Origin of the sequence: Dactylosporangium siamense (assembly GCF_016862795.1) — a bacterium.
GTDB classification, from domain to species: Bacteria; Actinomycetota; Actinomycetes; order Mycobacteriales; family Micromonosporaceae; genus Dactylosporangium; species Dactylosporangium siamense.
Window position 1 is genome coordinate 1 of the sequence record NZ_BONQ01000048.1, and the last position, 50,572, is coordinate 50,572.

Sequence of the window (50,572 nt, forward strand, 5' to 3'; positions counted from 1 at the left end):
GTGACGCACCGGGATTGGCGCGCTCATGCCGCTGTCAATGCGCCGTTGGTTATCGTGGGCTGGTCACGTTGCGCCGATGGGGCAGGGGCACGTCTCGTCCTGGTGCTTGTAGTCGTAGGAGCGGGGATGACCGCAGTAGCAGATGCTGAGCAGCGTGTTCTGGGGGTCGGTGGACTGGTCCGGGTCAGCGCCGCATGCCGGGCACGGTGTCGGCGCGTCTGGACCGGTCACCGTCGGCGCTGAGCGGGCCCACCAGGCAACGACGCGCTCGGCCACGGAGTCGAACTCATCGTCGGCCACGTCGAGCGGCCGCGCGGCGGGCGGGCCGGCGCGACGAGCCGGTCGGAGTCGTTCGCGACCGCCACCCGCGTCCTGGCCGCCTACGACATCCTGCAACCGACTGACCGTGGCCGGTCCCGGTGGTCCCGGGCACGGCGACGTCAGCGAGACTGGGAGCAATGCCGCTCTCTAACGACCTGGAGCTTTCCTATGCCGCACGGGATCGTCCGCTGGTTCGACGCCGAACGGGGGTTCGGCTTCCTCGCGCCTGACGACGGATCACCAGACGTGTTCGTGCACGCCTCCGAGATCGTCGGGGACGGCGGCTCGAAGGTGCTCCGTGAGGGCCAGGCCGTCGAGTTTGAGGCCGGCAAGAACGACCGCGGTCCCCAGGCGCTGCGCGTGCTCGTCACCGCCGAGCAGGCCGCTGGCGGTGCCGTGGGCCTGCTCGGCACGGTCAACTGGTACGAGCCGACCAAGGGGTACGGGTTCGCATCGCCAGACGGCGGCGGCCCCGACATCTTCGTGCACAGCTCGGCCATCGTGACCGGCGGTGTGGTCAGCGACGGGCAGCGGGTGGCCTTCGTCGTCGTCGAGGGCGAGCGCGGCCCGCAGGCCGCGCACGTGATCCCGCTCGGTCCTGGGGCCGGCCTGTCCGCCACGGTAGGCGGTGCCGACAGGGCGGACGGAACCGTCTCCTGGTACGACGAGGACAAGGGCTTCGGCTTCATCGCCCCCGACTCGGGCGCCGGGGACGTCTTCGTCCACGCCCGGTCCCTGGCCGAGGGCCTCACCTGGCTGACAGAGGGCGACCGCGTGGCGTATGAGGTGGTCAGCAGCGACAAGGGCCCGCAGGCCCGCGACGTGCAGCTGGTCCGAGGGGCCGAGCCCGCGCCGCCACCGCGACGCCCGGCACCGGCCGGGCCGCCACCCGCCAGGAGTAGGCCGCCGTCACGGGGCGTGCCCGCACGCGCGGGCCACGGCGTCGTCGCACGTTACGACGGCGACCGCGGGTTCGGGTTCATCACCCCGGACGCCGGAGGCGACGACCTGTTCGTCCACGTATCCGTGGTCGCCGGGTCGGAACCGCTGCAGCAGGGCGACCAGGTCCGGTACACGGTGCGTCAGAGCGACCGGGGCCAGCAGGCCGACCGCGTGGAGCGCCTCTGACACCTCTGAACACATGCTCATCTGCCGCTGTCACGGCGTGGAGACGGTAGCGTTTCTGTGACCTGGCGCAGCCAACTCCGGTGGTGCAGCCATCCTGCTTGCCGACATCCAGACGTCATCGGTCTGATTGTGCCCAGCCGCCTTGACCGGGACGGCCGGAGGCGTCGCGTAGTGTCCTTGCTGTGCCAACCGCTTCGCCCTTTTCCGAACCCAATGACGCGGGCGCGATGCCGGATGCGGGCACTGTGCTCAGCGACACAGACTGGCCAACACTGGAGCACGCCACCGGGCCGGCGACCGAGCTTCCCGCCGTCCTTCTGCGACTGCTCGACGACGACCCCTCGGCTCGTACGGCGGCGCTGCGCCACCTCGAGCGGATCCACCATCAAAACACCATCTACCCGGCCACCGCTCCCGCCGCCGTATACCTCGCGGCGATCCTGCCCGATCCCCGCACGTCGGCGCCCATGCCGGGCACTGTCGGCCGCCGTCGCGTCGTGGGTCCCCGACCGCTGCGGGCGGTGCTGCTGGACCAACTCGGTGACATGGCCGACGACGTCGGCGACGAGGTCGCGGCGCTGGCCATGAAGTACGGGGACGATCTGCGGGATGTGCCTGCCGTCGTCGCGCTGAGAGCCGCTCGACCGACGATCTTCCGGGTCGTCGCCTCGTTCGTAGACGACGGTGACCCGGTCATTCGCGCTGCGGCCGTCGTCGCCGCCGGCCGCCTCACCGATCACCCGTCCCTGCTCGGCTTCCGCGCCGAGCTGGCGCACCGGCTGCAGGCACTGCTGGACACCGCCGCCGACAGCTGGCACCGAGACCGCGCGAGGGAGCTGCTCACCTGCTGGAACCGGCCCTCACCAGAACCGGCGCCGTCCAACGAGAACGGGAACGGACCAGACGCTCCCGACGCACCTCCGTTCTGACGGCCGTCATGGCAGCCAGCCGGGCGCGCGGAACACGGCGATCGGCAACATGCGGGTGCCGATGCGTTGTGGGATCGACGGACGTGTTGAACCCCTTGTCAGATCCGCGATCAGATCCGTGGGCAAGCTCAACCAGGTCGTTGCCGTTACAGGTATCGCCTGAACTCCCCGTCACGACGTGCGTCGCACGACATCGCCTTGCTTGCCATACCACCGCGCCGGCCCTTGCGAAGAATCTGGCGTGCTTGATCACGTGCGCACTCATGCCGCGATCCGGTGCGGCCCGGTTCAGGCTATAAGCCGACGTGCGGCCCAGATGGTGACTCACGGTCACGGCTGCGCAGGCGGGTGACCTGTGGGTAGGACCGGTTATGGTCATCCGCCGGCACCGGTTGGTGCATCGAATCCGCCAACATCACCGAGAATCCTGACCGCCCAAGTCTCGCTGTTCCTGTCGAAGTCCAGCTCACGGGCACCGACCGATGACATGATCCTTGGGACATCGAGCCATGTCGTATCTTGTTGACGCAACGGCCCGGGCCGAGACCGCCTCGTTCGTCTCCATCTACTTGTCGCAAACCAGCTCACCACATGGTCATCCGACAGGATTTCTGAGACCGGACATTAGTCGATCATGTTCGATGTAACGCTACCACTATCGTCCCGCGGTGTGCGGCGGGCCGTGAACCCGGCCTACCGTTGAGTACCGGCGAACGCCCAGCGCAGCCGTCAGCGCGGCGACATCTTCGATGAGATCCCACATTAGCTGTTGCAACAGATGCAACGTCCGCTGCGTGAGATCTCCGTAGCCGAGGGTGTGAGTAGAACTCGGGGCATCCGCGGAGCCGGAGCTGCGGTCCTTGATCGCAGCTCCGGCTTTGTGCTCTTGTCGAGGCATCGGCGACGGGCGCGGACCCCGCTCAGTCAGGCTGGATCTGGTTGCTCAGGGCATGCAGGCGCCGACCGTGGATCACGGTGCGACAGTGGGTGGGCTGCCGGAGCCGAAGGCCCAGCCCTCGACGGTGCCGATGGCGGGGTTGTAGCTGCTCGCGCCGAGGCTGCTGTAGGTCCAGGTGCCGCCGGGGGTGCCGTGCCAGTAGGACCAGTACGCCGTCGCCGGTGGCGTGTTGACGCAGGGTTCGGTGGCGGCGGTGGGTTTGCCGTTGATCCGGCAGATGAAGGCGAGCCCCCAGCGTTGTGTGCCGGTGACGGTGTACCCCGCGCCGGTCAGCGCGGCGAGCCCGGTCGGCGGGTCGCCGGCGTAGCAGTTCTTCAGGACGGAGCCGCCGAACGGGGTGAGGTCGACGACGACGGTGACCCCGGAGGCCGCCGGTGTGCAGGCGGCGGCGTGTGCCGGTGCCGGGCCGGCGAACACGAGGACGGCGGTGGCGGCGATCGCCGTGCCGGCGAGGGCCAGCCAGCGGCGGAGGGCGGTCATGCGGCACACGCCAGGGTCGGGGCCGGCGCCTGCGAGCCGGCGGCGGTGAGGGTGGCGAAGCCGGCACCGGTCAGCCCGGGGACGGCCTGTGCGGTCGCGCGGACCGCGGTCGCGGGGTCGAAGCCGGTGGTGGTGTAGGCGATGGCGCCGCGGTCGGCGATCGGGCCGGGGCAGCGCACCTGCAGGCTCAGCAGGAAGGTGCGGGCCTTGAGCCAGGCGCCCGGCCTGCCGGCCACCCGCAGCGTCTGCGCGGCGAGGCCGGTGCTGTTGGCGTTGACGGTGCCGTTGCCGTCGGCGAACGCGCCCGCGCTGGTCTGCACGGACAGCAACCAGGTGACGGCGGGCGCCGCTGCAGTGGTGTTGCCGGTGGCGAGCAGCGCCTGGACGGCGAGGGCGGTGGCGTCGACGTCGCTGACGCAGGTGGCTTGGCCGAAGTACAGCGGGAAGCCACCGTCGGCGCAGCGGGTGCCGATCAGGAACGCGGCACCGGACGCGGGCGCGCCGGCGGCGGTGCGGTCCAGGGCGAGCAGCGCGAACGCCTGGGTGAAGGCGTTGCTGTAGTCGCCGAACGCGGACCGGTCGCTGAACCTGCCGGACGGCGCCTGCAGCCCGCGCAGACGGGTGATCAGGTCGACGCCGCCGAACGCGGAAGGGTTGCCGCCGCGGACCTGGACGGCCAGGGCGAGTTTGGCGGTGGCGCCGGCGTACGCCTCGGTGCCGTCGCCGATGTAGCCGGTGAGGACCTCGGGGCGAGCCAGCCACGTGGTGGCCTTCGCGGCGTTGGTGCCGGCGGTTCTGGCCGCGGCGAACGCGAAGATCGCGTCGATGGTGAGGCCCTGGTCGGGGTAGGCGACGCCGTCGAAGACGACCTCGAAGCGTTCGCCGTCGACGAGTTGCCGGGCGAGCCAGCCGGCGGCGGCATCGGGGCGGTTGAGCGTCGGTGCGGCGGCCGCAGGCGCGGCGGTGAGCACAGTGGACAGTGTGGCCGCGGCGAGCACGCCGGACAGCAGAGTACGCAACGGTTTCACGATGAGGTTCCTTTCAAAGGAGTCAGGCGCCGTAGCGGACGTAGAGGGTGTCGCCGACGTTGACGGTCGTGGCGCGGGTCGCGGCGGCGAGGGCGGCACCGTCGGCGGACACCTTCCAGGTGGAGCCGCCGGCGTTGGCGAGGCCGTTGACCGCGGTGATGGTGCCGCTGCCGGAGCTGGGGGTGACGCTGGTGACGCACCCGGTGGGTGTGGCGGCGGTGATCGCCGTGTCGAGGATGTTGCCGAGCGTCGTGGTCGTGGCGGTCGGGGTGAACGTGACCGCGCACGGTTTGACGGTGGTGCCGTTGTCGACGATCACGGTTACCTTGGTCGCGGTGCCGCTGGTGAAGGTGGCGGCGCCGACCCATTTCGGGGCGCCGACGGTGACCGGGGTCGGGGGAGCGGCGGTGAACCCGCCGCCGGCGAGGGCGCGGACCGCGTCGATGGACGCGTAGCTGGACGCGACGGTGTCCGACGGCAAGTACTTGAAGCCGCCCCCTGCGACCTGCTGGGCGCGGAGGAAGTCGATCGGGGTCTTGCCGGCAGCGGTGGTGAAGTCCGCGCCCTGGCTCGCGATGCCGCAGGCGTTGAGCCCGGACACCGCCCAGCCGTTGGAGTCCGTGTTCGCGCCGAACATGGAGTTGAACGCACCGGAGGCGTTGATGAGCTTGCCCTTGAGGAAGTTCTTCGCCTGCACGACGTCCGCGTCGGTGTTCGGCACGCCGGCGGAGCAGAGGGCGGCCATCGCGGCGCCGGTCATGTCGATGTCGCTGGCCGTGGCGAGTTCGGTGGCGTTGCCTTCGGCCTGGCTGTAGTTCCAGCCGCCGTCGTTGTGCTGGTTGTTGCGGATGCGGGTGACCGAGACGTCGAGCAGGCGCTGCGGGACGCGGTTGCCGCCGGCCTGGGTTTTCGCGCCAGCGAGGGCGAGGGTGGCGAAGACGGTGCCGTTGAAGTTCGTGGGCGGGCCGTAGTAGCCGGTGGAGGCGGTCTGCCAGTAGGCGACGACGTCGGCGATCAGGTTGCGGGCCGCGGACACCCGGGCCGGGTCGATGCCGGCGGCGTACGCGTTGAGCACGGCCCGCTCGTAGTCGGTGACGACCGGCGAGCCGCCCGGCCACGACCCGCCGGACAGCAGGTTGCGGTACACGCTGCGGGCGTTCTTGCTGGTGTCGCCGCCCGGGTAGACGTCGACGGGGTGGGTGCCGGCAGGGGCGAAGGCGCTGAACGCCCACTCGTTGGACAGCCCGGATCCGGCGTAGCTGCCGTCGGCGGCCTGCAGGGTCTTGAGGTAGGCGACCCCGTTGTTCTTCGAGGTCGTGATCTGGGCCGGGGTCGACGTCGCGTGCGCCGGGACGGCGGTGGCGAGGACGGCGGCGACAACGCCCAAAGCGATGATGATGGGTCTGTGACGCATGGTGCTCCTTCGGAAATCGGGGCACGACGCTGCCTCGATCCGAAGAACCGAATCCCGAAGCCGGAAGCCTGGCGCCACGGAGCAGGCGGCCGGGCCCAAGGCGCGTGGGACGGATTCCGCGGTGGTGCGTCATCTGCGGGTGTTCGGGCTTGAGACCTGCCGGTCCTTACCGTTGCGCGTCAGCCCCGGACTCCAACCGGGTTCCCCCACGCGATGACGTCCGTGACGCTATGGCATCGACGATGACCGCGCTGTTACCGACCCGACATTGACGGGGCTGACGATCGTGTGGTCGGATGGGCGCGATCCAGCAGTCAGGGGAAGCCGGTCAAAGTCCGGCGCTGGCCCGCAGCCGTAGGTCCCATCCGTGGGACGAGTCGGATTACCTGGCTGGATAGCAGCACGTCAGCGTCGTCGAGGTCACGGCGCGGCATCACGGCTTCCGGGACAGGTCTCGAGGTCGGGGTCCGCGCTTACGCCGCTCACCCCGGAAGAGCCGCCCATATGCGCACGAAGAGAAGCCTGCGAGGGATCGCAGCGGCTGCCGCTGCCGTGTTCCTGGTCGCTGCGGGCGCCGTCATCGCGTCGAGCCCGGCCAGTGCCGATCCCCTGGAGGCGTGTACGCCGAGCAGCGGCGCGATCGTCGCCGTCGACTTCGGCCCGTGGGGCGGTCCGGTCGTCCGCGGCTGCGACGCGACCCCGACGACCGGCCTCGACCTGCTGCACGAGGCCGGGTTCAGCACCGCCGGCACCGTGCACGACGGACCCGGGTTCATCTGCCGGGTCGGGCACGCCAGCTTCCAGGACGGCACTCAACGGCCTGTCCCCGCGGACGAGCCGTGCACGCTCACGCCTTCGGCTGACGCGTACTGGTCGTACTGGATCGCGCCCGCCGGGCAGGATCACTGGACCTACAGCCAGCTCGGCGCGATGTCGCAGGTGCCGAAGCCCGGCGAGGTCGAGGCGTGGGTGTACGGCGGCACCGACGTCGGCGGATCCACCGGCGCGCCGACCTTCACGCCCGCGTCGGTCCGGGCGACCGGGCCGACCCCGAGCCCGTCGACGTCACCCACCGGCGGTCCGGGCGAGCCCGGTGCCCAGCCGACCCCCGCGCAGGTCGCCGCGGCGGGCGCCTACCTGGTCGGGCAGCTGATCGACGGTGACCACGTCGACTACCTCTACGACGACGGCACCGACTACCCCCGCACGATCGCGGTCGCCACCGCGCTCGCCGCGACCGGCGGGCAGGATCCCGCCCTGACGAAGATCCTCGCCTATCTCGCCGTACACGTGGACGCCGCCGTCTTCCCGTTGGGCGGCACCGAGACCATCCCGCACCAGGGCAACGCCGCCGCGCTCGCGCTGCTCGTCACGGTCACCGGTAGTGACCCGCGCGCATTCGGCGGGCTCGACCTGCTGAAGGTGCTCACCGACCGGGTCTGCGACAAGGCCGACGTCGATGCCGGCTGCACCGCCGCCGGTGACTTCGCCGGCTCGTACAGCCCGGTCACGCACGCGACGGCACTGCTCGCACTCATCCGCGCCGGCGTCACCCCGCCCGCTGCCGCCGTCGCACGCCTGCTAACCCTGCAGTGCCCCGGCGGCGGGTTCGCCGACTCGCACATTATCCCGGGCGCGGACTGCACCCCGGACCCAGCCAGCACCGGCATCGCCGTCCAGGCGCTCTCCGCCGCCGGCGGCCACGACGTCGAGATCGGCACGGCCAAGGCGTACCTGCTCGGCACGCAACGGGCAGGCGGCGGTTATCTGCCCTACGCCGACGCCGGCGGCCCGGAGACCATACCCACCGCGTCGGCCGCCGAGGCGCTCGCCGTCCTGGCCGCCGCGACGCCGGCAGCCGCCGCCCGCGGGTTCCTCGCCGCACGGATCGCCGCGGACGGTGGGCTCGCACCCGACGCGACGGCGACCGAGTCCGATCTCGCCGCCACATCCCTTGCCGCGACCGCGCTCGCCGGGAAGACCCTCGCCACGCTCACCCACCCGCTCGGCGGCGAACCGCCGCAAGGACCGACGCCGGACCTGGTCAAGGGCGTTGCGTACCTGGTCGCCCCAGCGCAGCTCGTGGACGGCCGCTACTACGAGTCGTTCCCGGATTTCCCGGACTTCGGCCTGTCCATCGACGGCGCGTTCGCGCTCGCCGCGACCGGCGGGCAGGACGCGAAGCTCCGCGCGATCACCGAGTTCATCCGAGGCGGCGGGAAGGTCGGCGACAGCGAGTTCGGCGTCGACGGCTGGCTCAGCATCGGCACCGACTACCCGTCCGGCGGCGCGATCGGCAAGGTCGCCGTCCTCGCCCAGGTCACCGGCTACGACCCGCGCGCGTTCGGCGGCCACGACCTGATCGCCGCGCTGCATGACGTCACCTGCGCCGCGGCGGACCCGACCCTCGGCTGCGTCGGCGCCGGCAACTACCGCAACGCCGCATCGGTGTTCTCCCAGGCCCTCGGCGTCATCGCCCAGCTGCGCGCCGGCCAGCGCTCCGACGCCGCGGCACCGATCACGTACCTGCTGGGCCTGCAGCGGGCCGACGGCTCGTTCCCCAGCCTGATCCCGCCGGTGTCCGCCGAGGACCGCGACGTCGACAGCACCGCGATGGCCGCGATGGCCCTCGCCCTGGTGACCGGCGATGCCGCCGCGACCGCCGCCGTCGACAAGGCCCTCGCCTGGATCGCAGGGCAGCAGCAAGCGCACGGCGGGTTCCCCGGTGCGGCCGGCGACTCCACCAACTCGACGGCCCTTGCCATCCAGGGCCTCGCACTGCATCGCGCGACCTACACCGCGCAGATCGCCAAGGCCCTCGCATTCCTTGCCGGGCAGCAGAACAGCGACGGCGGGTTCAACGTCGCCGCCGGCGGCCAGCCGGGCTCCGACGTGCGCGCCTCCACCCAGGTCGTCGGCGGCGCCACCGGCATCTCCTTCGGTGTCCTGCTCCGCGACGTGCACGCCGACCCGGGCACCGGCTCGCCGTCACCCTCCACCTCGGCAACCGCATCAGCGTCGGCATCGGCGTCTGCGTCGTCGGCGGCGCCCGGAACACCCGTCGGGATGCCGGTCACCGGGCAGTCGGTCATCACGATGGTGTGGCTGGCGATCGGCCTGCTCGTTGCCGGTGTGGCCCTGCTTGCCGTCAGCCGCCGCCGCACCGGCCGGAATCCGGTCGGCACCAATACCGTCGACCCGTCATGAGCCGTCGTCTCGGCGCGGCCGTAGCTGTGATCACGGTTGTTGTCACAGCGGCAGGCGTGCCAGGTGCAGCGGTCGCGGATCCGCTACCGACCGGGCAGTGCACGACCAGCAGCGGCGTCATCCTCGCCGTCGACTTCAGCCGGTGGGGCGGGCCGCTGCTGCGCTCCTGCGGCACCACCCCCACCACCGGCTACCAGCTGCTCAACCAGGGTGGCTGGAAGACCACTGGTACCCAGCACGACGGACCCGCGTTCATCTGCCGGATCGGCTATTCCGGGCACAACGGCGGCACCCAGTACCCGACCGCCGCCGACGAGAAGTGCGTCCTGACCCCACCGGCGAGTGCGTACTGGTCGTACTGGCACGCCGACCCCGGCCAGAACAGCTGGGTCTACAGCCAGCTCGGCGCGATGAGCTACAAACCCAAACCGGGCAGCGTCGACCTGTGGATCTTCGGCGCGACCAACATCGAAGGCACCCAGGGACGGCCCACCATCAGCCCCGACAACGTCCGCGCCCGCAACACCGCACCCATCACCACGGCCGCGCCACCGCCACCGCCGGCACCGACCGGCGCGGCGCCCGGCGGGGCATCGCCACCGGCGACCGTCAGCACAAGTTCCGGCGCAGACCCATCCACGGCGGTGACCAGCCCACCCGGGCCGTCGCCGAGCGCATCCGGGACCGACGCTGCAACCACACCCAACATGGGCTGGCCGAGCGTGGTCGATGCGGTCCCCACCCCGGTTGCCGACCGGCCTTCCGCCGGGTCGGGTATCCCGACGCTCATCACCGTCGGCGTCCTGCTGGTCCTCGCCGTGGCCGGGGGAGCCGTGGGGTGGCGGCGGCGACGGCGCGGCGCATCGCAGTGACCGTGCTGGATCGGCTGAGGGCGGACCGGCTGCCGCGTGGGCTGCATCCGGTGGCGTGGTGGCTGTGGGCGCTTGCCCTCGCCACCGCAGCCAGCCGCACCAGCAACCCGCTGTTGCTCGTGCTGATCTTCGCGGTACTCGGGTTCGTCGTGTCCGCTCGACGCACCGACGCGCCGTGGGCGCGGGCGTTCCGCTACTACCTGGGCATGGCGCTCATCGTCATCGTCATCCGGGTCGTGTTCCGGTCCGTGTTCGCCTCCGGGATCACACCTGAAGACCACATCCTGTTCCGGCTGCCGCACCTGCCGACCCCCGACTGGTACGCCGGCATCCAGATCGGCGGACCCGTGTCCCTCGAGGCGACACTGTCCGCGACCATCGACGGGCTGCGCCTCGCGTGCCTGCTGTGCTGCATCGGCGCCGCGAACAGCCTCGCCAACCCGAAACGCGCGCTGCGGGTGCTGCCCGGCGCACTGTACGAACTGGGCGTCGCCGTCACCGTCGCGCTCAGCGTCGCCCCGCAACTCGTCGAAAGCGTCCGACGCGTCGCCCGCGCCCGGCGGCTGCGAGCGGGGAAGGCCAAAGGCGTGCGGGCGTTGCGGGCGATTGCGCTGCCGGTGCTGCACGACGCCCTCGACCGGTCGCTGCGCCTGGCCGCGGCGATGGACTCACGCGGCTACGGCCGCACCGGCACCGCCACCCGCGCCTCCCGCAGGGTCACCGGCGTGCTCATGCTGACCGGCATGGCCGGTTTGTGCGTCGGCGTGTACGGGCTGCTCGACCCGAGCGTGCCCCGCCCTGTCGGGCTCGCCGGGTTCACGGCCGGGGTCGTGCTCAGCGCCGCCGGGCTCGCCGTCGGCGGGCGCCGCGTGTCGCGCAGCCGGTACCAGCCCGATCCGTGGCGGTGGCCGGAATGGGTCGTCGCCGGCTGCGGCGTGCTGACCGCCGTCGTGCTCAGCGCCGGCACCGGCTACGACCCGGCCGAGCTGAACCCCGGCCTGTACCCGCTGCAATGGCCGAGCCTGCCGATCCTGCCCGCCGCCGCCATCCTCGCGGCGGCGTTCGCCGCGTTCGCCTCACCGCCGCCGCTGACCGCGCCGCGTCCGATGGTGCCTGCCGTCGCCGGAGCAGGATCATGATTAGATTCGAGCAGGTCAGCATCGCCTACGACGGCGCCGAGCGCCCCACCGTCCACGACGTCGACCTGAGCATCGACGAAGGCGAACTGTGCCTCGTCATCGGGCATACCGGCTCCGGCAAGTCCACCCTCCTCGGTGCGATCAACGGCCTGGTCCCGCACTTCACCGGTGGCACCCTCACCGGCCGGGTCACCGTTGCCGGCCGGGACACCGCGCACCACCCACCCCGCGACCTCGCCGACCTCGTCGGCGTCGTCGGGCAGGACCCTTCCGCCGGGTTCGTCACCGACACCGTCGAGGAAGAGCTCGCCTACGGCATGGAGCAGCTCGCCCTCGACCCCGGCGTCATGCGGACCCGCGTCGAGGAGACCCTGGACCTGCTCGGCCTCGCCGACCTGCGCCACCGCGGCCTGCACGAACTGTCCGGCGGGCAGCAGCAGCGGGTCGCGATCGGCGCCGCCCTCACCGCCCACCCCCGCGTCCTCGTCCTCGACGAGCCCACCTCGGCGCTCGACCCGACCGGCGCCGACGACGTCCTGGCCACCATCACCAAACTCGTCCACGACCTCGGCGTCACCGTCGTGCTCGCCGAGCACCGCCTCGAACGGGTCCTGCCCTACGCCGACCGCGTCATCCACCTGCCGGGCGACGGCACCGCCCGGCACGGCGACCCGGCCACGCTGCTCACCGGCGCGACGGTCGCCCCGCCGATCGTGCACCTCGGCCGGCTCGCCGGGTGGGCGCCGCTGCCGCTGTCCGTCCGCGACGCTCGGCGGCACGCGTCGGCGCTGCGGGAGCGGCTGCCTTCGGTCCCGCCGGCTGCACACCGTACCAACGCCGCAACTGCCAAAAGAGTGCTGCGGGCGACCGGTGTGGTGGTGCGGCACGGGCCGGTCGTCGCGGTCCGCGGGGCAGATCTGGAACTGCGGGCGGGGGAGGTCACCGCGCTGATGGGCCGCAACGGATCCGGGAAGTCGTCGCTGCTGTGGGCGTTGCAGGGCGCCGGCCGCCGCGACGGCGGGACCGTCGACGTCGACGGCACCGACCCAGGCAAGGTCGGCGCCGTGCGCGCCCGGACGCTCGTCGGGCTCGTCCCGCAGACCGCCACCGACCTGCTCTACCACGACACTGTGCGCGGCGAACTCGACCAGGCCGACCGCGACGGCGCCAGCCCCGGCACCGCCCGCGCCCTGCTCGACACGATCGCCCCCGGCATCGCCGACGACACCCACCCGCGGGACCTGTCGGCAGGGCAGCAGCTCGCGCTCGTCCTGGCCGTGCAGCTGGCCGTCACCCCGCGGGTGGTGCTGCTCGACGAGCCCACCCGCGGCCTGGACTACCAGGCGAAGGCCGCGCTCACCGGCACCCTCGACCGGCTCGCTGCCGCCGGGCACGCGATCGTCGTCGCCACCCACGACGTTGAGTTCGCCACCGGCGCCGCCGACCGGGTCGTCGTCATGGCCGACGGCGACATCGTCACCGACGGACCCGCCCCGGCGGTGCTCACCGCGTCACCGGCGTTCGCGCCGCAGGTCGCGAAGATCCTCGCGCCGCTGCCGTACCTCACCGTCGGCCAGGTCGAGGCGGGACTGGCATGAAACCCGCCGTCCGGATACCGGTCCGGGCCGTCGCCGCGATCGGCATGGCGTCGTTCCTCGGCTTCGTGGCGTTCCTGTGGCCGTTCGTCGTCGCCCCGGGCGCGTTCGGGTCCACCCAGACGCCGCCGCTGATGTTCGGGGTCCTGCTCGTCCTCGTCCTCGCCGTCGTGTTCGCCGAAGTCGCCGACGGCCGCATCGACGCCAAGGCCCTCGCGATGCTGGGCGTGCTGTCCGCGATCAACGCCGCCCTCCGGCCGTTGGGCGCCGGTACCGCCGGGATCGAGACCGTGTTCTTCGTCCTGGTCCTCGCCGGCCGCGTGTTCGGCCCCGGGTTCGGGTTCGCGCTGGGCTGCACGTCACTGTTCGCGTCAGCGCTGCTGACCGGCGGGGTCGGGCCGTGGATGCCGTACCAGATGTTCGGCTGCGCCTGGGTCGGCATGTTCGCCGGGCTGCTGCCCCGCGCCACCGGCAAGACCGAGATCGCGCTCCTCGCGGGCTACGCGGCGGTCAGCGGCTACTTCTTCGGGTTCATGCTCAACCTGTCGTTCTGGCCGTTCTCCCTCGACCCGACCAGCTCCATCGCCTACCAGCCCGGCCTGCCACTGCTCGACCAGCTGCAGCGGTACCTGACGTTCTTCAGCGTCACGTCCCTGGGCTGGGACACCGGCCGCGCCGTCACCACCGCGGTCCTCGTGGCGATCACCGGCCCGGCGGTGCTCGGCGCGTTCCGCCGCGCCGCCCGACGCGCCAACTTCCACGCCACCGCGACCTTCCAGAAAGATGTTCCCCCATGAGGAACCGCCTCGAGCCTCGCCGGGCCACCATCGACGGGCAGGAGTTCGTGCTGCTGGAACCCGAGCAGTACGAACGGCTCGCCGCGGCACGACGGCAGCACGGCGCGCACTCCAGTCAGCTCTCGCGGCTGCGTGAACAGCTGAACGCGGCGCTGCGGCGCCTGAACGCCGTTCGCCGCGTGCTCGACGAGACCGTCACGACCTGCGAGACGACACCGGACTGCGCGCACTGTGCGGTCAAGTCGGCACTGGAGTCCTGAGAGCCGTGCCCCTGGTGGCCGGTCGCGAGGACCGGCCACCAGGGTCGATCAGGCGGCGACCGGTTGCGCGGTGGCCGCAGACGCTGGGCGCTGGCTGCGCTCGGTCAGGTAGCCGAACAGCAGCCCGAGCGTTGCCCAGGTGACCGCCTGCGTGCCGAGCGACGCGAGCCGAAAACGCCACAGCAGGATCGGGGAGAACCCCTCCGGCACCTCGTTGATCGAGGGCAGCAGCGCGATCGCGATACCGACCACCACGGCGGCGCCGACGGTCGCGGCGATCGCCGCGTTCCAGGTGCCGAGCCGCGGCTGCAGCGACCGGGCGACGACGACCACACCGATGACGGCCGCGACGCCGATGACGAGCATCAGGAAGTACAGGCCGGTCCGCTGCCCGAGGGTGTCGGGGTTGCCGGTCGCCGGCGGGTTCGCCGGGTACTTCAGGAACGGCACGAGCGCCACGCCGACGAACCCGGCGAGGGCGACGAGCCCGGCCGTGGCGCGGGCGCTGAGCTGCCCGATCCGGCCGGCAGCGATCGCGACGGTGATGGCGAACAGTCCGCCGAGCGCGATGCCGTAGACGACCGACGCGGTGAGCAGGCCGATGGTGCTCTGCACGCCGCGGCTGACGAGCTCGTGCTCGTGCTCACCGGCGGGCAGCGGAGCGGCGTGCGCCTCCTCGAAGGCGATCGCGTCGGAGATCGGGCCCTCGCCGAAGAAGTAGGCGAAGACGAACGCGGCGATGCCGGCGACGACGCCGACGAGCATGCCGCGGATGAGCAGGGTACGGGCGTTCAACATGATCGGCATCCCTCTCAGTGGCAAGGGAAGCCGAGCAGGTGCCGGCCGTCGTGGACGAACTCGTGCACGGTCTCACCGGCGATGACCGAGGTGATGCCCTGCTCGGCGCCGACGAAGTACAGCAGCACGACGGCGAGCACGACGCCGAAGACCGCCCACGGCAGGATCTGCCGGAACGGGATCGGAGCGGGTGCCGTGCCCGGAGCGGGCAGCGCGGAAATGGTCGCCATGAAGCAGCCTCCAGCGGGATATACGCGTCCCATCGAGTGTTGTCGTGACCGGCCGCCGGGTCTGACTCCCACCGCCTGCGGTGGTAACAGTGGCGCGACCGCGCCGGGCTTGCACCGGCTTCCGTCGACCGTCACGTTTCGCCACCGGACGCTACGGACGGCGTACCGACGTGTCAATCGATGTGTCGAACGGCATTGTGCTGGCCTCGACGATCTGCTCCGCAACACACGGCGGCGAACCGGACAGGCTCAACGCAGTCGACGCAGGCAGATGCGGCCCGTCCCGCAGCGCCAGGTGGCGCGGCGGACCGCGGCCGAACTCCTCGCGAACGCGACGAGTCGCTGCGGCCTCGTGTCTACCGGTCCCGGATTGCGCGTTCGTCGGTTGCGCGTCGCCGACCCATCGCCCAGTGGCACTGGGTCGCGGCAGTTCGGACACCGTCGACGCGACGCCGGACCCGCGTGCTGTGCACAACCGGGATGCATGGGGAAGTTCCACGAGGTCGTGCCCACTCGCCTCTCCTTGTTGCCATTAATGTGCAACAAGGTCAATTGTCGGTCGTACGCCGGGGGAGAATGCGGATGCCTGGTCACCATCACGACGACGAGGGCCGTACCGGCACCCTCGCTCATTTGCCGGGTCTTGTAACCGCTTGGGTCCACGGCTGGGCTGTCTCACGCAGCGTCCCGACACCAGTGGCTGTGGCCGGTGGCTGGCGCATAGACGTGGGAGCTGTCGGTCATCGCATCCGCTACGTGTTGCAGACACCTGACCACCAGCTACTGGCCGACCTGGGTCGCCAGGAGCTCGTGCCGGGAACGTGGATCAAGGTCGTGGCGGACCAGGCCGATCTAGGAAGTGCCCTTCCTGACACGTGGGCGATGGCCGATACCGGCTACCTGATGACAACCTCGTTCACCGAAGTCGCCAGCGCCAGCGCGCCCTCGGTGCCGTATACCCCGCGAGTCTCTACCGTCGGCGACGTCGCCATCGCCACCTGCACCGACGACGCCACGGGCGAAATCGCAGCTTCCGGTCGGCTGGCGGCCGCCGGCCACGTCGGGGTCATTGACCAGGTAGCGACATCGCCCGCACACCGCCGCCGCGGCTTGGGCCGCGCGATCATGCACAGTCTCAGCCATCATGCATGCGAACGGGGTATGCACACCGGGGTGCTTGTCGCCACTGACGACGGCCGCGAGTTGTATCGCACCCTCGGCTGGACGGTACGCAGCCCCATCGCCGCTGCATATGTGCCGGAGCCTCGAGCCAGACGCTGACGGGTGGTTGGTGCTGACCGCGATCCTTGCGACCTGCCCGAGGCGGGGGATCGCGACCACGGCGAGAACTGTGGCGTGACGGGCTCCGGCCGCATCTGATCCGCTGGTAGAGCGCGAGACCTCTGAGGCCATTGCCTGCCACCACGCCAGATAGGCCGATTCATTCCCACCATGCCGTCGACCGGTCCCGCAGCCGGCGGCGGCGCGAGCTGCGGATGTGGCGGCGGAGGATGCGGCTGCTGAACCGGACCCGTGCCGTGACGCCGTACCGGGGCAGTGCGTAGCGTGCTGCCAGTCGACCTGGATTCGATCATGCACGAATTCGCTGCCTTGACGACGTGGTGCGCCGAACTCCTCAACGGCAACGGAATCGCGGCCGACCCGAACTACTACTCGAAGCTGACCTTTTCCGAGAAGTCCTTCAGCGACGACCGCAACTGCGGCAAGGGAAGTAGGAGTAGCCCAGCCAGGCCGCCGAGACCACCGGTCTGCCCGCCTCGTTGCAGTGATCGGAGGGATGAGGCCGGCTTGCTCAGAGGAAGGGATACGGCCCGTGTTCCAGGCTCCACCGGACGCAGGTGGGTCGCTGGCCGGTCGCGACGTACTCCCTGACGGCGTTCGTCGCCGTCGCCGTGCTCACCCGGGCGAACTGGGCCGGGACCTCGATGGGCCGCGCGTCGGTGAACCAGTACACGGTGATCCCGTCGGCGGCCGCGAGCTCGATGCCGTACGAGCCGTCCGGCAGCCAGACGAGTGCGGCCCGATCGGCCTCCTCGTCGATGTCGATGCGCAGCTCGGCGCTGCCGCCTTCCGGCGCGACGGTGAACATCTGTCCGGCGCCGGGGACCTGGGGGGATTCGACCTCGTATCGGAACGTGGCGACCGCTGCGTCCGGATCGGCGAGCGTCGTCGCGACGAGATTGACATCAGTGAGCACGTATCCCATCAGGCGACCAGCCTACCAGTGCCCACGTAGACCTTCCGGTAGAACGTCAGACCCCCGTCGATGGTTGCCCAGATGGTCAGCGACGAACCCTGGGGGATGACGTCTGCGAGCGTCGATTCACAGGCAGTGAACATTCCCACGTCGTCCTTTCCGGCTGCCGCACGGGGTGTTGTCCACCACCATCTCGGCGTGGACCGGTCTGCCCGCATGGCGTATTTCGTAGGCGACCTGCGACTCGGGGTGCGCGTAGAGCGGCCTGCTCGGCACCTTGAGCTCAGCGGGTGCTTGGGCTCGGCGCGGTGGCGGGTGGTATCCGCCGGAGCCACCGCCCTCCGCAGCACGGCAGCCACTGCGCCGGCGAGTACGGGCTTGTGCCGGAGCCTGTACCGACGGATCCGGCCGAACTGACCGACGCGGTCCTGATGCACCATCCCGAGCGTCTTGCCCAGGCAGGACAGGAATGGCTCGTCCGCCAGCTCATGCACCTGCTTTGGAGCAGTGCCTCGCCCGCCCGCACCGGGCCGCCGTACTACGCACGCTCGCCGGTGTCCAAGGCTTGGTCTTCGCTGGCTCGATGCCTGGGATCGCCGGGCGCAGCGGCATGGCCTTCACCCTGACAGCGCCGAACGGGCTCTACACCAGCATCTTCAACACCCAAACAGGGCAGCTGCTCGCGTTCATCGAAGTCGTCCCAGAAACCCGCACCACCAAAACCATCCGCCCCGGCCTCTGGGGCTACGACCTCCTGCTGGATCTATGGCGACAGGAACTGCTACCGGACCCGAGCGCGCCGCCAAGCATTGATCCTGCCGCCGAGCGACCAGTCGCAAGTCCCGTCCGTGACATTGCAAACGGCTCTTACGCCTACCGCGGGCGGGATCTCCGGCGGCTGCCGAGAACGTCGGTGAGTTTGTGGTTCTCCACCGGTTCCGCCTCGTCCTGGGTGGTTGGCCAGACCTGGATCAGATGGTGCTCGATCGGGGTTTCCACAGCCAGGTCGAAGGCGGTGTCTCGGTCTCGGGCGTGCAGCCGGATGCGGTAGCCTCCCGGTCCCTGGAAGGCTAGCAGCGGATAGGGATCGGAGCGGTCGACCGTTTCGACGATCCGCAGGATGCCGTCGTGCGCCCAGATGGTGAAGTCGGCCACCTCGTCCCAGCCGTCGGTCACGAGCGGCGGCGCCGTGTCGTAGAACTCCATCGACAATCCGACGTTGCCGGTGTCGGTGCCGGTGATGACGGCTGCCGCTCCCGGAAAGGGGTTGATCAGCCCGTTGGAGTAGTCAGGCGAGGCCGTGGCCGGAACCTCCTCGGCGATCCAGTAGCGCTTGTTGCTGGTGAACACCGTGCCGCTCCGATCTTCGTGAGCGCCAGCGTCCCGGAGGGCGCGAAGATGGTTTGGTGAGTCGCTTGCGGGACGGGCCCGGGGCGGGCATGTCATTGGGCGGTCACCACGGCCACCTCGCCATCAGCGCCGGTCGGCGGATGCGGCAGAAACGCAACCGCCGCGTGTCGGGCCGTGCCAGCATGAGTCGATCGGCTCGACCCGAAAAGCAGGTACCCTCCATGGCTTCGGTCGTGATCATCGAGGACGACAGCGATCACGGTCCGCTCATGCGTGAGCGGCTGGAACGTGACGGCCACGTTGTGCATCTCGTGCCCGGCGCTGCCGGAGCGGTGGCCGCCATCGTCGCTGCGGATGCCGACGTCGTGCTGCTCGACGTGCACCTGCCGTACGGCTCCGGCCTCGACATCTGCCGGGAGCTGCGCGCCACTCCGGCGACGGCAGATCTGCCGATTGTGATCGTTTCCGCGTACGCCACTGCGGCCGACCTGGAACGCGGCTACAGCGCCGGCTGCACGCGGTACGTGAAGAAGCCGTTCGCGCTGCAGTTCCTCGCCAACACGGTAGCCGACGTCGTCGGTACACCGTGACGCCGGCGACTCGTCAGGATCAACGCCCGTCAGTCCTCGCCGGGGAGGTTGCGCAGGCGGGTGCGGCGCTGCTGTGATGGCGGTGTCGGCGGGTGGTACATGCCGGGTTGGTAGGTCTGCAGATCGCCGTGGAGTTTGGCTTGGTAGAGCGCGATGTCGGCGCGGCGTAGCACCTCAGCCCAGCTGAGGCCGCTGGCGTCGGCGAGCCCGAAGGACGGCATCTGGATGCCGCGCCAGACGTAGTCGGCCAGGGTGGACGGCAGGTCGGCGGTGGCGGCGTTGTACACGGCGTTGACTCCCGCCTGGAGATGTTGGTCGGCAGGGAGCTGGACGAGGAACTCGTCGCCGGCGAGACGGAACGGTCGCCCGTGGTGAGTGTGGGCGGCGGTTCGGAGCCGGTTGGCGATCTCGACGAGCATGGCGTCGCCGGCGTGGTGGCCGTGCCGGTCGTTGACGGCTTTGAAGTCGTCCAGGTCGACGAGCAGCACGGCCCAGGGGCGGCCGGAGTTGGCATGGTCGTAGCGGTGTGCGGCGGCCCGGTTGGGAAGGCCGGTGAGGGCTTCGTGGTCGGCTCGGTACGCGGCGTCGGTGTAGGCCTCGCGCAGCCGGTGCAGGGCTGGCTTGATGCTGGCGCGACCGAGGACGAACCCGACTGTGAACGCCGTTGCCGGTGAGAGGAAGCGGTGCATGGTGCGAACTCCAGAACGAGACGGAAAGCACGCAGGCCCGCCAGAAGAGGCGGGCCTGCGTGACGACGCTGTGGTTCAGGTGATGTTCGGTTCGGTGGCCAAGCAGTGCAGCGCCTCAGCGAGACCTTCGTATTCGGTGATCTCCGCGGCGAGCCGGTCGCGCCGCGCGTGCCGCGGATTCAGCTCGTCGCGGTACACCTCGTCGCGCCGGCGAGCGGCGCTGCGTCGCGCGGCTGCGAGGACGAGTTCGTCGCGGCGTTTGGGTGCGCGCCACCGGAGTCGGAGCGCTTCGAGGACGGCCGCGACGTAGTCGCCTGTCCGGTCTGGCACTGTTCGACTGGTCAGCCGCCCGGTGGGCGGTGGGCGTTGACATCGCGCCGGCGTCGTGGTGTCGGTTGGTCGGGGTCGATGATGGTGCCGCCGATCAGGTCGACACCGTTGACGGTCGGACGGTCGCTCTCGTCCAACGACAGGCCGCCGCGGGATCCGTCGCCGTAGTCGCGTGGTATGGATCGAAATTGAGGTGCGCTCGGTAAGGTCGACGCGAAGACTGCGGTTGTGATCCATCTGGTCGAATCGCCCCGTCTGGTGTGGCCAACAGCCGCGGTGCGGACGTCATACCTCATCGGTGAGCAGGCCGATTGCCTGCTGAGAGGGACACCGACAGATTGGTTAGGACCGGCCAGCGACGACTTCGACGAGTTTGTTGCTGCGCGGCGCGGGGTCCACACTCGTTGGGGAGTGCCTTCCACGATCTTCTGGTATGTCTCCGGCGAGTACTACTTGGGCACTCTCGTGGTCCGGCACCAGCTGACAGCCGAGCTCGCCGAAGTCGGGGGTCACATTGGATATCACGTGGTCGCCCCGTGGCGTCGGCAGGGCCATGCCACCTGGATGCTGGCAGCCGGCCTTGTGGAGTGCCGTCGTCTGGGCGTTGGCAGCGTTCTGCTGACATGCCATGCGGACAACGAAGCATCGCGCCGGGTGATTCTGTCGAACGGCGGCGTGCCTGACGGTCAACGGCAGGGAGAAGATCGGTTCTGGATCAGCCTCCCGGGCAAGGTCCGCGCATAGCCACACATCCAGCTCGGCAATGAGGACCTGGGGGCACGGCAGACGTGGTGTGTCTTGGCAGCGGCCCTTCACTGTTGTCGGGAGCAAACTCGCCAAGGTCCGCCGTGTCCAGACCAAGTTTCAAACAAGTCGCCAACCACGACGCGAAGTAACGAAACCAGCATCACGCGACACTAGGGGCGGGTGCGGCACTCTCGGGATCGACCCGGAAGGCAGCGTGTTCGGTCTTCTCGCCCTGGCCTGACGGCCCTCACGGCACCGCCGTCATCCGGGCGGGCCCGGCATCATGAACCCGCCACGGATGTGGAGCAGGATCATGCCCACTTCCGTGCCGACGACCAGGTCCGGGTCGCGGTCGTGGTAGACGATGTTGCCCGCGACGATGTCCTCGCGACCGGCCTGCCCGCTCGTGATCCAGCCACTGCCGTGGGTGACGAAGAGCCCCTCACCATCGCCGTCGGACCTCGCGACGGCGAGCTCTGCTCCGGGCTCGAGAGTCAGCGACGCGATCGACACGCCGGCCGGAAGGTGCAGGAACTCGGCGACCGTCACGTCGGCGGCGTCCGGGTGGCGCCGCAACCGATCGGTCATCCGGACGACTCTGGCCACGCCCTTGATCATACCGATGATCGGTGAGCCATTTCATCGTATGCAGCGGCTGGTCTCGACGCGGTGTAGAGCGAGAATGGCTTGCACGATCGAGGTGGCTCGCCGTGGGCAGCAGCGGAGTTTCGCCAGGATTATCCAGGTCTTGAGGGTGGCGATCGCGCGTCCGCCGCAGGCCCGGATCTTCGCGTGTGTCTTGTTCACCGCCTTCTGTCGGCGCGACAGCCTGGGCCTGTGACGGTGGCGCTTGAACGGGGTGCGCACGGTTCCGCCGGCGCCTTGGTAGCCCTTGTCTGCGAACGTCATCACGCCGGCGGCGCCCGATGACCGCGACCGCCACGTCCAGGCCGCAAGGACGGCTGCGAGCCGTTGCTCATCGACAGTCTCGCGCTTCCAGCGACGCCCGGTGTCTGTCGCGAAGTCCGTCGGTGTCCGCGCCGGCCTCGTCGGGGTCTGCCGGCGGCCAGCAGCGCCAACGCGAGGTCGAGGCGGGCCGACGCCACCCGGCGCGGGCGCCACCCTCCCGGCCGCGCAACCGAACCCAATCACGCTACTCGCCACTACCGGGCCGTGGAAGTGGAATGATAGAAAACGGAGAGCGTCAATATCTACGATTACTCCCTGTCGGAACAAAACATTCCTAGGGGGAGAATTTGCGCCTACTTCAGCGCACCTTTTTGGTGTTCCTGACGGCGGTGCTGGCCGTGGCCGTGGCGCCCGTTGCCGCGTCCGCGGACTTGCCGCCTGCGTACCATCTCACGTACCAGTTGCTCAGCTCGAGTCCGAACTACGGCATGGACCCGACCTGCCGGTCAATTTCCATCCAGCTCGCCGCGCGATCGTACCGAGTGGACGCGTATTACGAGAACCAAGGCGTCGTCAGGCGACCGATAGTCATCGCGACCGTCTATCTCGAAGCCGCCTGGTACACCTGGGAAGACTGTTTGGTACCGCAGGTCAACCGCTACGTACACGTCATCACGCTCACCAGTGCATTGCATCCGTCCACGCCGGTGAGCCGGCAGCGGACCGCGACCGAAATCGACGAAGGTGGCTGGTGGGGATGGGGATCGGCCCTCACGCCGCTCACCTGACGTGACCTGGGCCGCTTCGTGGCCCGGCGCGAACCCCCCGGTCTCATGAGGGAGAGACGTTGCGCCTACTTCAGCGCACTTTTTTGGTGTTCCTGACGGCGGTGCTGGCCGTGGCCGTGGCGCCCGTTGCCGCGTCCGCGGACTTGCCGCCTGCGTACCATCTCACGCACCAGTTGCTCAGCGCGAGTCCGACCTACAGCAACGACCCGACCTGCCGGTCAATTTCCATCCAGCTTGCCGCGCGATCGTACAGAGTGGACGCGCGGTACGAGATCCCAGGCTATGTCAGGCAACCAATTGCCATCGCAACCGTCTATCTCGAAGCGGCCTGGTACACCTGGGAAGATTGTCTGGCACCGCAGAACGGCCATTATGAGCACATCATCACGCTCACCAGTGCACTACATCCGTCCACGCCGGTGAGCCGGCAGCGGACCGTGACCGAAATCCACGTCGACAGCTGGTGGGATTGGGGATCGGTCCTCACGCCGCTCACCTGACGTGGTCTGGGGCCGCTTCCTGGCTCGACGCGCACGCATCGGCAACAGTCAGCCGCATACAAGACCGGAGCCCTGGACCGCTGGTTCAGGGCTCCTGTCTCGGCCGGTGACGTCCGCCGCCGCCGGAAACCGTGCGGGACGTTTGATGATGTGTCGTCGGGTACGTATCGCACTCCGTTGCAAGTGCGCCGTCCGGTGCCGGGCGGCGACGTCGTGGAGGGCGGAGCGGCCGTGGCGATGCTCGGGACGCGCAAGATGGTGCCAGGTGAGGACCGCAGGCACGGGGTGACCGTGGCGGCGCAGGCGCAGCCGGACCGGTGGTGGTTCGGGCTCGGCCGGCCGACCCGCCCGATCGAGGCCGGCGAAGGCCGTCCCGACGGGGGCAGGGCGCAGACGACCCAGGGCTACCTGTGGGCGTTCACCGCCGACGAGGCGCAGCGCAGCGTGTGGTGGGGCACGGTGTCCAACGCCGTCGGCGGGGGGATCGCCACCCTGGCCGGGGACTTCGCCGGTTCCGGGTTGGGGGTGCCGGTGCAGCCGTGGGACGACCCGGACAACGTCACGTGCGAGTTCGCCTCGTCATACAACGCGGTCCACGACGTGCCGCCGGCGCAGGACATCGTCGGTGATGTGGTGCCGGTGCAGGTGTGGCAGCACGACATCGCCTCCGGGACGTCGGTCGAGCGGACCCCGGATGCGCAGCAGTGCCCGGACTTCGACCGCCTCGCGGGGCTGCGCGCCGCCGGGTCGATCGGCGACGTCGTCTTCCTCGGCGGGATCGAGACGACGACGAGCGGCGGCGCCCAGGCGGGCGGCACGGTCATGCTGCTGGCGTACCACACCGACGGCACCTTCCTGGGCTGGCAACGGTTCCCGGAGTGGGACAACATCAAGAACTTCGTCGTCGCGGGCGGCCGCCTGTACTTCGGGGTGAGCCTGGCCGAGACGGGCGAGGCGGGGACCGGCTCCGGGCCGAACCCGCCGACCGGCAGCGTGCAACGGTGGCGGGGCACGGCGGCGAACCCGTTCCGGTTCGAGGAGGTGGGGCTGCTGGGCAACCAGCCCACCTACTTCACCGTCCACCAGGACCGGATCGTCACCGGCACCTGGGTCGGCACCGGCAGCAGCGAACCGGCCGGCGTGTACGTGAGCCCGCCGCTGCACGAACTGTCCACCCGCACCCGCACCGGCTGGCAGCTGGTGTTCACCGCCGCGCATCTGTTCCCGGATCCGTTGACCGCGGCCGCGATGGTGTCCTTCGCGGTCACCTCGTTCGAGGGATGGATCTACGCCACCTTCGGCATCCCGTCGGTCGCGCCGTCCCTGACCCGGCATCTGGCCACCCACCCGGACCAGTCCGGCGGTTCCTTCCCCGACCTGGCGATGGCGTACCTGCGCAGCTCACCCGGCGGGGTGGTCTACCGGATCAAGGACCCGGGACAGCTCAACCAGCAGGTCGAGCTGCTCTACGGCGAGCGCCGCTACTGGGTCTTCGACCCGGACAGTGAGGACTGGGCACTGCGGGACAACCTGCTGCACCAGAACCCGAGGTTCGGCGGCGGCGGGTTCGGCACCCGGTTCAACGACTACGTCGGCTGGGGCGCCGCGGTGTTCCGCGGCAAGCTCTACCTGGGCACCTTCAACACCGAGAAGGTGCTGCGGGACATCACCCTCAACCCCACCACCGGGCTGCTCAACCAGATCCTGCGCCGGCCCGTCCCGGCCGTGGAGGCCGCCCTGTGGCGGCAGCTGGCATCCCGGCTGGTGTTCCGCGACGAGCGCACCGCCGGGCAGGTGTGGGTGTTCGACGACGCGGACAGCCCGGCCCGGCCGCTGACCACCACCGGGTTCAACAACGCCTGCAACTGGGGCATCCGAGGGGTCCTGCCCGTCGGTGACGAGCACCTGTTCTTCGGCACCAACCAGGGCTGGCAGTACCCGACCGAGCCGCGCGACGACCCGCCCCGCCGCGCCGGCTGGCAGCTGCTCAAGCTCACGCCAGCCGCGGCCGGTGACGGCACCGCCACCGGCCTGCTGCAGGACCTGTTGCTCAAGCTCCGCATCACCTGACCGGGCCCTGCGCCCCCAGCAAGCAGAACTCCGAAGACCGGCGGCCCATCGGGCCGCCGGTCAACCCGGGGGTGGTCGGTCTTGATGACATGAGCGCGTATGCCCGGGCGGTGACTGGACCCTCGTCGTGCGGATTCATCCGGCGATTCGCTCGCGGGCGGCGATCGTCGCGGCGAGCAACATCTCGTCCGCGCGCATCTCGGCGTCATCATCGCCGATATTGAGCCCCGCTCGACGCCGCGAGGCTATGAACCGATCCAGCCGGTCGAGTATCGGCCGGGCATGTGACCCCATCGCGGTGAACACCCGCAGCACCTCGGGCCCGCGCAGGCCGTCGGACAGAGGCGTTCAACGCCGCCATGGCCCGATTGGGTTCGCCGGTGTGCACCAGCAGCGCCGCCGCGGTACGCCGTATCACCAGGTCCGCGTCACGCAAAGCCGACTCGGCGGCGAATGCCACCACAGGCCAGTCGGAATGCTGGAAACACAACTGGGCCAGTAACTCGAACACCGTCCGGCGCACCGATGCGCGGCCATCGGTCGTCAATGCCAGCAGGCGATGGGTCGTCGGCCCGTCCGGGTCGGCCTGGACCGTGCCGAACATCCAGGACCGCGCATGATTGCCTGGGACCAGAAGATCGCCCGAGACGATGCCCGCTTCCAACCACCCCCAGCCGTCCGGCGACACCGCCGGCGCCGGGCTGTTCACGCTGCGAGGCGCAGGGCGCCCTTTCCGTAGGTCATGACCTTGATCCTTGCTCAAGAGCGTCCCGACGCGCAACGTGATCACGTATCCGCGATCACTGAACGAACGCTCGGACGTCGTGACCCGACACGCCTCAGTGCGGCAGGAACGCGGCGACAGCACCGGCCAGCAGGGGCGCCGCGACAGCGAGGCCGTTCTGCAGGTCGGCCAGGATGCCGCGGTCGGCGCCGAGGACTTGTTCGAGACGCTGGCTGTCCGCCGCGTTACTCAGGATCGTGGCGCCGTCGTTGAGGTCGTCGAGCGGGAACAGCTCGCGGCACAGCAGGTGGGCACGGTGCTGCAGGGCGGTCCAGGCCGGCACATAGGCCGCCGCGACCAGCGTTGAGCCGACGCCGCCGAAGATGAAGACGTACTGCGCGGGCGGCGGGCTCGACTGGATCTGGGAGTACGCACCGAATTCGAAGGTGACGAGCGCGACGACGGCGCCCTCGGCGGCGAGCAGCCGCTGCAGCAGCCTGCGCAGGCTGAGCAGCACGGCGACCTGACGGCCCGGCGGGTCCGGAGATGGCTCGGCCGGGTCCGGAGGTGGCTCGGCGGATACCACCCGCCGTACCGCGAACATGACCATGCCGACCGGAATCCCGGCCAGGATCGCGAGGCAGACCAGCAGCCCGCTGTGCCAGTTGCCGGTCGGCCCCGGCACGAACCTGGTCACGTTGACGGCCAGCACACCGCAGACGGCGATCGCCACGACCGGCCAGATGACTTCGCGGACCCGCACCGAATGCTCGGTGGTCAGCTCGGCCCAGCGGCGCAGGCCGTACGTGAGGATGGCGCCTGAGCAGCCACCAAGCGTGACGGCGAGGGCAGCCCACACCAGCGGCAGCGGGCCAGGAGAGTGCTCGTGCTGGTAGATCGCAACCACCCCGACGCCGACAAGCAGTCCCAGCACGACTCGCCACATGCAAACAGGAGCGCCGCAGAGCGCCGCTGATACAGGCCAGCTGGCGGCCGTACATCACCGCGGCCGCGACGGAGGCTGATCTCCGGTTGCCTATGCTCGTGGCATGTCTGGATCTTCCGAACTGCCCCGTCTGCTGGCGGCACTTCCCGATGCGCTCGCCGCCGCGGGCGTCGCGCTCTCCGAGGGCCGCCTGGTGCACGGCGATGAGGGCGACGACGATCAGCCGGCCATGTGGGTCAGCGACGGTCCCGCCACAAGGCAGTTGTGGACCGCGGCCCGTGCCGTGCACGAGAAGTCCGGCCTGTGGCCGCTGCTGCTCGACCACCTCCGCGGTGACACCGCCCGCCCCTGGGACGACGGCGAACTGCGGCCGGACGACCTGTCCGACCCCGGCGATTGGGACGCGCAGACCTTGATGGCGGGCTGGTGGGCCGACCACACCGGCATCGACGACAGTGACAACCTGTCGCCGGCCGATCGCCTCGCCGTCACGGCTCCATACGGGCAGCGCTGGCCGGGCCTCGCCGCGCCGCAGCCGGCCGGCGACGATCCTGACCTGCACGCCGACGAGTGCGTGAGCGTCATGCTGGCAAACAACCCCCGGCTGCGGCTCGGCCTGGTCGCCACCACCCGCGGCGCCGACTCCATCACCGCAGCCGGATGGGAAGGCCCGGCGAACTACACCGACACGGCGAAGCTCTCGGCCGTACTGCGCTCCTGGGAGCGCCGGTTCGCCACACGCGTCATCGGCGTCGGGTTCGCCGAGCTGTACCTGAGCGTCGCAGCCCCACCGACCGACCACGCCACCGCCCTCCACATCGCGGCGGAGCACTTCGCGTTCTGTCCCGACAATGTCTGGCAGGGCGGCGCGCCGGACCTCACCAGCTACGCCAGCCAGCTCATCGACGCGCGGATCTGGTCATTCTGGTGGGACTGAGGTCCGGCCGCCGGCGCCGGGTTGCTCGCGACACACCGGCGGCGAGCGCACCACCCCGCCCGGCCCGCACCACAGCAACCACCTACGCCCAGCACCCCTACCCTCGTGGCCTGCGCGTCTGGAGGGCCAAGCTCGCCGCCCAGTCAACTACCCGGTCGACGTCCGCTCGGGTCCATCCGACTGCCGGATCGATCGATACAAGGAGGGTCGGCGCTGGGCGCTCGGCGGCCCATCGTTGACCGGCGACTGTGTGGTTGTCATCAATCCACGCCGCCGGGCGATTACCGGCCACGGCATCGACGGCCGGAACCTTGAGCTCGGGTTCGAACGGAACCGGTGGGAAACGAACCACGGGCAGCGGTTCCACGCCGAGCAGAGGCAGGAACAGTTCGTTGGCGTTCTCGCCCCAGCCGGTTGCCCACCACAGCTCTCCAACGACTGCCAGCTCGCGAATCCAGTCGCCATGCGCCACGCAGTAGCGCTGTGGGTCTTCTCCCTCGAAGAACACCCGTTCCTGGTAGCCGTCGGGATACGCAGACGCGCCGAAAGGACTCAGCACGCCATCGAGGTCCAGGAAGAGCACCGGTGCGACATGATCCACGGTCCCTGACCCTAGTTCAGGGCTGTCGTAGGCGAAACTGGGCATCGATGAGGTGCTGGGGTAACGGGGGTACACTGACGGCCGCAAAGCATTGATTGACGTCACCAATGGGGGTTGGATGTGACGGCAGTGGATGACCGCCCCTCGTGGGACGCGCTGGTCCAACGGACCCGCGATGAGTGGGGCGACCGGCTGGTGCCGGTCCGGCCCGAGCACGTCGACCCGCTGGTGGAGCCGCGGACCCGCGAGTTCCTGACCATGGTCGGGCTGCCCGACGCCGGGTTCCGGGACATCACCCCGATCCGCGACGAGCGGCTGCTCGAGCCGTTCGAGCGCGACGGCCGCCGCTACGTGGTGGTGGCGGCGCAACCCTTCTACTGCTACGCGATCGACGTGCGGACGGGCTGGGTGCAGTGGATGCACCACGAGCCGGACTACTCGACGCCGGCGAACTCCAGCATCGCCGCGTTCGTGCTCGCCGTCGGGCTGCTCCAGCACCAGCTCGGCGAGCTGGAGGTCGGCACCCGTGAGTCCGTCGCGCAGGCGGTCGACACCGTCTGGGACGAGCTGGACACGTGGGACCCCGAGGGGCTCGCCGACGAGGAGTCCCGGTGGAACGTGCTGCTGAACGAATACGCGATGGAGTACGACTGACATGCGTAACCCGATCCGGCTCGCGGTGCTCGTCCTCGTCGTCGGTCTCATCGCCCCGGGCCTCGTCGCCGTCCCGGGCGCGCTCGCCGCTCCGAAGCCGAATCCGAACTACACGATCGACCGGTTCGTCGCCGGCGAGCGGCTGCTGCTGCCGCTGCTGATGTCCCGCTACCGGCACTCGGAGATGACCCGCGACGACACGGACCCCGACCGCCGGATCGGCTACGGGCGCAACCTCGCGGACGCGCACTGGCAAACGCAGGACAACGGGCACGTCATCGACTGGTTCATCACCGCGCCCAGCGTCAGCCCGTTCAAAGGCAACAGCAAGGTCGCGCTCATCGACATCTTCCAGTTCGACCAGAGCACCGGCCTGTGGCGGCTGGTCGATGTCAGCGGCAAGCAGCTGCTGGACGCGGCCGGCAAACCTGTCCAGTGGGACACCTCCTCGCAGCCGAGCCTGGCCTGGGACCTCAGTCTGGAGGCCGACCTTCAGGACGAGCTCAGCGCGGGCAAGCTGCACTCCGAGCCGAACATCCGCCACGCCCTCGTGCGGAAGCTGAACCCGGCGCTCGGCCGCACCGACCTGCAGGACCTCGTGGACGAGGTCGGCTCGGAGAAGATGTTCTGCTCCGGCCCGAGCGACTGCGTCAACCAGCTCAAGCGGTCCATGTTCCCCAAGCTCCAACGCGGCGTCATCCTCACCGACCTGCCGAGCGAGTCGATGCTCAAGCGGATCGCGTATCCCAGCGGGCCGGCCAAGAAGAAGGTCACCGAGGAGGCCAAGCAGCAGGCCCGTGACCAGCTGCGGGACAAGCAGTATTCCGATGTCGTGATCGAGAAGACGGTGCAGGACTGGGACAAGCAGGGCCGCAAGGTCGCCGCGGGCACGCAGGTGTCCATGGGCGGCAACGGCTTCGGCAGCGGCTCCGGCAACCCCGCCGCGCAGGGCCCCGCCGTGCTCGGCGGCGCGGCCGCGGGCACCGATCCGGGCGGGATCGACTTCACCTCGCTGCAGCTGCGCTACCTGTCTGAGGATCCGGGCGGCAGCCTGCGCTACGCGTACAGCGCATCCCCGGCCGGGCCCGGCGCCCCGCAGGACGTCGCGACCGGGCAGCTGGCCATGGCGCAGATGTCCGACGCGTTCTATGTGTGGCTCAGCCTGCCGACGTCGACGTTCTGGGTCAACCTCAACCCGAACGAGCCCGACCGCATCCTGGAGCCCAGGCTCGCCACCACGGACGTCGGCCGGATCCTGCTGCAGGCCGACCTCGCCATGAAGAAGATCTCGGCACGGCTGACCAACCCCAACACCGACCTGGGCCGGCAGTTCTGGGGCGAGCCCGACCCCGACGCGCTGCAGGAGTGCGTGACGACGCGGCAGTGGATCGTGCCGAAGCCGGCGTCGGTGTATCAGGCCGACGGCGGGATCTACATCGTCGACGCCCCGCTGGAGGTCAAGGCCGAGTCCGAGCTGTCCAAGGGTCCCCTCGGCACCGCGGCCTGCGCCGCGCCGAGCGCCCGGATGGAGCGGGTGTTCGAGCAGCTGATCCTGCCGAAGGTCGAGGAGGCGGTGAACACCGCGCCCGAGTTCGCCGAACTGCGCCGGGTCTACCTCGCCCGGGTGGCCGCCGAGTGGTACCGGGAGCGGCGCACCGGCGCGCTGACCTCGATGATCAACAGCGGTGACGTGCGCCGGTGGCCGGCGCTGCAGCCGTGGTCGCCGAAGCAGGTGTTCGACGACTACGTCAAGTCCTACCGCGACCACGAATACGACGTGACCAGGACCGTCGACAAGGGCAACTACCGCTACACCTTCACCTACAGCGACGGCGGCGTCGACTTCGCCGACGTGCCGTTCTCGGCGCTGCCGAAGACCGAGTTCCAGCAGCAGCACGCCGACATGTCCAAGGCGGTCGGCGAGTCCTTCCAGCACCGCGCGCCCGACGCGCACAACCGGATCTGGTTGGGCGCCACCGCGAAGGTGCGGCCGCAGCCGCTGAACTACGCCACCGGCGAGGACGAGCACGGTGACGACGGCCCGCCGCCCGGCTACGCGCTGTCGCCCGGCGTGTCCTGGACCAACATCGGCGCCTGGGCGCTGTGCGCCGTGCTCGTCCTGGCGGTGATCCTCGCGTTCGTCGTGCTGATCCTCAACGTCCGCGCGGCCCAGCGCCGGCGGCTCCGCGCGGCGATCACCTTCCCGTACGGGCCGATGCCACCGGGTGGGTACCGCCGCTGACCGGCCTCACGCCGACGGTGGCCTGGTTCTGGTTCGCGGACCAGACGGTAGGTCGCTTCGATGACCAGCGCGGCCGCTGTGGTGCCCCCGGCAGGAGCCCCGCCTCCGGCGAGCAGGACACCGCAGTATGTCCAGGCTGGTATGCCCTCGATCACTTGTCGCACAAATCGAAATGTGCGAATCTCGCGCCACCTTCGTCCTCCGATCGAGGAGCTCACGCATGAGATCCACCACAGCGGCGCTGACACTGACCGTGTCCGCCACGCTCCTGCTCATTGGCGCCGGCCTGGCGATCCCGGCCGGCGCCGCGCCGCCGGTGACCGCCACACCGGCGCTCGCGGCGGCGCCCGACATCGCCATCGCGAACGTGCAGGCCCACCTGACGCAGCTCGGCACGATCGCGACCAGCAACGGCGGCAACCGGCGCAGCGGCACCGCCGGATACACCGCCTCGGTCGCCTACATCAAGGGCAAGCTGCAGGCGGCCGGGTACACGGTGGCCGAGCAGACCTGCACCAGCTGCACGTATCGCGCGAACAACCTCATCGCGGACTGGCCGGGCGGGCCGTCGGACCAGATCACCATGTTCGGCGCGCACCTGGACAGCGTGTCGGCCGGGCCGGGGATCAACGACAACGGCTCCGGATCCGCGACGCTGCTGGAGAACGCCCTGGTGCTGGCGCAGCAGAACCCCACCATGAGCCGGCACGTCCGGTTCGCCTGGTGGGCCGGGGAGGAGCAGGGCCTGCAGGGATCGGCCTTCTACGCCAACGCGCTGACCACCACCCAGCGCACCCAGATCAAGGCCTACTACAACTTCGACATGGTCGGCTCGAAGAACGGCGGCTACTTCATCAACCATGTCACCTCCACGGCCGCCGCGCCGCTGAAGGCGTACTGGGACTCGCTGGGCCTGCAGCCGGAGGAGAACACCGAGGGCGCCGGCCGCTCCGATGACTACTCCTTCGAGCGGGTCGGCATCCCGACGTCCGGGTACGCCGCCGGTGCCAGCGCCAGGAAGACCTCGGCGCAGGCGGCCAAGTGGGGCGGGACGGCGAACAGCGCCTACGACTCCTGCTACCACGCGGCCTGCGACACCACCAGCAACATCAGCGCGACGGTCCTCAACCGCGCCGCCGACGGGGTCGCCGCCACGATCTGGCAGACCTCGGTCTCGGGCTCGACCACGCCCCCGCCGACCACCCCGCCGCCGACCGGCTGCACCGGCGCGCAGCTGCTCGCCAACCCCGGCTTCGAGTCCGGCGCGACGTCCTGGACCGGCACGACCGGCGCCATCGGCCAGTGGTCCAGCCAGGGCCAGCCGGCCCGCACCGGCACGTACTCGGCGTGGCTGCTCGGCTACGGCTCCACCCACACCGAGTCGCTCACCCAGTCGGTCACCATCCCGGCGGGCTGCTCGGCGACGCTGACGTTCTACGTCCACGTCGACTCCGCCGAGACGTCCACCACGACGGCGTACGACAAGTTGACCGTCACCGCCGGTTCCACCACCCTCGGCACCCTGTCCAACCTGAACAAGGCCTCCGGGTATCAGGCCAAGACCTACAGCCTGAACGCGTTCGCGGGCCAGACCGTCGCCCTGAAGTTCAACGGCACCGAGGACTCCTCATTGCAGACGTCCTTCGTGCTCGACGACCTGGCCGTCACGGTCAGCTGACACACCGGCCGCCGCGCGCTCCCAAAGCGCGCGGCGGCCGATCCCAGTCAGGAAACCGTGACCCAGGTGCCGCCGGCGGCGGATCGCAGCACCGCCGCGGTCAGCGCGGCGGCGCGGGCGCCGTCGGCGAACACCGGCAACCCATCCGGTGCCGCACCGGCGATCGCGGCGTACGTGTCGGCCACGAACGCGTCGAAGCAGTCCTGATAGCCGTGCGGATGCCCGGCCGGGACACGGCTGTAATTCAAAGCCTCTGGAGACATCAGCCCGCTGCCGCGCGGCAGCAGCGTGACCGCGTCCCTGGTGCCGGTCCACAGCGTGTCGGGTTCCTCCTGGCTGAACCCGTATGCGGTGCGGTCGCCGTCGACGAACAGCTCCAGGCGGTTCTTGCGGCCGAGGGAGACCTGGCTGACCGTCATGCTGCCGGTCGCGCCCTGGTCGGTCTCGAACAGCAGCGCGGCGGTGTCCTCGGTCGGCCGGTCCGCGGTGGTGGTCGAGGTGGTGGCGATGAGCCTGGTGATGCGGTGGCCGGTGGCGAACTCGGCGAGGTCGCACCAGTGCACGCCGATGTCGGCGAACGTGCGGGACGGGCCGCCGAGCGCCGGGTCCACCCGCCAGTCCGTGTCGGCCGGGTCGGCCAGCCAGTCCTGCAGGTACCAGCCGCGGATCAGCAGCAGCCGCCCGGCGTCCCCGGCGGCGATCCGCTCCCGCAGGTGCCGGACCATCGGGTGGAACCGGTACACGAACGGCACCGTCGCGACCCGCCCTGAAGCCGAAGCCAACGAGACGAGGTCGGCGGCGTCGGCGGGGTCGGTGGCGAGGGGCTTCTCGCACACGACGTGCCGGCCGGCGGCGAGAATCTGCCGGGTCTGCTCGGCGTGCAGGTGGTTGGGCGTGCACACGTGCACCACGTCGACGCCGGTGTCCAGCAGCGTGTCCAGGGTGCGGTGGCAGGGCGCGCCGAGCCGGGCCGCCTGCTCCGGGCGGGACGAGACGACGCCGACGAGCTCGGCGCCGGCCCGGGCGATCGCGCGGGCATGGACGCTGCCCATGAACCCGGTGCCGATGACCCCGGCCTTGATGCGTGTCATGTGGTTCCTTCCAGGGATGGTGTCAGCGCCGTCTGACCGGTGGTGGTGGACCGCGCCGACGGCCCTGAAACTTCAATGCCGATGTTCGGCATCCGGTTGTCGCGGGTCGGCCGGGTGTTCGTAGCCGGGTCCGAGCTCCACCCGGTGGAGGCGGGGCGCGAGCCAGTCCAGAAACGCCCGCCGTTTCGCATGGCCGCCGGGGTACGCCGAAGCGACGTGCGCGTACACCCGCCGGCCGGCCTCGCTGCGGGTCAGTGCCGCCGTGGTCATCGACCCGAGCTCGACCGCTGCGACACCGTCCGGGACGACCTGCCGGATCGCCGGACCCGCCACCCCGGGCGGCAGACCGGCGGCGGCCGCCTCGAAGAGCCGCTCGAGGACGACGACCTGCGTGGTCCAGCGGCGCAGCTGCCGCCCCTCGGCCGACGAGGGGTCGGGCAGCCGGTCACCGCCGTCCGCCGCGCGCATGCGGGCGAGCCGGGCGTCGATCTCGTGCGGCCACACCGGTGCGCCGTCGACGACCGCGGCCGGATGGTGATGGGTCGGGGTCATGTGACGGTGATCCTGACGGTGGGGGAGTAGACGGGGGTGCCGCCGCCGAGCGCCTTGACGAGCAGCCACCACGTCCCCGGCCGCTGGTGGGCCGGGGGACGGATGACCACGGTGCCCGCGACGATCGTGGTCCAGGCCCAGATCTCCGGCGGCCCGAGCGGCTGCAGCTCCACCCCGAACGGCAGGTCGGTCGCCGGCAGCACCCGGACGTCGAGGGTGGCCGTGCCGCCGGCGGGCACCACGATGTCGTCGGTGTCGAGGTCGACCTCGAAGGCCGGTTGCCCGGTCCGCACGTCGGTGACGGTGCCGAGCCCGGGGACCGTGGCCCGCACGGCCAGGGCCGGTCCGGGGACGGTAGCGGCGCCGAGCGGGGGGACGGTGACGGTGTGGGTCGTCTCGCCGAGGGCGACCGTCGCGGTGATCGTGTCCTCGACCAGGTCCGAGGTCACGGTGGCGGTGCCGGCGTCGTCGAGGTGGACGCTGAACGGCAGCGCGCCGCCGGCCGGGACACCGCGGTTCGTCAGCCACGACCGGGCGTCGGACACGACGTCGTCGCCGACCGGCGCGGGCACGATCGGTCCGCCGAGGTCGACGGTGACGGTCGCGATCTCCGCGCCCCGCAACCGCAGCACGGGCACCGGCACCCCCGGCCCTTCCAGGAGGTCGGTCCGGGACATCGGCCGTCCGAGCGTCACGTCGGCGGCGCGGCCGTTCGGCTCGTACAGCCGCACCGTCACCGTCGAGCGCGGCCCGGGGATGCGGCCCGTGGCGAGGGGATTGCCGGTGGGCTTGACCGCGGTCACGACCGCCGCGCCCGGCGGCTCCACGGACAGCAGCGACGCCACGGCCGGCAGGTCCCCGGCGCCGTCGGTGGTGACGGCGCGCAGCGGGTGGTTGAACGCGTGGCCGCGGCGGACCAGGTCGTTGTCGCGCCAGTCGCCGGCGCCGGTGACGAGCGCGTATTCGAAGGTGTGGGTCCAGTGCTGCAACTGGAAGCCGGTGCCGTCGGGGGTGGTCCGCCGGGGCGGGTCGATCCACACCCCGGACGGCCAGCCGGTGCAGGAGCGCAGCAGCGACAGGTGCAGGGTGCCGTCGACGTCGACGCAGCAGCCGGGGATCCCCCGGTTGAGGAGGGCCACCGTGCGGTCCTCAAGACCTGCGTCGGTCGTTGGCTGGACGACGTCGATGACCGCGTCGGCGCAGTCGGCGACCAGGTCCGAAAGGCCGCCGGCGACGATGAGCACGGGGAGGTCCCGGACCCCGGTGAGGTCGCCCGTCGGGGTCCACACCTCGCGCAGCGGCCGGGCCGCCGGCACCCACACCAGGTGCTGGCCCGTGAGCAGCTCGCGGAAATACGAAGGGGCGGCGTCGAGGACGGCGGCCGTGAACGGATTGCTCGAAGGGCCGCCGACGGCGATGCGGAAGTCCGGCAGGTTCGAGTCGACGGCGAGCAGCCCGTACCGGGCACCTGCCGCGACCGACGTCGTCGCGGTCACGCCGACCCGGGCCAGGGCGATGAGCAGGTCACGAGCGAGGGGAGCGGCGTCGTCGAGCGCGGGCACGACCACGTCGGCGACGCCGACGGCGTGCAGCGTCCGCCGCCCGGTCGACGGGTCGGTGACCCGGATCCGGGCGGTGGAACCGGCCCCGAACCAGGTGTAGGCCGGGTTGTCGAGGGTCCACGGGTGTTCGGCGGTGTCGACGTCGGGGAACCCGAAGCCGCGGCCGATGACGGCGTCGCCGACCTCGTAGACGGGCCGCCCGCCGCCGACCGGCAGCGGGAACCGGACCCGCAGCAGCTGGTCGGTGCCGTCCCAGCGGTCCAGGTGGGTGGTGCAGTCGACCCGGTCCACGCCGTGCCACAGCGTGATCTGCTGGGTGTAGGCGGCGGGCCCGACGGTGCCGGTGACGGTGAGGCGTTCGCCGAGCGGCGAGGTCTCCCGCAGCACGGACCCGGCCGGTGCGGCGGCGGAGCCGGCGACCCGCCCGTTGGGCAGCAGGTGCCACGGACCTTCCTTGAACACGGGCTGTTCCACGTACTCGTCGTAGACGACGAGCTCGTTGGCGACCCGGCCCGGCGCGAGGAGGTCGCGGCCCTCGGCGACGCTGTGGATCCGGTCGATGGCACCGCCGCGGTCCGGGTCGACGGACACGACGTGGTGTTCGTTGGCGATCTCGGTGCCGGCGGCGGCGGTCCAACGGTCAGCGTCGCCGGGCACGAGTCGCCAGGTGCGGTAGCCGAGCGACGGCACGTCCCGGGCGAGGAAGCGCACGCCGCCCGGGTAGCTCAGGCACGGCAGCGGGACGCCGCCGTCGTCGACGGGCCGCACGCCGGGGGTCGCGACGTCGACGAGGTCGGTGCGCGGCCACGCCGACGGGTTGAACACGGTGACGGACCGGCCGCCGCCGTCGACGCGGTCGGCGATGTGCTGCAGCGCGCCGTCGTGCACGGCCCCGGCGAGGGTGTGCGCCTCCCGCCAGCCGGCGAGCAGGTCGAGGTACACCTGGTCGGACTCGGTGCCGGTGATCGCGTCGTGGTGCGCGCCGTACACCAGCTGCCGCCACGCCACGTCCAGCACCGTCTCCGGGTAGGGCGCGCCGAGCAGCCCCGCGAACGTCGCCCACTGCTCGGCGTCCTGGGTGAGCAGCTCGGCGGCGCGGTGGGCCTGCTTGGTGTCGATGTAGGAGACGTCCTTGCCCGTGTACACGGGGTTCATGTCGCGGGTCTGTGGCGAGGGGCTGAAGCCCGGCGTGGCGCGCACCGCGGCGAAGAAGTCCTTCGGCAGCGAACATTGGAGCCGGGGCCACACGTAGCGGGTCGGCCAGTCCCGGTGGATGCGGGTCACCCAGCGGTTCGGCGGCGAGTAGTCCGCGCCGACCGGCAGCAGCACGTGCTTCGTCGCGGCGACCTGCTTGAGCTGCAGGAAGATGCGGTACACCGCGTCGCAGGCGGCCTCCAGCGTCGGCGCGTAGTCCATCCACCAGCCGGCCGAGTAGTGGTTGGTCATGTATGCGGTGAGGACCCCGCGGCCGCTGGGGGACAGCCACTCGAACTCGCTGGGGAACTGCATGCCGTCCGGGTCGGTGGGCGGGTCGTCCCAGCTGCCGATCCGGGTGAGCATCGGGCCCCACTGGTGGAACGGGCCGCGGGCCCACGAGCTGGAGGTGAGGCCGGCGTCGGCCATCATGCCGGGGAACTGGGGGTCGTGGCCGAAGACGTCGAGCTGCCACGCGGTGGCCGGGTCGGCGCCCATGATGTCGCGCTGGAAACCGGTGCCGTAGACGACGTTGCGGGCGGTGAGCTCGGCGCTGGTGAGGTTGCCGTTGGGCTCGTTCCAGGTGCCGCCGACGATCTCCAGCCGGTCGCGGCGCAGCAGGTCGCGGATCGTGGCCCGGTCCTCGGGGAACGTGTCCCAGTAGGGTTTCAGGTAGTCGACCTCGGCGAGGACGAACCGGTAGTCGGGGTCGTGCTCGGCCGCGGCGAGGTGGGCGCGGACCAGGTCGAACCCGGCGCGCTGGAAGTCCAACCGAGGGGATCCCGGCTCGTCGGTGCGGTCCCATTCGCTGGTGTACGCCGCCTGGGTGTTCCACCACACGGGGTCGTAGTGGAAGTGCGGGATCATGTGCACGGTCCAGCCGGGTTCGGCGACGACGAGCTCGCCGGTGCCGCCGGTCGGCGCGCCGTTCACCAGCACCTCGAGGGGCACCCGCGCGCCGGCCGGGTGGGAGGTCCGCACGGCGACCTCGTCGCCCCTGGTGAAGGCGGTCGCGACGCCCGGGCCCCGGACCGTGACCTCGCCCGGCGGCGCGCCGGTGACCCGGACGATCTGCAGCGGGTCGTCCTCGGTGCCGGCGAACAGTTCGGTGCTCTCGACGTTCACGTGCCCATGACCCGTCCGGGCAGCGCCGCGATCCGGCGGGCGGTCGCGGACAGCGACAGCTCGTAGTAGCCGGCGAGGCGGGTGTGCAGGGTGTCCTGGAACGGTTCGATCCAGCGGGACTCGAGGTGACCCGGGCCGAAGTACACGCCGAGGATCGAGCCGCCGGTGGCGCCGTAGCTGTCGGTGTCGTTGCCCTGCATGACCTGCTTGCAGATGCCGTCGCCGACGTCGGTGGCGAAGCGCAGCGTGTTGATGAGGGTGCCGGACTCCTGGAAGATCCGGCAGTGCCCGTATTGGCCGTAGCGGCCGTGGATGCGGTGGTACCCGTCCAGCCAGTCACTCGCCTCGGCGACCTGGATGAGGGAGTCGGCGACGATGGTGTGGAAGCGGCTGCGGCGCGGCACGTATCCGAGCGCCACTTCGAAGATCTCCAGCGGCGACGTGGCGGTGTAGGCGGCGGCGATCGCGGCGGCGGAGAACATGGCGCCGTAGATGCCGTTGGCGCGGTGGGTCAGCGACGCGTCCCGCCACGCCAGCTCGCTGGCCAGGTCCGGGCGGCCGGGGCAGGCGTAGCCGTAGGCGTCGGCGCGGATCATCGCGCCGCACAGCTCCTCCCACGGGTTCCGCGTCGCCGGGAGCGCGTCGAGGTCCTGGACGGGGTTGTCCTCGATGCCCATCGCCAGGCCCTGCTTGGTGAGGAAGGTGCGCTCCGGTCCCCACGTGAAGCCGAGCGGGATGTTGTCCAGCCAGAGCCGGCGCAGGTCGGCCTTGGTGAAGCCGGCGCCGTGCCGCTCCAGGGCCAGCATGCCCAGCAGGGTGTAGTTGATGTCGTCGTCGGCGGCCACCCAGCGGATGTTCTCGCGGACGCATTCGGGCCAGTCGACGTGGAACTCCCGCAGCCCGCCGTCGGTCAGCAACCGCTGCGGGATGTAGTCCCGCAGCGGCCACTCGCCGATCTTCTCCAGCGACGCGCGCAGCTCCGCGAGGGTCGGCATGATCTCGACGGGTTTGCCGAGGATGCAGCCGGCGACCGAGCCGTAGAACCCGGCCTCGGCGCGCGCCGCCGCGTCCGCCACGTGCACGGGGGCGAGGACGCCACCGGTGCGTTCGGCGCGGATCGCCTCGAGGTCGCTCGGCTCGACGTACTGCCAGTCGGCGCGGATCGGGGTCGCGTCGATGACGGCGGCCATGTCGGCGATCGCCTGGTAGTCGTCGGGCAGCGCGTCGAGCCGGGCGGCGATGCCGTCCACGTCGTGGCCCTGCTCGGTCTTGTCCTGCAGCATGCCGCGCAGTTGCTGGTGCAGCACGGAATATGGAGCGAACACGATTTATCTCCCCTGCAGATGGGTGGCGAGCCGCCACAACGGTCCGGTGCGCACGTCGGCGGTCCACTGGCCGTGCTGGTCGGCGGTGACGGTGAAGGTGATCGGGCCCCAGCGGGTGGGCAGGTCGGTGGCGCCGAACCGGGCGCCGGGCCGGCGCCACGACTCGGGCACACCGGCGCCGAGGACCAGCACGTCGCCGTCGTCGTCGACGAACACGGTCCGCAACGCGCCGAGCAGCTCGGCCGCGGTCCACACGTGCGGCATGTTCCCGGCGCGGCCGTGCTCGGCGCTGAGCCAGCCGGCCCCCTGGCGGCCGGTGAACGGCAGCGACTCGTTGCCGCCGGGTTCGCCCTCGTCGTGGGCGCCGAGCTGCCAGGTCCCGCCGTCGCGCAGCATCGGCCCGAGCGACGCCCACGCCTCCTCGACGAGGCCGAGCCGCAGCGCGTTGTGCGCCTGGGCGGCCTCGAAGTAGGTCCAGAGCCGCTCCGGGCGGCGGCCGCCGTCGTGGTCGAGGCGGTGCGCCCGGAACCACTCCTCGAACGCCTTGCGCAGCCGGTCCCCGTGCCCGGCCAGGGCCCCGGTCGGGTACGGCGTGACGATCGGGTCCCGTTCGTTGCCGTACGCGGGCAGCAGGTGCTCGGCGATCGCCTCGTCGAGCCGGTCCGCGGTGGTGCGCCACAGGCCCGCGTCGCGGTGCTCGCCGAGCAGCGCCGCGGCCTGCGCGGCCCGCCGGTATCCGGCGACCGCCCAGCAGTTGAGGTAGAAGTCCGGCCGGTGCCAGTCCATCCGGCCGCGGATGAGGCCGTCCGTGGCCGGGAGGCAGACCACGTTGAGCGCCGGGCTGCCGAGATAGCGCGGCATCCGGTTGTGGGCGAGGGCCCGGATCGGGCCGGTGGCGGTCCGCATCCGGTCCAGCCAGCCGATCCGCTCGAGGATGTGCGGGTACTGGCGGCGCAGCCAGGCCAGGTCGGCGGTGCGCACGGCGTGCTCCACCAGCACCCAGATGCCCTGCCCGGGCCCGTCGGACTCGGCGCCGAACCCGCCGGAGAACACGACCGGGGCCAGGTGCTCGCAGGCGGTCCGGGCCAGGTCGGCCCGGCCGATGAGGTCCAGGGCGTGCACGGCGATGACGGTGTCGCGCATCCACAGCACCGGGTAGTCGACCGCGCCGATCCGCGGCACCCCGCACTCGGCCTGGGCGAGCAGGTGGTGCGCGCTGGCCTGCCAGGCGTGCGCGACGGCCGGGTCCGGCGCGAACACCCGCGCCGGCAGCTCGCCGGACCAGCGCTCCCGGGCCGTGGCCAGGCCGTCGTGCACGGTCGTGGTGGCGTGCGCGCGGCGCAGCGGCTCGAGGTCCCCGAGCGGCCGGTCGGTGAACGCGTGTTCGACGACCGCACCGGCGTCGGCGGTCGAGGACCAGGTGAGCACGGCGACGTCACCGTCGATGGTGACGCCGTCCGGTGGTGCCGCCGGCCGGACCCGCCGCCCGCCGTCCAGGTGCAGGTGCCGCCCGTCCCAGCTGACGGCGGTGAGGGTGCCGCCGGCCGGCCCCTCGCCGCGGACCACCAGGTGGACGGCGGCGGGCGCGGACAGCTCGATGGCGAGGAAGTCGGTGCCTTCGGCGCCGGGCCCGGACAGGGTGCCCAGCGCGGTGCTGACCCGCACCGGCCCGGCCGGCCAGGTCGAGTGCAGGACCGGTGCGGTGAACACGCAGGCGATGTCGTCCGGGTCGAGCAGGTCCGGGGTGTAGCGCTGCCCGTCGACCTCCACCCAGATCGAGATGCCGCACGTCCACACGCCGGGGGAGAAGGTGCCGCCGGGCTCGGCGACGGTCTTGTCGCAGCCGTCGGACAGGGGACTGCCGAGGAAGATGTGCGCCGCGCCCCGGTTCGGCGTCGCGCGGATGTGCTCGAGCAGCTTCACGCGGTCCGCCGCAGGTGGGTGACGGCGCTGTCGTGGTCGCGCCGCAGGCCGTGGTCGACGCCGTGCACGGCGAGGAACGATCCACTGTGGATGGTGCCGCGGTCGGTGTCGGTCCAGGTCCCGTCCGGAGGGAGGAACGGCAGCGCCACGGGCAGCGCCGGCTCGCCGAACCGGTGCCCGTCCAGCCATTGGAACACCACGACCTCGTCGGCCGTGGCGTAGGCCAGGGCGGGCGCGGTGCTCGTGCGGGGCGAGCGCAGCCGGTGCAGGTCGCCGTGCTGCACGACGTGGCGGATCCGCTTGTACTGCGCGATCAGCGTCGCCGCTTCATCCCGCTCGGCGTCGGTCCACGCGTTCAGGTCGCCGCCGACGGCGAGGACCCCGGCCATGGCGACGTGGAACCGGAACCGCAGCGGCAGCTGCCGGCCGGTGAGGAAGTTCGGGGCGTCGGTGACCCAGGCGGTCATGGTCCGCGCCGGGTAGAGCTGGCTGAACCCTTCCTGGATGTGCAGCCGGTCGGAGGCGTCGGTGTTGTCGCTGGGCCAGACCTGGTCGGTGCGGGCGAGGATGCCGAGGTCGACGCGCCCGCCGCCGGAGGCGCACGACTCGAACCGCACGTGCGGGTGGTCGCGGCGCAGCCGGTCGAAGATGTCGTAGAGCGCCGTGGCGTGCCGGCGCGCCCACTGCGGGTCGGCGCCGGGGTCGGTCACGGGCCGGTTCATGTCCCACTTCACGAACGCGATGTCGTGCGCGGCGAGCAGCGCGTCCATCCAGCCGTGCAGCCACGTGGCCACCTCGGGCCGGCCCAGGTTCAGCACCAGCTGCTGGCGCAGCTCGTGCCGCGGGTAGCCGGGGGTGTGGTAGACCCAGTCCGGGTGGGCGCGGTACAGGTCGCTGTCCGGGTTGACCATCTCCGGCTCGACCCAGATCCCGAACCGCATGCCGAGCTCGTGCACCCGGTGGATCAGCGGGTCGAGGCCGGCGGGGAACCGGTCGGGGTTCGGGGTCCAGTCACCGAGCCCGGCGTGGTCGCTGATCCGCTTGCCGAACCAGCCGTCGTCCATGACGAACAGCTCGCAGCCCAGCGCCGCGGCCCGCTCGGCCAGGCCGATCTGGTTGGCCTCGTCGACGTCGAACCCGGTCGCCTCCCACGAGTTGTACAGCACCGGCCGGGTCTCGTCGGTCGGCAGGACGGTGTCGCGGACGAACGTGTGCCAGCCGCGGCTGGCCGCGCCGAACCCCTGATCGGTCCAGGTGCCGAGCGTCTTCGGGGTCACGTGCTCCTCGCCGGGGCCCAGGACGGCGGGGCCGGCGTCGACGGTCGCGGTGACCCGGCCGTTCGCCAGGTGCTGCACGGTCGCTTGCCAGGTCCCGGACCAGGCGAGGGCGGCGGTCCACACCTCGCCGGCGGTCTCGGTGGCGGCACCGTCGTCGATGGCGAACCACGGGTTGTGGAACGGGCCCGTCGTGGTGTGCCGGCTGCCGATGACGGTCTGCCCGGCGGGGATCGGCGCCTGTTGCAGCCGGGTCTCCGCGGCCCACCGGCCGTGCACCGTGGACAGCCGGTAGCCGGGCCGGGCCGGCAGGCACCAGGCGGCGCTGCCGGCCCGGTGCAGGGTCACCGGCTCGGCGCCGTCGTTGGCGATGCTCGCCCACCGCTCGATCACGTCGTGCGTGGCGGACCACCGGTAGTGCAGCGTCAGCCGTAGCGGCGTGGTGAGCTCGGTGAAGCGCAGGTCCAGGGCACCGCCGGTGTGCTCGGCCGCGGTGAACTGCCACCGGACGGTCCCGCCGACGGCCAGGGCCGGTTCGACGAACCGCAGCCCACTGCCGGACGGGTACTCCTCCCGGCCGTCCAGGACGCTCTCCCAGCCGCGCCGGTGCCCGCCCTGGACCGCGGCCGCCACCAGCTCGGCCGCGGTGTCGTCGGAGACGGACCGGCCCCAGTGGGCCAGCAGCGGCACGTCCTCGCCGCCGAGGTGGATGACATAGGAGCTGCGCAGGGTGTGCAGCGCCCAGAACAGTGGATCGTTGGGCACGAGAGGGGTTTCCTTCAGGTTCAGGGGTTTCAGCCGCGGACGGCGCCGGCGGTCGTGCCGCTCATGAGCTTCTCCTGGAACCGGAGGAAGATCGCGAGCAGCGGCAGGGTGATGACGAAGCAGCCGGCGAGGAGGAGCTCGTAGCGGGTGATGAAGCCGTCCTGCGAGGTGGACAGCGACGGCAGCGTGACCATGATCGGCTGGTAGTCGGGGTCGCTGACCATGATCACCGGCCAGAGGTAGTCGCTCCACTTCGCCACGAACGTCAGCACCGCGATCGCCCCGAGGACCGGCGCCGACATCGGCGCGGCGACCCGCCAGAACGTCTTCCAGTGCCCGGCGCCGTCCAGGCGCGCCGCGTCGAGGACCTCGCCGGGCATGCCGGCCATGTACTGCCGGGCCATGAACATCCCCAGCACGCTCGCGGTGCCGGGCAGGATCTGCACCTGATACGTGTTCAGCCAGTCGACCTTGGAGAACATGACGTAGAGGGTCGGGATGTTGACCTCGGTCGGCACCAGCATCGACATGACGAGCAGCCCGAACAGCACGTTGCGGCCGCGGAACTTGTACCTGGCGAACGCGTAGCCGGCCATCGCGCAGAACAGCACGGTCAGCGCGGTGAACGGGATCGTGACGATGAAGCTGTTGGCGAGGGACCGCCACAGCACGGCGCCGGCGTCGCCGCTGAAGATGGTGTGGAAGTTGTCCAGCGTCGGGTCGGTCGGGATGCCTCCCGGGTTGGTGGTCAGCTCCCGGGAGGACTTGAGGCCACCGAAGAGCATGACGAGGAAGGGGTAGAGCGCCAGGAACGCCATCGCGATGAGGAACAGGTTGACCACGCCGCGCGCGCCGACCCACGAGGACTTGCGCATCACCGCTCCTCTCGGAACAACCGGAACTGCACGACCGAGAAGACGGCGATCGCGATGAACATGAGCCAGCCGACGGCGGCCGCGAGCCCGAACTGCCCGCCGGAGATGTTCGTGATGATCTGGTTCATCACCGGCGCCGCGGACGGCGGCGCCCCGGTCGTCGAGCCGGCGCCGCCGACGAGCAGGTTCGGCTCGGTGAACAGCTGCAGCGAGGCGATCGTGTCGATGACGAGCGCGAACAGCACGATCGGGCGCATCAGCGGCAGCACGACGTGCCGGACCCGCTGCCAGGCGGTGGTGCCGTCCATCTCGGCCGCCTCGAGCAGGTCGTTCGGGATGCTGGTGAGCCCGGCGAGGAAGACCACGAAGTACCAGCCGAGGCCGCGCCAGACGAGCAGCAGCACGACGCCCCACTTCATCGCGTCGGGGTCGCCGAGCCAGTTGACGTCGAGGCCGAACACGCTGTTGACGACGCCGTTGCCGCTGAGGATGACCCGCCACACCAGGCCGGCCGCGACCGGCGCCATGACCTGCGGGATGAACAGCAGCGGCTTGTAGATCCGGCCCCAGCGGGTGAGCTTGGACCGCACCACCATGGCCAGCAGGAACGCCCCGCCGAGCATCGGCACCAGCGGCACCAGCCAGTAGAACAGGGTGTTGAGCACCGACTGGTGGAAGTTCGGCGAGTCCAGCAGCGACCGGTAGTTGCGCAGGCCCACCCATTCGACCGGGCCGTAGCCGCTGTAGCGGGTGAAGCTGAGACCGATCGAGACGATGGACGGGATCGCGAAGAACAGCGCGAAGGACACCACGAACGGTGCGATGAAGCCGTACGGCGCGAGTCGGTCCAGCCACTTGGGGGCCCTGGCCCGCGCAGGACCCCCCGTCTGGTGGTGCAGCGTCATGGGTTCCGTCAGCTCTTGAAGGGGCAGCCGACCTGCGCGGTCAGCTCGTCCTGGGCGGCCTTGAGGTAGGTGGTCGGTTCCGCGTCGTTGGAGGTCAGGTACTTCGTCATGGCGTTGGACAGGGCGACCTGCTCCTTGTTGGCGGCCGGGTCGAAGGCGAAGACCTTGTAGTCCTTGTCGGCGGCCTTGAACGCGGTGCTCAGCTCGGTGCCGAAGTAGGGGTGGTTGGTGAGCTCCGGGTCGTCCTGCAGGGCGATGACGTTGGGCACGTAGCCGCCGATCTTCGCGAACGCCTTGGTGCCCTTGGCGTCCATCAGCGTGCGGCCGAGGAACTCCGCCGCCTCCTTCTTGTGCTTGGACTTCGCCGGGATGACGAAGACCGAGCCGGCCGACTCGCTGCCGCCGACGGCGCCGCCGATCTCCGGCCACGTCGTGACGCCCCACTTGCCCTTCAGGTCCGGCGCGTACTGGGTGAGGAACGCGGGGAACCAGCTGGCGTTGAGCGTGGAGGCGATCGTGCCGTCGGCGAGGGCCGTCTGCCACTCCGGCGTCCAGTCGTCGATCTTCGTCTCGACGACCCCGGAGTTGCGCAGGTCCTTGATGGCCTTGAACGCCTGCGCCGTGCCCGGGTCGGTGCCGACCACGAACGCGCACGGCGACTTGGTGGCGTACTTCGCGCCGTTGCCGGCGGCGATCATCTGCCAGTCGTAGGTGGCCGGGTTGGTGCCGAGGTTCCACACGTTGCTCTTCGGGAACTTGGCCTTGAGCTTCTGCCCGGCCGCGACGAAGTCGGCCTGGGTCTTGACCTGCGTGATGTCGATGCCGGCCTGCTGGAACAGGTCCTTGCGGTAGTACCAGAGCTTGGACTTCACCTCGTAGGGGAAGGCGACGTACTTGCCGTCGTACTGCATGAGCCGCTGCGCGGCCTGGCTGACGTTGGGCAGGAACGGATCCGCCAGGGTCTTGACGTCGGAGAGGACGCCCGCCTCGGCGAACTCCGGCACCCAGCTGTAGTTGAGCTGCAGGATGTCGGGGATGTCCTTGCCGGACGACAGCTCGAGGCGGAACTTGTTGATCGAGTCCGTGTCGGTCTTGCCGGCCGATAAGACCTTCATGGTCTGGCCTTTGGACTGATCGGGGTACTGCTCCTGGTAGACCTTGAACTGGTCCTCGGCGTACTTGGTGTCGCCCCAGACCTGCAGGGTGAGCTCGACGTTGCCGCCGCCGGCGCCTTCGTCGTCGCTACCGCAGGCGGTGAGCGCGGACGCGGCGAGCACGGCACAGGCACTGAACGCGAGGACGCCCCGGAGGGTGTGTCGGAGACGTGAGGGTGGGGGTGTCACGAACGGTCCTCTCTTTGCAAACCGATTTGCGTGCCGAAACCATGACGCAACACGTTCGTCGTGTCAATGGTCCCTCCGCAGAAATCTGCGTGCCACGTTTTGCCACATCAGCACTCACTTGACGTCGGGCGTGCTAACGGTCAGTATCTGCAAATCGTCTTGCACACCACGAAAGGAGGATGATCGCGGAGTGGACACCGAGGACACCCGACGCGCGACCATCGGCGACGTCGCCGCACACGCCGGCGTCAGCGTGACAACGGTCTCGCACGTGCTGAGCGGCCGCCGCCCGGTGTCGACGGCCACCCAGCAGAAGGTGCGCCGCTCCATCGACCTGCTCGGCTTCCGGCCCAACGAGATCGCCCGGTCGATGCGCAGCCAGCGCACCCACACCGCGGCGCTGGTCGTGCCCAACATCGCGCACGTCGTCTACCCGTTCGTGGCCCGCGGCATCACCGAGGAGCTGCGCCCGCTGGGCTACCAGATCTCCATCTACGACACCGACGACGACCCGGTCGTCAAGGCCGACGTCCTGCAGGTCATCACCGACCGGCGGGTCGACGGCGTCATCCTCTTCGGCTTCGACATCACCTCCACCGACGCCGCCGTGCTCACCGGCGCGAGCATCCCGTTCGTCAACGGCGGCCTCAACGCCGAGGTCGACGGCCCCTACGACTGCGTGCGCAGCGACCAGCGCGCCGGCCTGGAGATCACCACCCGGCACCTCATCGAACGCTTCGGCGGCCCCCTCGCGTTCGTCGGCGGCCTGCCCGGCGACGGCCCCGCCGACCTGCGCGAATCCGGGTTCCGCCGGGCCATGGCCGCGGCCGGGCTGCCGGTCGACGAGCGGCTCGTCGCCCGCGTCCCGTACAGCTGGGAGGGCGGCCGCGAGGCCCTCGCCCAGCTCCTCGCCAAGGATCTGCCGATCCGCGCCGTCGTCTGCGCCAACGACCTCATCGCCATCGGCGGCATGGCCATGGCCCGCGAGCGCGGCCTGCGCGTCCCCGAGGACCTCGCGTTCACCGGCTACGACAACATCGAGGCCGGCACCATGGTCGTGCCCACCCTCACCAGCGTCGAGAGCTTCCTCGACGAGCAGGGCCGCTCCTGCGCCCGGCTCCTCATCGACCGGCTCGGCCGCGGCTACGGCGGCCCCGCCCGGCACGTCAGTATCGACACGGCCCTGGTCGTGCGGGCCTCCAGCGGCGGGACGGGCTCATGACCGTCGTGGTGGTCGGGTCGGTGAACATCGACCTCGTCGTGCACACCCCGCTCATCGCCCCGCCGGGGCAGACCGTGATCGCGACCGGGTCCGGCACCGGCCCCGGCGGCAAGGGCGGCAACCAGGCCGCCGCCGTCGCCCACCTCGGCGGCGCCTGCCGGCTGATCGCCGCGGTCGGGCCCGACTTCGACCCGTCCACGCTGCCGGGCGTCGACCTGTCCCTGGTGCGGACCACGGCGGAGCCGACCGGGCTCGCCGTCGTCATGCTCGACCCCAGCGGCGAGAACGCCATCACCGTCGTCCCCGGCGCCAACGCGCTGCTGTCGCCGGAAGACACCGGATCCTTCACCGGGCCACCCGGCGTCCTGCTCGCCAGCCTCGAGGTGCCGCTGCCGGCGGTGACCGAGGCGGCCCGCGCGGCTCGTGAAGCCGGCTGGACCGTGGTGCTCAACCCCGCACCCGCGCGGGCGCTGCCCGCCTCGTTGCTGGCCGACGTCGACGTGCTCGTGCCCAACGAGCACGAGCTCGCGGCGCTCGGCGCGCCCGACGACCTCATCGCCGCCGGTGTCGGCGCGGTCGTCGTCACCCTCGGCGCCGCCGGCTGCCGGATCCACCGGCCCGGCGACGTGCGGACCATCCCCGCCCACCCCGTCCAGGCGGTCGACACCACCGGTGCCGGCGACGCCTTCTGCGGCGCCCTCGCCTGGGCCCTGGACACCGGACGCGACCTCGACACCGCCGTCCGGTTCGCCGTCGTCGCGGGAGCGCTCGCCACCCGCGCCGTCGGCGCCCGCGCTGCCCTCGCCACCGCCGCCGAGGTCACCGCCCAATAGTTCGGCCCTTCACCGCTCCCTCTCGGAACCCGCCACACCCCCGGAGGATCGATGCCCCATGCCCGCACCACGGCCCTGACCCTGCTGGCCGTGCTCTCCGCCACCACCCTCACCGTCGCCGCCGCCCCGCCGGCCCTCGCCGCCGGCGAGACCGTCCACGTCTGGCTGACCACCACCGACCAGGCCAACAAGCTCACCCAGCAGCCGGACCTGACCTTCACCTCAGGCGGTGCCGGCGACGCCACCGTCGTCAGCGTCGACGACGGCACCACGTTCCAGCCCATCGACGGCATCGGTGCCTCGTTCACCGGATCCACCGTCTGGGAACTGCGCAACAAGCTCAGCCCGTCCGCCCGCGACGCCCTGATGAACGACCTGTTCAACCCGTCGACCGGCATCGGCATGAGCCTGCTGCGCCAGCCGATCGGCGGCTCCGACCAGAACGCCCCCGGCACCGACTGCCAGCCGTTCTCCCTCAGCACCGACCAGAACGACGGGACCATCGACCTCATCCACCAGGCCCAGCAGCTCAACCCGGCGCTGAGCGTGATGAGCTCCGTGTGGTGCGTGCCGTCGTGGATGCTCAGCGGCGACGCGCTGAACCCCGCCTACCACCAGAACTTCAGCGACTACGTCGCCGACTACCTGCAGGCCTACGCGGCGCAGGGCATCCCGGTCTGGGGCATCACCCCGCAGAACGAGCCGCTGCAGAGCTACGCCAACTTCGGCAACAACCTGTCCGCGACCCAGGAACGCGACCTCATCAAGAACAACCTCGGCCCGACCTTCGCCAACCGTGGCCTGGACACCAGGATCCTGGTGTTCGACCACAACTGGGACCACCCGGAATACGTGCAGACGATCCTGAACGACCCGGCCGCCGCGCAGTACGTCGCCGGCTCCGCCTGGCACAAGTACGCCGGCTGGGTCGGGGTGCAGTCCCAGATCCACGACCAGTACCCGGACAAGGGCATCTACTTCACCGAGGCGTCACCCAGCACCGGCAACCGCGACTGGAACAGCTACCTGCCCAACATGGGCCAGTACATCGACATCATGCGGAACTGGTCGCGCACCTACCTGCAGTGGACGATCGCCTCCAACCCGTCCTACGGCCCCGGCTCCTGCTCCAACTGCGGCGCGCTCGTCTACATCGACGACACCACCGGCGCCGTCACCCGCAGCATCGACTACTACCTGGTCGGCCACCTCAGCAAGTTCGTCCGCCCCGGCGCGGTCCGCGTCGCCTCCGACGACTTCGGCGACAACAACGTCAAGACCGTCGCCTTCCGCAACCCTGACGGTGGCAAGGCCCTCGTCGCGTACAACGGCGGTGCCGGTCGCACGGTCGGCTTCAACTGGGCCGGCCAGCACGTCTCGTACTACCTGCCGGCCCACGCCGTCGCCACCTTCACCTGGTCCGGCTCGGGCACCCCGTCGGGCGGTGCGTTGAA

At 70.8% G+C, this 50,572-nt stretch carries 43 protein-coding genes, 4 pseudogenes and 2 riboswitches; of the genes and pseudogenes, 23 read left to right on the top strand and 24 right to left on the bottom strand.

Annotated elements, in window-relative coordinates; genetic code table 11:
• Positions 1 to 63: 63 nt before the first annotated feature.
• On the bottom strand, positions 64 to 396 hold the full coding sequence (locus tag Dsi01nite_RS15230; protein ID WP_203846795.1) for a hypothetical protein: 333 nt from the start codon (positions 394 to 396) through the stop codon (positions 64 to 66).
• Positions 397 to 489: 93 nt separating this feature from the next.
• On the opposite strand from Dsi01nite_RS15230, the pseudogene Dsi01nite_RS15235 reads away from it, so the two are divergent.
• From Dsi01nite_RS15235 to Dsi01nite_RS15250, 4 genes and pseudogenes are all read left to right on the top strand, one after another.
• Positions 490 to 684: pseudogene (locus Dsi01nite_RS15235) on the top strand (cold-shock protein); the annotation flags it as partial.
• A 39-nt stretch (positions 685 to 723) separates the two neighbouring features.
• Positions 724 to 915 (top strand): annotated as a pseudogene (locus tag Dsi01nite_RS15240) (cold-shock protein); the annotation flags it as partial.
• Between the two features lie 60 nt (positions 916 to 975).
• Positions 976 to 1,449, top strand: a pseudogene (locus Dsi01nite_RS57315) (cold-shock protein); the annotation flags it as partial.
• Positions 1,450 to 1,694: 245 nt separating this feature from the next.
• Complete coding sequence (locus tag Dsi01nite_RS15250; RefSeq protein WP_203846796.1) at positions 1,695 to 2,378, top strand: hypothetical protein; 684 nt, start codon at positions 1,695 to 1,697, stop codon at positions 2,376 to 2,378.
• A 970-nt stretch (positions 2,379 to 3,348) separates the two neighbouring features.
• On the opposite strand, the gene Dsi01nite_RS15255 is transcribed toward Dsi01nite_RS15250, so the two are convergent.
• The 3 genes from Dsi01nite_RS15255 to Dsi01nite_RS15265 are packed head-to-tail and all read right to left on the bottom strand — an operon-like array spanning position 3,349 to position 6,258.
• Positions 3,349 to 3,816 carry an SCO2322-related protein gene (locus tag Dsi01nite_RS15255; protein ID WP_203846797.1) on the bottom strand — a complete coding sequence of 156 codons (468 nt, stop codon included), beginning with the start codon at positions 3,814 to 3,816 and terminating at the stop codon, positions 3,349 to 3,351.
• Positions 3,813 to 4,844 carry a peptidase gene (locus tag Dsi01nite_RS15260; RefSeq protein WP_239135909.1) on the bottom strand — a complete coding sequence of 344 codons (1,032 nt, stop codon included), beginning with the start codon at positions 4,842 to 4,844 and terminating at the stop codon, positions 3,813 to 3,815. The genes Dsi01nite_RS15255 and Dsi01nite_RS15260 overlap by 4 nt, the downstream gene beginning before the upstream one ends.
• Positions 4,845 to 4,866: 22 nt before the next feature.
• On the bottom strand, positions 4,867 to 6,258 hold the full coding sequence (locus tag Dsi01nite_RS15265; protein ID WP_203846798.1) for a prenyltransferase/squalene oxidase repeat-containing protein: 1,392 nt from the start codon (positions 6,256 to 6,258) through the stop codon (positions 4,867 to 4,869).
• A 116-nt stretch (positions 6,259 to 6,374) separates the two neighbouring features.
• Positions 6,375 to 6,518, bottom strand: a riboswitch (cobalamin riboswitch).
• Between the two features lie 32 nt (positions 6,519 to 6,550).
• Positions 6,551 to 6,666: riboswitch (cobalamin riboswitch) on the top strand.
• Positions 6,667 to 6,762: 96 nt separating this feature from the next.
• Between Dsi01nite_RS15265 and Dsi01nite_RS15270 the strand changes: the two genes are divergently transcribed.
• Genes Dsi01nite_RS15270 through Dsi01nite_RS15295 form a run of 6 tightly spaced genes read left to right on the top strand, consistent with a single transcriptional unit; the run spans position 6,763 to position 14,128 of the window.
• A complete protein-coding gene (locus tag Dsi01nite_RS15270; RefSeq protein ID WP_203846799.1) occupies positions 6,763 to 9,465 on the top strand; it encodes a prenyltransferase/squalene oxidase repeat-containing protein in 2,703 nt (900 codons plus the stop codon).
• Between the two features lie 56 nt (positions 9,466 to 9,521).
• Positions 9,522 to 10,337 carry a hypothetical protein gene (locus tag Dsi01nite_RS15275; RefSeq protein WP_203846800.1) on the top strand — a complete coding sequence of 272 codons (816 nt, stop codon included), beginning with the start codon at positions 9,522 to 9,524 and terminating at the stop codon, positions 10,335 to 10,337.
• A gap of 2 nt (positions 10,338 to 10,339) precedes the next feature.
• Positions 10,340 to 11,476, top strand: a complete 1,137-nt coding sequence (locus tag Dsi01nite_RS15280; RefSeq protein WP_239135910.1) for a CbiQ family ECF transporter T component — start codon at positions 10,340 to 10,342, stop codon at positions 11,474 to 11,476.
• Entirely contained in the window at positions 11,473 to 13,074 is a 1,602-nt protein-coding gene (locus tag Dsi01nite_RS15285) for an ABC transporter ATP-binding protein (protein ID WP_203846801.1), read from the top strand. The genes Dsi01nite_RS15280 and Dsi01nite_RS15285 overlap by 4 nt, the downstream gene beginning before the upstream one ends.
• Entirely contained in the window at positions 13,071 to 13,868 is a 798-nt protein-coding gene (locus Dsi01nite_RS15290) for an ECF transporter S component family protein (protein ID WP_203846802.1), read from the top strand. The genes Dsi01nite_RS15285 and Dsi01nite_RS15290 overlap by 4 nt, the downstream gene beginning before the upstream one ends.
• Positions 13,865 to 14,128, top strand: a complete 264-nt coding sequence (locus tag Dsi01nite_RS15295) for a hypothetical protein (protein ID WP_203846803.1) — start codon at positions 13,865 to 13,867, stop codon at positions 14,126 to 14,128. The genes Dsi01nite_RS15290 and Dsi01nite_RS15295 overlap by 4 nt, the downstream gene beginning before the upstream one ends.
• A gap of 48 nt (positions 14,129 to 14,176) precedes the next feature.
• Here the strand turns inward: Dsi01nite_RS15295 and Dsi01nite_RS15300 are convergent, their stop codons facing one another.
• Positions 14,177 to 14,926, bottom strand: a complete 750-nt coding sequence (locus tag Dsi01nite_RS15300) for a CbtA family protein (RefSeq protein ID WP_239135911.1) — start codon at positions 14,924 to 14,926, stop codon at positions 14,177 to 14,179.
• A 14-nt stretch (positions 14,927 to 14,940) separates the two neighbouring features.
• Positions 14,941 to 15,156, bottom strand: coding sequence for a CbtB domain-containing protein (locus Dsi01nite_RS15305; protein ID WP_203846804.1), 216 nt, complete (start codon positions 15,154 to 15,156; stop codon positions 14,941 to 14,943).
• Positions 15,157 to 15,912: 756 nt separating this feature from the next.
• On the opposite strand from Dsi01nite_RS15305, the gene Dsi01nite_RS15310 reads away from it, so the two are divergent.
• Positions 15,913 to 16,437, top strand: a complete 525-nt coding sequence (locus Dsi01nite_RS15310) for a GNAT family N-acetyltransferase (RefSeq protein ID WP_203846805.1) — start codon at positions 15,913 to 15,915, stop codon at positions 16,435 to 16,437.
• Between the two features lie 532 nt (positions 16,438 to 16,969).
• Here the strand turns inward: Dsi01nite_RS15310 and Dsi01nite_RS15315 are convergent.
• Both Dsi01nite_RS15315 and Dsi01nite_RS15320 read right to left on the bottom strand, forming a co-directional pair.
• Positions 16,970 to 17,383: an Imm1 family immunity protein gene (locus Dsi01nite_RS15315; RefSeq protein ID WP_203846806.1), complete on the bottom strand. Its 414-nt coding sequence runs from the start codon at positions 17,381 to 17,383 to the stop codon at positions 16,970 to 16,972.
• An 864-nt stretch (positions 17,384 to 18,247) separates the two neighbouring features.
• A complete protein-coding gene (locus Dsi01nite_RS15320; RefSeq protein ID WP_203846807.1) occupies positions 18,248 to 18,724 on the bottom strand; it encodes a hypothetical protein in 477 nt (158 codons plus the stop codon).
• 221 nt (positions 18,725 to 18,945) lie between these two features.
• Here Dsi01nite_RS15320 and Dsi01nite_RS15325 point away from each other — a divergent pair, with 221 nt between their 5' ends.
• Positions 18,946 to 19,314, top strand: a complete 369-nt coding sequence (locus tag Dsi01nite_RS15325; RefSeq protein WP_203846808.1) for a response regulator transcription factor — start codon at positions 18,946 to 18,948, stop codon at positions 19,312 to 19,314.
• A 29-nt stretch (positions 19,315 to 19,343) separates the two neighbouring features.
• Here Dsi01nite_RS15325 and Dsi01nite_RS15330 read toward each other — a convergent pair whose 3' ends face one another.
• Together Dsi01nite_RS15330 and Dsi01nite_RS15335 are read right to left on the bottom strand one after the other, a co-directional pair.
• Positions 19,344 to 20,003, bottom strand: coding sequence for a GGDEF domain-containing protein (locus Dsi01nite_RS15330; RefSeq protein WP_203846809.1), 660 nt, complete (start codon positions 20,001 to 20,003; stop codon positions 19,344 to 19,346).
• Positions 20,004 to 20,078: 75 nt separating this feature from the next.
• Entirely contained in the window at positions 20,079 to 20,333 is a 255-nt protein-coding gene (locus Dsi01nite_RS15335) for a hypothetical protein (protein WP_203846810.1), read from the bottom strand.
• Positions 20,334 to 20,561: 228 nt separating this feature from the next.
• On the opposite strand from Dsi01nite_RS15335, the gene Dsi01nite_RS15340 reads away from it, so the two are divergent.
• On the top strand, positions 20,562 to 21,077 hold the full coding sequence (locus tag Dsi01nite_RS15340; RefSeq protein WP_203846811.1) for a GNAT family N-acetyltransferase: 516 nt from the start codon (positions 20,562 to 20,564) through the stop codon (positions 21,075 to 21,077).
• A gap of 264 nt (positions 21,078 to 21,341) precedes the next feature.
• On the opposite strand, the gene Dsi01nite_RS15345 is transcribed toward Dsi01nite_RS15340, so the two are convergent.
• Complete coding sequence (locus tag Dsi01nite_RS15345; RefSeq protein WP_203846812.1) at positions 21,342 to 21,668, bottom strand: hypothetical protein; 327 nt, start codon at positions 21,666 to 21,668, stop codon at positions 21,342 to 21,344.
• A 51-nt stretch (positions 21,669 to 21,719) separates the two neighbouring features.
• A pseudogene (locus Dsi01nite_RS15350) lies at positions 21,720 to 21,998 on the bottom strand (transposase family protein); the annotation flags it as partial.
• Between the two features lie 338 nt (positions 21,999 to 22,336).
• Here Dsi01nite_RS15350 and Dsi01nite_RS15355 point away from each other — a divergent pair.
• From Dsi01nite_RS15355 to Dsi01nite_RS15365, 3 genes are all read left to right on the top strand, one after another.
• Positions 22,337 to 22,777: a hypothetical protein gene (locus tag Dsi01nite_RS15355; protein WP_203846813.1), complete on the top strand. Its 441-nt coding sequence runs from the start codon at positions 22,337 to 22,339 to the stop codon at positions 22,775 to 22,777.
• 59 nt (positions 22,778 to 22,836) lie between these two features.
• Positions 22,837 to 23,277, top strand: a complete 441-nt coding sequence (locus Dsi01nite_RS15360; RefSeq protein ID WP_203846814.1) for a hypothetical protein — start codon at positions 22,837 to 22,839, stop codon at positions 23,275 to 23,277.
• A 177-nt stretch (positions 23,278 to 23,454) separates the two neighbouring features.
• On the top strand, positions 23,455 to 25,347 hold the full coding sequence (locus tag Dsi01nite_RS15365) for a hypothetical protein (RefSeq protein WP_203846815.1): 1,893 nt from the start codon (positions 23,455 to 23,457) through the stop codon (positions 25,345 to 25,347).
• 135 nt (positions 25,348 to 25,482) lie between these two features.
• Here Dsi01nite_RS15365 and Dsi01nite_RS15370 read toward each other — a convergent pair whose 3' ends face one another.
• Together Dsi01nite_RS15370 and Dsi01nite_RS15375 are read right to left on the bottom strand one after the other, a co-directional pair.
• The gene (locus Dsi01nite_RS15370) at positions 25,483 to 25,653 is read right to left on the bottom strand and encodes a hypothetical protein (RefSeq protein ID WP_203846816.1); all 171 of its coding nucleotides are present in this window, start codon (positions 25,651 to 25,653) and stop codon (positions 25,483 to 25,485) included.
• A gap of 533 nt (positions 25,654 to 26,186) precedes the next feature.
• Positions 26,187 to 27,005 (bottom strand): hypothetical protein, encoded by an 819-nt coding sequence (locus tag Dsi01nite_RS15375; protein WP_203846817.1) that lies wholly within the window; start codon positions 27,003 to 27,005, stop codon positions 26,187 to 26,189.
• 115 nt (positions 27,006 to 27,120) lie between these two features.
• Between Dsi01nite_RS15375 and Dsi01nite_RS15380 the strand changes: the two genes are divergently transcribed.
• Positions 27,121 to 27,954, top strand: a complete 834-nt coding sequence (locus Dsi01nite_RS15380; protein ID WP_203846818.1) for a DUF4253 domain-containing protein — start codon at positions 27,121 to 27,123, stop codon at positions 27,952 to 27,954.
• A gap of 97 nt (positions 27,955 to 28,051) precedes the next feature.
• Here Dsi01nite_RS15380 and Dsi01nite_RS15385 read toward each other — a convergent pair whose 3' ends face one another.
• Positions 28,052 to 28,555 carry an HAD domain-containing protein gene (locus Dsi01nite_RS15385; RefSeq protein WP_239135912.1) on the bottom strand — a complete coding sequence of 168 codons (504 nt, stop codon included), beginning with the start codon at positions 28,553 to 28,555 and terminating at the stop codon, positions 28,052 to 28,054.
• 129 nt (positions 28,556 to 28,684) lie between these two features.
• Between Dsi01nite_RS15385 and Dsi01nite_RS15390 the strand changes: the two genes are divergently transcribed.
• The 3 genes from Dsi01nite_RS15390 to Dsi01nite_RS15400 all read left to right on the top strand — a co-directional run bounded on the left by Dsi01nite_RS15390 (position 28,685) and on the right by Dsi01nite_RS15400 (position 33,129).
• A complete protein-coding gene (locus tag Dsi01nite_RS15390; RefSeq protein ID WP_203846820.1) occupies positions 28,685 to 29,209 on the top strand; it encodes an SUKH-4 family immunity protein in 525 nt (174 codons plus the stop codon).
• Between the two features lies 1 nt (position 29,210).
• Positions 29,211 to 31,451 carry a hypothetical protein gene (locus Dsi01nite_RS15395; protein WP_203846821.1) on the top strand — a complete coding sequence of 747 codons (2,241 nt, stop codon included), beginning with the start codon at positions 29,211 to 29,213 and terminating at the stop codon, positions 31,449 to 31,451.
• Positions 31,452 to 31,671: 220 nt separating this feature from the next.
• Positions 31,672 to 33,129, top strand: coding sequence for a M28 family metallopeptidase (locus Dsi01nite_RS15400; RefSeq protein ID WP_203846822.1), 1,458 nt, complete (start codon positions 31,672 to 31,674; stop codon positions 33,127 to 33,129).
• Positions 33,130 to 33,176: 47 nt separating this feature from the next.
• Here the strand turns inward: Dsi01nite_RS15400 and Dsi01nite_RS15405 are convergent, their stop codons facing one another.
• The 9 genes from Dsi01nite_RS15405 to Dsi01nite_RS15445 all read right to left on the bottom strand — a co-directional run bounded on the left by Dsi01nite_RS15405 (position 33,177) and on the right by Dsi01nite_RS15445 (position 47,063).
• Positions 33,177 to 34,220: a Gfo/Idh/MocA family protein gene (locus Dsi01nite_RS15405; RefSeq protein WP_203846823.1), complete on the bottom strand. Its 1,044-nt coding sequence runs from the start codon at positions 34,218 to 34,220 to the stop codon at positions 33,177 to 33,179.
• A gap of 72 nt (positions 34,221 to 34,292) precedes the next feature.
• Positions 34,293 to 34,772, bottom strand: a complete 480-nt coding sequence (locus tag Dsi01nite_RS15410; RefSeq protein ID WP_203846824.1) for a DUF7158 domain-containing protein — start codon at positions 34,770 to 34,772, stop codon at positions 34,293 to 34,295.
• Complete coding sequence (locus tag Dsi01nite_RS15415; RefSeq protein WP_203846825.1) at positions 34,769 to 38,653, bottom strand: glycoside hydrolase family 38 N-terminal domain-containing protein; 3,885 nt, start codon at positions 38,651 to 38,653, stop codon at positions 34,769 to 34,771. The genes Dsi01nite_RS15410 and Dsi01nite_RS15415 overlap by 4 nt, the downstream gene beginning before the upstream one ends.
• Entirely contained in the window at positions 38,650 to 39,978 is a 1,329-nt protein-coding gene (locus Dsi01nite_RS15420; protein ID WP_203846826.1) for an ADP-ribosylglycohydrolase family protein, read from the bottom strand. The genes Dsi01nite_RS15415 and Dsi01nite_RS15420 overlap by 4 nt, the downstream gene beginning before the upstream one ends.
• Before the next feature lie 3 nt (positions 39,979 to 39,981).
• The gene (locus Dsi01nite_RS15425; protein ID WP_203846827.1) at positions 39,982 to 41,901 is read right to left on the bottom strand and encodes a hypothetical protein; all 1,920 of its coding nucleotides are present in this window, start codon (positions 41,899 to 41,901) and stop codon (positions 39,982 to 39,984) included.
• Entirely contained in the window at positions 41,898 to 43,940 is a 2,043-nt protein-coding gene (locus Dsi01nite_RS15430) for an alpha-galactosidase (protein ID WP_203846828.1), read from the bottom strand. Before Dsi01nite_RS15430 ends, Dsi01nite_RS15425 begins: the two co-directional genes overlap by 4 nt.
• 29 nt (positions 43,941 to 43,969) lie before the next feature.
• Positions 43,970 to 44,815, bottom strand: a complete 846-nt coding sequence (locus tag Dsi01nite_RS15435; RefSeq protein ID WP_203846829.1) for a carbohydrate ABC transporter permease — start codon at positions 44,813 to 44,815, stop codon at positions 43,970 to 43,972.
• On the bottom strand, positions 44,815 to 45,720 hold the full coding sequence (locus tag Dsi01nite_RS15440; protein WP_203846830.1) for a carbohydrate ABC transporter permease: 906 nt from the start codon (positions 45,718 to 45,720) through the stop codon (positions 44,815 to 44,817). The genes Dsi01nite_RS15435 and Dsi01nite_RS15440 overlap by 1 nt, the downstream gene beginning before the upstream one ends.
• An 8-nt stretch (positions 45,721 to 45,728) precedes the next feature.
• Complete coding sequence (locus Dsi01nite_RS15445; RefSeq protein ID WP_203846831.1) at positions 45,729 to 47,063, bottom strand: ABC transporter substrate-binding protein; 1,335 nt, start codon at positions 47,061 to 47,063, stop codon at positions 45,729 to 45,731.
• A gap of 190 nt (positions 47,064 to 47,253) precedes the next feature.
• On the opposite strand from Dsi01nite_RS15445, the gene Dsi01nite_RS15450 reads away from it, so the two are divergent.
• The 3 genes from Dsi01nite_RS15450 to Dsi01nite_RS15460 form a co-directional block, all read left to right on the top strand.
• Positions 47,254 to 48,285, top strand: a complete 1,032-nt coding sequence (locus Dsi01nite_RS15450) for a LacI family DNA-binding transcriptional regulator (protein ID WP_203846832.1) — start codon at positions 47,254 to 47,256, stop codon at positions 48,283 to 48,285.
• The gene (locus tag Dsi01nite_RS15455; RefSeq protein ID WP_203846833.1) at positions 48,282 to 49,118 is read left to right on the top strand and encodes a ribokinase; all 837 of its coding nucleotides are present in this window, start codon (positions 48,282 to 48,284) and stop codon (positions 49,116 to 49,118) included. Before Dsi01nite_RS15450 ends, Dsi01nite_RS15455 begins: the two co-directional genes overlap by 4 nt.
• A gap of 51 nt (positions 49,119 to 49,169) precedes the next feature.
• A partial coding sequence (locus tag Dsi01nite_RS15460; protein ID WP_203846834.1) for a glycoside hydrolase family 30 protein occupies positions 49,170 to 50,572 on the top strand: 1,403 nt, incomplete at its 3' end.

Bases quoted from the DNA above. Each gene is read 5' to 3' on its own strand.
- Dsi01nite_RS15255 (WP_203846797.1), bottom strand. From the start codon at position 3,816: ATGACCGCCCTCCGCCGCTGGCTGGCCCTCGCCGGCACGGCGATCGCC.
- Dsi01nite_RS15265 (WP_203846798.1), bottom strand. From the start codon at position 6,258: ATGCGTCACAGACCCATCATCATCGCTTTGGGCGTTGTCGCCGCCGTC.
- Dsi01nite_RS15270 (WP_203846799.1), top strand. From the start codon at position 6,763: ATGCGCACGAAGAGAAGCCTGCGAGGGATCGCAGCGGCTGCCGCTGCC.
- Dsi01nite_RS15285 (WP_203846801.1), top strand. From the start codon at position 11,473: ATGATTAGATTCGAGCAGGTCAGCATCGCCTACGACGGCGCCGAGCGC.
- Dsi01nite_RS15290 (WP_203846802.1), top strand. From the start codon at position 13,071: ATGAAACCCGCCGTCCGGATACCGGTCCGGGCCGTCGCCGCGATCGGC.
- Dsi01nite_RS15295 (WP_203846803.1), top strand. From the start codon at position 13,865: ATGAGGAACCGCCTCGAGCCTCGCCGGGCCACCATCGACGGGCAGGAG.
- Dsi01nite_RS15300 (WP_239135911.1), bottom strand. From the start codon at position 14,926: ATGTTGAACGCCCGTACCCTGCTCATCCGCGGCATGCTCGTCGGCGTC.
- Dsi01nite_RS15305 (WP_203846804.1), bottom strand. From the start codon at position 15,156: ATGGCGACCATTTCCGCGCTGCCCGCTCCGGGCACGGCACCCGCTCCG.
- Dsi01nite_RS15315 (WP_203846806.1), bottom strand. From the start codon at position 17,383: ATGGGATACGTGCTCACTGATGTCAATCTCGTCGCGACGACGCTCGCC.
- Dsi01nite_RS15325 (WP_203846808.1), top strand. From the start codon at position 18,946: ATGGCTTCGGTCGTGATCATCGAGGACGACAGCGATCACGGTCCGCTC.
- Dsi01nite_RS15330 (WP_203846809.1), bottom strand. From the start codon at position 20,003: ATGCACCGCTTCCTCTCACCGGCAACGGCGTTCACAGTCGGGTTCGTC.
- Dsi01nite_RS15345 (WP_203846812.1), bottom strand. From the start codon at position 21,668: ATGACCGATCGGTTGCGGCGCCACCCGGACGCCGCCGACGTGACGGTC.
- Dsi01nite_RS15380 (WP_203846818.1), top strand. From the start codon at position 27,121: ATGTCTGGATCTTCCGAACTGCCCCGTCTGCTGGCGGCACTTCCCGAT.
- Dsi01nite_RS15395 (WP_203846821.1), top strand. From the start codon at position 29,211: ATGCGTAACCCGATCCGGCTCGCGGTGCTCGTCCTCGTCGTCGGTCTC.
- Dsi01nite_RS15400 (WP_203846822.1), top strand. From the start codon at position 31,672: ATGAGATCCACCACAGCGGCGCTGACACTGACCGTGTCCGCCACGCTC.
- Dsi01nite_RS15405 (WP_203846823.1), bottom strand. From the start codon at position 34,220: ATGACACGCATCAAGGCCGGGGTCATCGGCACCGGGTTCATGGGCAGC.
- Dsi01nite_RS15410 (WP_203846824.1), bottom strand. From the start codon at position 34,772: ATGACCCCGACCCATCACCATCCGGCCGCGGTCGTCGACGGCGCACCG.
- Dsi01nite_RS15435 (WP_203846829.1), bottom strand. From the start codon at position 44,815: ATGCGCAAGTCCTCGTGGGTCGGCGCGCGCGGCGTGGTCAACCTGTTC.
- Dsi01nite_RS15440 (WP_203846830.1), bottom strand. From the start codon at position 45,720: ATGACGCTGCACCACCAGACGGGGGGTCCTGCGCGGGCCAGGGCCCCC.
- Dsi01nite_RS15455 (WP_203846833.1), top strand. From the start codon at position 48,282: ATGACCGTCGTGGTGGTCGGGTCGGTGAACATCGACCTCGTCGTGCAC.